Below are 57,671 nucleotides of genomic sequence, written 5' to 3' on the forward strand. Positions count from 1 at the left end.
AGCAGTCCAATAAGGTTAGGAATAGCCATCAGCCCATTGAGGGTATCAGAGATATTCCAGACTAAGCTCAGTTTGGCGACTGCACCAAGTCCTACAAAACAGATAAAAACAATGCGGTATGGCAGCACCGCTTTGACTCCAAAAAGATATTCTATCGATTTTTCGCCATAATAGCACCAGCCGAGAATGGTCGAGTAGGCAAAAAGAATAATACCAATAGTTACAACATGGTCTCCGCCCGGCATACCGGCGGCAAAAGCCATAGTGGTCAATTCCGCTCCCGTCTTACCGTTTGACCAGAGGCCGCTTATTATAAGCACCAGCCCGGTCATGGTACAGACGATGATAGTATCGATAAAGGTCTGGGTCATGGATACCAGTGCCTGGGTTATCGGGCTCTTGGTCTGGGCAGCTGCCGCTGCAATAGGGGCACTGCCAAGACCGGACTCGTTTGAAAACACCCCGCGGGCAACACCCATCCTGATGGCCAGCATAATGCTCGCCCCGGCAAACCCGCCAACGGCTGCGGTGGGATTGAACGCCTGTTTGACGATGAAAATTAAAGCCGCAGGAACTTCGCTTATGTTGGTAAGAATGATATATCCCGCGCCAGCCATATAAAAAACAATCATGACCGGAACTAGGACACCGGTGACCCGGCCGATACTTTTGATACCGCCAAGAATGACGGCTGCGGTGCAGATCATCAGAAATATGCCGCTGTACATATGCGGAATACTGTAGGTTGCTTCCACTGCATCGGCCACAGAATTTGACTGGACCATATTGCCAATGCCAAAAGCGGCGAAAGAGGCAAATACGGCAAAAACAGTACCGAGCCAGGGCATTTTTAACCCTTGTGAAATATAATACATCGGGCCACCGCACATCTCCCCCTTCTCATCAACAACCCTGTACTTGACCGCAAGAACAGCCTCAGCATATTTGGTAGCCATACCAACAAGACCAGTAATCCACATCCAGAACAAGGCGCCTGGGCCGCCCACCGCAATCGCCGTTGCAACACCGGCAATATTACCGGTACCGACAGTTGCCGAGAGTGCGGTCATCAAAGCCTGAAAATGGGAAATGTCTCCCGGTTCATCGGTTTCTTCCTTGCGTTTAACTAAGGCCAGATAGAGTGCGTAGCCAAGTTTTCTAAACTGAAGACCGCGCAAGGCAAAAGTCAGCCAGAAACCTGTACCAACCAAAAGGATCAACATTGGTGGTCCCCAGGCAAAAGCCCCGATTTTTCCAACTATTGTGTCCAGTGTACTTAAAAAATCCATCGGTTTTCTCCTCTATATTAATGATCAAAATAGAGATAGATCCTCGTCAAAAGAGCACCATCCCTCTTACGCGCGACCTCCTTATAACTCGCTTCAAGCTGTTTTTTCTGCAAATTCCCAATTGCTTCATTGCCATTTAAGAGTAAAATGGACCCGCCTACTTTACCCGATGAAAAGAGAGATACAAGTGCCGGCATCAGACTTTTTTCAGAAAACAGCTCTAAAAAAGCTGTGATACGTAGAATCTGGTCTTCTTATAAATAAATGGAACATGACCCGAGATAATAATTACCTGTACCATCACTCCGGACCCCAGAATACGTTATGCACACATGGAGAACATATGATTTCCGCCTTCAGCCTTAACACTCCTCCCCACATCATTTTTGGCCCGGGGAAACTGACGGAACTTGAGCACATCATCGGACGATTTGGCTCCCATCCCCTGCTGGTGCTCGGCAGTCACTCTTTTCTGCAAACCGAGCATTACCAATTAGTGCAGCGTATATTTAGCAAGCTCGGCTGCAAAAACGAAACTGTGCACATCGGCTCAGAACCTTCCCCGGCTATGATCGATGCGATAGTTGCCAAATTAACCGGGAGAGGGATTGATCTGGTTATCGCCATTGGTGGCGGTTCCACCCTCGACAGCGGCAAGGCGATTTCGGCCATGCTGGTGGAGAAAAAAGAGGTTGTCCGGTTTCTGGAAGGGGTGGGAGACAGAACCCCCAGCGGCAGAAAAATCCCTTTCATCGCCATTCCAACGACCTCAGGCACCGGCAGCGAGGCAACCAGTAATGCAGTGCTCAGTTCTGTTGGCCGAGAGGGTTTTAAGTGTTCGCTCCGCCATGACAATTATATTCCCAATCTTGCTCTGGTTGATCCACGCTTAACCCTGTCCTGCCCACCAAAGCTGACGGTGGCCTGTTCCATGGACTGTTTCACCCAGTTGGTTGAAGGATACCTTTCCACCAACAGTTCCTCTCTCTCCGAGGCCTTGGCCCTGGAAGGAATCAGGGCCGTCCGCAGGTCATTGCGTGTTGTCTGCAGCGACGGCACTGATCTTCCGGCCAGGACGGATCTCTCTTATGGTGCACTGCTCTCGGGGATTGTCCTCAGTAATAGCGGACTCGGCACGGTACACGGCTTTGCTTCGGTGATCGGCGGTTTTTTTGCCATCCCCCATGGGATAATCTGCGGGACGCTCATGGCACCAGCCAATGCGCTCACCTTAAAGAACTTGCAAATGAAGAGTGCTGATCATCCGGCCCTTGCCAAGTATGCTAACCTTGGCCGGATATTCAGTGATCAACCGCGCAAAACGGATGCCTGGTATCAAGATCACTTCATTTACGAGCTACAGAGTCTTGCCATCGAACTGAACATGCCGAACCTGAGTGAATTCGGGGTGACAACCGGCGATATTGAAAAAATTGTCGCTAAAACTGGCAATAAATACAATCCCGCCCAGCTGTCAAAAGTGGAATTAACCGACATTCTCCTGAGCAGAATCAGTACCCATTGCCCGGACAATAAATAATCTTATTAGCCGTCAAGCTCAGCCTGTCGAAATTAAAGCCTGGATAATCTCAGAACCGTAAACGATTACCTGAATCAATAGCCCAACAAGGGCAAAATCCAGTTAGAGGCGGCCTTCGACAATGTCCCGGCCAAACTGTTCTGCCCGTGCCATTTCGTCAGGGGCTTCCAGAACCGCTTTGCGCTTATCGACCCCTTTCACCAAGAGCTCCCCGGCATATTCGACATCCATGGCATCATAAATATACCTGGCGGTCAATATGCTGCAGTCGAAGATCTTTGGACCCACGGTAGCGGCAGTGGATATGAGATACCCTTTTCGCCCCTTCCCTTCACCAAATCTTTCTTTAAGGAGATATCTTCTGGCCCAGCGCGACTGAAACCTATCACCAAAGATTTTACATTGGGCAGAAAGGCCATAAAAATACACCGGACTGACCAGCACCAGGCGATCGGCATCATCTACTTGCTGAAAAATTGGCGTCAAATCGTCGTTCAGGACACAGTTACCGGATTTCTCGCAGCCCCCACACCCCTGACATGGCCGCATATTCAGGTCGTTAAGCCGGATATATTCAACCGCGCCGCCGCTCTTTTCCACCGCTTCAGCAACTTTACGGGCCAATGTTTCACTATTGCCATTTTTCCTGGGACTTCCCAACACAACCAGCATTTTCATAGTCTGCTCTCCCCCTTTTCGCATGCACCATGCACTAGGCATTCCGTTGTCTTTCATGGACATATATCAGCTCTTCACGCCGGGATCGGACCACTGCTCCAATCTTTTTCCCATTACCCTCATCTTTCGTATAATCTTTTTTTGGTATTTAGACAATCTCTTGAAATAGTACACAACAATAGTATACAATACTCACTCCTCTGTATCATCTTTACAGACAGGTGATTCTTTGGCAGGATTTCCAAAACATACCGGAATTTTCCATTGCATGAGAATGAGATTTATTGTTAATAAAGTGTATGGATGAAATAAAATCAACAATTTTTGCTATCAAACGGTATGCACTCCATGATGGCCCGAATATCAGGACAACCATTTTTTTTAAAGGATGCCCCCTGAGCTGCAACTGGTGTCACAATCCGGAAGGTATTGATTTTAACATCAGTATAATTACCCTCAACGACAGATGTGTTGGGTGTGCAGAGTGTATTGCCACCTGTGCACATAAGGCTCTACAACGCTCCAATACGGGTATCAGCCGTGATGACCGATTGTGCACCCTCTGTCAAAGCTGCGTCGAGACCTGCCCGGCTCTGGCCCATGAGCCCACCGGCTGGCAGATGACAACGCAGCAGCTGTTGCACGAAATACAAAAAGATGTACCCTTTTATGATCAATCCGGTGGTGGTGTCACCATCTCCGGCGGCGAACCCCTCAGTCAGCCGGAAGGGTTGCTCGCGCTGCTGCAGGGCTGCGCTGCCCTGGGGATTCATCGAACCGTTGACAGCAGTGCCTTTGCGCCCACCGCAACTCTTCTGCGCATCGCCCGGTATACTGATTTATTTCTAATTGATTTAAAACACATGAATACCAGGCTTCATCGGCAATATACCGGTGTGGCCAACGACTTGATATTACATAATCTGCAGAAGCTGGCAGAAATCGGGCGACCGGCCAGGGTGCGCATTCCCCTTATCCCCGGCGTCAATGATGACGAAATCAATATCAGGGAGACTGGGGCTTTTGTCGCCAGATGCAAAAACGTTCAGGGCATCGACGTTCTCCCGTACCACCCTTCGGCTACCGCCAAATATAAAAAACTGGGCCTGAAGTACAAGGGAATGCAGTTTACCGCGCCCACCCAGGATACGTTGAGCACTACCGTTGATCTACTGAAAAATTACCTGTCAGATGTCCGCATCGGAGGATAATATGAACACCAGGATAACAGCACTGCGCGAAGAGAGCTTTGCCACCCAACCATCCATCTCTATAGAACGGGCGGTACTGGAAACCGAGTTCTATAAAGAAAACAGCGGTAAATACTCACTTCCCGTTTTACGTGCTCTCTGCTTTAAGCATCTCTGTCTAAAAAAGAGCCTGCATATCGGTGATGGGGAACTGATCGTCGGCGAGCGGGGCCCGGCACCAAAGGTGGTGCCGACCTTTCCTGAGCTGACCTGCCACAGTGCTGAAGATCTGCATATTTTAAACACCAGGGCCATGACCAGCTACCGGGTGGCGGAGGAAGATATCCAGCGTTACCAGGAAGAGGTTATCCCCTACTGGCAGGGACGATCAATGCGCGACCGAATTTTCAGTGAGATCCCCGACGACTGGCGTATTGCCTACGAAGCCGGGTTGTTCACGGAATTTATGGAACAGCGGGCACCGGGTCATACCGCCCTGGACGGAACCATCTACACCATGGGCATGGTCGACTTTAAGAAACGGATCGCAGACAGGCTCGCCCGCCTCGATTACCAAAACGACCCGGAGGCCTCGGACAAGGCCGAACAGCTCCAGGCGATGGATATTTCCTGTGATGCGGCGATCATATTTGCCGAGCGCCATGCAGAACTTGCCCAGACGATGGCGGCAACAGAAGAAAATCCCGCCCGTCGCGCAGAACTGCGCCATATAGCAGAAATCTGTCGACAGGTTCCGGCGCATACCCCAAGGACTTTTCATGAAGCCCTGCAGATGTACTGGTTTGTCCATCTCGGCATAATAACCGAGCTGAACGGCTGGGATGCCATGACTCCCGGCCATCTGGATCAGCACCTCCGGCCTTTCTATGAAAAGGACCTTGCCGCCGGCCGGCTTGACCGGGAAAAAGCCAAAGAACTGCTCAGCTGCCTGTGGATCAAAGTCAACAACCACACTGCACCGCCGAAGGTAGGCGTCACCGCTAAAGAAAGCGGAACGTATAACGATTTTACCCAGATTAATCTCGGCGGCTTGAATGGTGCGGGCGGCGATGCGAGCAACGAAGTATCCTTTCTCTGCCTGGAAGTTTCCGACGAACTGCATCTGCTCCAGCCCCAGCCCAGTGTCCATATCAGCAATAAAACACCAGAGAGGTTCTTGAAAGCAGCAACCAGAGTCATCCGTAAAGGCTATGGCTACCCTTCGGTATTCAATACCGATGCGGTGATCATGGAGCAGGTGCGGGTCGGCAAAACTGTCGAAGATGCAAGGGAAGGCGGGACCAGCGGCTGTATTGAGACCGGAGCTTTCGGCAAAGAAGCCTACATCCTCACCGGCTATCTCAACGTTCCTAAAATACTAGAAATAACGCTCAACAACGGCCACGATCAACTCACTGGCAAAAGAGTGTCAATTGAAACCGGCGACCCCACAACCTTCACCAGTTTCGATGAACTCTATGCGGCCTTCACCAGACAGCTTGAGTATGTGGTAAACCTCAAGATACGGGTCAACAACTACATTGAACGGATGTATGCCAAATATTCTCCGGCGCCTTTCTTATCGGTGGTCATCCATGACTGCATCGAAAAAGGCAAAGACTACTATGACGGCGGACCGCGTTATAACACCAACTATATCCAGTGTTGCGGCATCGGTACGGTGACCGACAGCCTGTCGGCCATCAAGACCCATGTCTACGACACTGGCTCGATATCGATGGAGAGACTGCTTGCCGGCCTGAAAAATAATTTTGCCGACGAAGAACCATTACGCCTGAAACTCTGGAATAAAACTCCTTTTTACGGCAATGACGATGACCGGGCCGACGATATCATGAAAAGTGTGTACAGCTCGCTTTATGACGCCATCGACGGTAAACCCAATACCAAAGGAACGGTCTATCATCTGAATATGCTTTCCACCACCTGCCATGTCTATTTCGGAAAAATGCTCGGTGCATCCGCCAACGGCCGATTCGCCCATCTGCCCGAATCCGACGGCACTTCGCCATCCCATGGTGCCGACCGCAACGGTCCAACCGCGGTGATCAAATCCCTCAGCAAGATGGACCAGCTGAAATCGGGTGGCACCCTGCTCAATCAACGTTTTCTGCCAAGCGTTCTGGCAACCGAGCAGGACCTCGATAAACTTGGCGGCCTGATCCGCACCTACTTTACTCTGGGAGGCCACCATATCCAGTTTAACGTGATTGATACCAAAACCCTGCGTTCAGCCCAGCAGCACCCCGATGAATACCGCAACCTGCTGGTCCGGGTTGCCGGCTATAGCGATTACTTTGTCGATCTCGACAAGGAACATCAGGAAGAGATTATCAGCCGAACGGAACAGGAGTTGACATAATAAACGTTCATTAGCACCCCATATGCACACGATCAGACTGATGGGCATAGGACAGAGCTATAGCCCATCAGCCTGCTTGTACGCCTCTGGAATACTACTAAACGTTTAAAGAGATCAGGTGTATGCACCAAAAGCTCGAAAAAGAAACGGCCATCAGCGATAGAATCACTGATGGCCGTTTCTTTTTTAAGGAATTGTTGCAGAACTTATTTATCGAGTGCCTCGGCGATAGCGTCGCAGACATAATCGATATTTGCTTTGGTCAGTCCGGCAAGATTGATCCGGCCGCCACCCACCACATAAATTGCCTTGTTGGTCCGCAACCAGGCGACAATTTCATCGGACAGACCGCTGAAAGAAAACATGCCGCGTTGTCTGGTGATGGAGGAAAAGTCGCCTTTCACCCCCCTTGCAGCAAGTCCCTCAACCAATGCGACGCGCATTGCCTTGATCCGATCGCGCATCCCGGCAAGCTCACCCAGCCACTGCTTATGCAGCTCGGGATCGCTGAGGATTGTTGCCACGACAAGACCACCGTGAGCCGGCGGGTTGGAATAGATGACCCGGATGGTGGTTTTCAGATGACTCATGGCCACCGCCGCCTCTTCTGCGGTCGGGCAGACGACAGTCAAAGCACCGGTCCGCTCATTGTACAGACCGAAGTTTTTCGAAAACGAACTGGCGATGAAAAAATCGACGCCGGTTGCCGCGAACTCTTCAATCCCGCACCGGTCTGCTTCGACACTTTCCCCAAAACCCTGATAGGCAAAATCAAGAAAGGGAATCCAGCCTTTTTCTTTGCCGATAGCCGCTACCTGACGCCACTGGTCACTATTGAGATCAACCCCGCTCGGGTTATGACAGCAGGCGTGCAGCAGAACGATGTCACCGGCCGGCACCTTTTCGAGGCAGGCCGTCATAGCACCAAAATCGACGGCTCTGGTTGCCGGGTTGTAATAAGCATATTCCGCCAGCTCAAACCCGGCGGTTTGAAAGACACCCTTATGATTGGCCCAGGTCGGTTTGCTGATCCACACCTTGGCCGCAGGATAAAATTTCTTCAGCAGATCACCACCGACCCGCAGTGCACCCGTCCCGCCAGGCGCATGAGCGGTCACGGCACGACCGCTGGTTATAACTTCGGATGCTTCACCAAAGAGGAGATTTTGTACTTCTTTGGCGTAGGTCGGATCACCGGAAATGGGCAGGTAACTTTTCGTACCTTCCTTTTCCAACAGAATTTTTTCGGCAGCTTTCACACAAGCCAGAATGGGAGTCCTTCCTTCTTCATCTTTGTACACCCCTACGCCGAGATTGACCTTTTTTACATTGGGGTCATTACGAAACGCCTCGGTCAGTCCCAGAATTGAGTCTGCCGGAGCTGCTTTAACATTTTTCCACATCTATCTGCCTCCAAAAAGGATCATTAATTTTCAAAAACCCAGTTTGTGTAAATACAAACATTTGGTGAATTGTGTCAACAGGAATGACAAACACGCGCCGAACTGTTTCCCACCCCCGCGACTTTATACAATCGGCTGCTTGATCTTCCAGTCAACAAATGGTAAAAAATTCTCTTGTACCATACCGATTAATTCCTTGTTTTTTACAAAAAAACAAGCTGTCTTAAGGTACTTATCCCGGTTTTTTCTCCCGTGCACCGGGGTTAGATTCTCGCATTGTAACTCAATCCCGACGAACGGGACCTTTTGGCCTGAAATCCGATGAAAAAATTTATTGCCACTTTTTGCCTTCTGATCTGCGCTGTTGTCGTACTGCTCGCCTCCATCGATCTTGGGCCATACCTTGCTCCGGATAAAGCTGCGACAAAGGTAACAGAAAGCACAACCGGACAAGAGCCAGCTGTGGCAACCAAAGACATCAAGAACCCTGAACAAGCACCGCAGCTGCAGCAGATACAACCGGAAGAATCAATGCAGACGCTTCCCCCCGCACCGCCTGTTGACGAAATATTCCCAGAACAGGAACGAGTCGTTATGGCTCCCCCGAAAAAAACCGCTGCGGTTGCAGAAGAAAAAATTCCCGAGATCCCCCCGTCTCCCATCGAACTTGAGGTGACTGTCTTACCGGTCGGCGATTATCCGTTCTCAATTCTACTTGCGACTTTTCAGGAAAAGGACGCTGCCGAACGGGGGCTCTCATTATACCGGAAACAGGGTATTTCCGCATACTGGGTGAAGGTGCATCTCGGGGAAATGGGTATACGATATCGGTTATTCACCGGAACTTTTTCAACCATGCCTGAAGCTCAGCAATATCTGAAGCAAAGCGCACTGGTCGATAAGTTGATAAAACCAACCTATTATGCAGCCCGTGTGGGGGTGTTTACGGATAAAACCGAGCTGGCCGGGGCCTATCGTAAAACCAGGCAGGCGGATGTCATTCCTTACATTCTCGGCACAACAAAGGGTGATTATTATCTGTATGTCGGTGCGTTTTATACCTACGTCGGCGCCATCGATCAATGCCGCGAACTTGCGGCGGCAGGATTAACCTGCGAACCGGTCAAGCGTTCCACTGTCCCGCCGTATTAAACGGCACGAATGGGGTCAGACCCCATTCGCCATCATCCTGTGCAGCAGATAGCTTCGTTCATCCGCCGCATCTCAGATTTCTTGCCGATGACCACAATGACATCGCCGGCGGTAAAAATCTCCCCCGGCCCGGGATTAAATATCATTTCTCCCGATTTTCTCTTAATGGCAACAATAATTACGCCAAAATCCAGGCGAAGATTACTGCCGACAACAGTCCGGCCGGTGATGGGTGAATCCTCAGGAATTATTGCCTCCTCCATCTGCAGACCGAGTTCCGTGTGCATCATGGCCTGGTCAAGCCAATCGACAACTGTTGGCTTGTGCAGGATCTCTGCCATTCTCCTGCCCCCCATCTGATACGGACAGACGACTCTGGACGCGCCGGCACGTAGCAGTTTGCTTTCGTTTTTCACATCAGACGCCCTGGCCAGGATAAAAATATCCGGTCGAAGACCTTTGGCGGAAAGAGCGATAAAAACGTTGTCGGCATCCGAACTGACCGCGGTCACAAGTCCCTGGGCTCGATCGAGTCCGGCAGCAATCAAGGCTTCATCGGAGGTGGCATCCATATTCAGATACAGCGTATGATTGGCTTCAAGCTCGGCAATCGACTCCGGATCCTGATCAATGACCACCAGAGGAATGTTTGCTGCGTCCAGCTCCCGCACAATTATAGAGCCTATCCTGCCGTAGCCACAAATAATGTAGTGTTTATCCAGTTCGGCAATCTGCTTTTCCAATTTTCTTCTCCCCAGAACTTTTCTCAGTTCACCTTCAACAAAAATGCGCGCAACCTGCCCAAGGGTATACGTCAAGAGGCTGATGCCCAGAATAATAATAATAATGGTGATAATTCTACCGATATGCGACAGGGGCTTAATTTCAGAAAAACCAACGGTACTGATGGTGATCAGTGTCATATAGAAGGCCTCAAAAGGCGGCATATCTTCAAAAATGACGTAGCCGAAAGTACCAAACGTGATGGTTGCGATCAGGAGCAGGAGAGAGAGTTTCAGTTTTGAGAATTCCATGGGGCAACCGTCCGCAATAGCAGGTCTTTCCTTGATTTCAGTACAGCATAGATAGATTCCAGACCGATATCTACCATGAAAAGTGTCGTGCTGCCATGGCTTTGTATGAGTCTTTGCCAGGAGAATGATCGCGCTTGTCGCTGAAAGATGCCTGCAATGACCACCGATAATGTGAACCACCGATACTGGAAAAAAGTTGCAGCGGGAAAACCTTTGCGATAGGATGCGGTCGCGGTAAAAGTTTGCGATACAGGGCGTAGTAGAAACTCAGACTTTTTGCGATGCCATCAATATTAGTTTTTCTGGTGAAACGTAATGCTCAATAGAAGACTTCGTGTAGAAAAAATCGGCGGGACCGCAATGTCCCGCTTCGGGGAAATTCTCGAAAATGTGATTCTTCGAGACAAAAATGATATTTTTAACCGGATATTTGTCGTCTCGGCATATTCAGGCATCACCAACGAACTGCTCGAACATAAGAAGACCTCGCAGTCCGGCATATACCAGGCTTTTGCCGAGAGCAACGATTACGAACCCGCCATGCTCAATCTCCAGGAAGAGCTCTGTAAACTCAATCGCAGCTTTGAAGGCATAGGGCTGCAGGTGGATGTTGCGGACCGATTTATCTGCGAACGTATCGCCTTTGCCGTTAACATCCTTAAAAGTATGGATAATGTGCTTTCGTCAGGTTATGTCAACCGCACTGAAGTCCTGCTCGCTGCACGAGAACTCCTCTCCTCAATAGGCGAGATGCACAGTGCCTTTAATAGCGCAAATATCCTGCAAAACCTTGGCTACGACGCCACCTTTGTCGACTTGAGCGGCTGGCAGGACAAACGTGAAAGAACTATCGACCAGCGCATTCAACACAACTTTAAAGACCTCGACCCATCCAAAACTATCTGCGTCGCCACCGGTTACACCAAAGGCACGGAGGGAATCATGCGCGAGTTTGACCGGGGGTATTCCGAGGTAACTTTTTCTAAAATAGCCGTTCTGCTGCATGCAGATGAGGCGGTCATCCATAAAGAATACCATCTGTGCTCGGGAGACCCAATGATCATTGGCGAGAACAAAGTTCACCCGATCTGCAATACTAATTTCGATGTGGCCGATCAACTGGCCGATGTCGGCATGGAGGCCATTCATCCTAAGGCCTCGAAACCGCTGGAGACGGCCGGCATCTCTATTCGCATCATGAACGCTTTTGACCCCAGCCACAGCGGAACCCTCATTACCAAGGATTATATTTGTCCTCTCTCTAAAACCGAGGTGATCACCGGCTCAAATGCCGTCACCTGTCTCGAGATACACGATACCCGCATGGTCGGCGAAGTCGGCTTCGATATGCAGATCATGAAAGTTCTGCAGAAGCATCATATCAGCTACATCAACAAAGCCACCAATGCCAATACCATTGATGTGATTGTCTACGAAAAAGACTGTACTGACGCCCTCATCAAAGACATGAGTGAGCGTTTTGAAAGTGTCGCCACCTATAATGTCGCCATAGTCTGTGCCATCGGCTCCAATATCGCCAAACCCGGAATTCTCGCCAAAGCAACCAAGGCACTGGCCAACGCAGGCATCAATATTTTAACTGTAGCCCAGACATCACGGCAGACCAACATGCAGTTCACCATGCACCGCGACCATTTTGTCCAGGCACAGCGAGCCCTCCATCAGGCGCTCTGCGAGGAAGAGAGTGAATAAAACACCTCACTCTCTTCGGTAAACGGGAAGCAAGAGGATTACAGGACGTTCACCCGGACATCTTCGGACAGAGCTTCTATTTCCCCGGCGATGGTCTCGCTTTCGGCCTCTTGGGGAACTGCCAGCGTTAATTGGGCGGAAAAAACGGGGTCGTGAATTCCGTCCATGGCAAAACGTTTACACTCCATGTTTTCCACCCCGATATCAAGATTGGCCAGGATATTACTCAAATCTGCAGTCAGGCCGGGTCGGTCTATGCAGTCAACAACCAGGTTTATAATTTTAGTCATCTCCTTATTGGTTGTCTTTGCTGCCGTATAGACGAAACAGAGATTGGGATATTTCTGCTCCAGAGTCGATTTCAGGTTTTTCTCCCGCTCTTTATCGACAAGCACGCTCATTATGGCCGCAAACCGACCGTCGAGCTTAATAACCTTACTGGTCAGCCACTCTCCCCCCTTACTGCGGGTGGTCTGGGCCAGTGCTTTGATGATCCCGGGGATGTCCGGGCCGTATACCGTGGTTATAAAATTTGTCCTCATCCCTCTTTTTCCTCTAGAGCAAATATGATGACCTCGTAAAACGAAGTCCGCACCCATCTCGTTTGACATTGCCGGTAGCCGGTTTCTGTGAAAACCGCAAACCTAAAAGAACTGTCAGGCCTCGCTTCTGTCTCAGAACATCATAGTGTAACACATTTTTCCAGCCAACTCTAGGGCCGCTTTTTCTGACAGTGCAATGAGTGGTACTAAAAATACCGCTGCAGACGTAGTGTCTGCAGCGGTATTTTTTAATGACGGGGAAATAATATTCTTGTGTTTTGTACAAGAAAATTATTTCGTGTTGGAACTCATCCCCGCACAGCACGGGGATTGAAAAGAATTCCGCAAAGCTGTCGGGCGGATTGGTATGGAATGAAACCGGAACCGTCCGATCGCAGTTTCAACCCGACTGCTCAAACGGCAGGGGCTTCATTGGTCAGCGCTTCAGGCCAACGCCGTGCAGTCATCTCGTCGGTTGAGTAGTCAGGCAGAAGAATCGGCGCAACACCCGGGCTGGTAATTCCTGCCTGCTCAAGCTCTTTCTCAAATTTTACCACATGATCAAGAGTCAATCCTTTTATCTCGACTCCGGCCTGCACATATGCCGCCGCATTTTTGCCGGCACGGCGACCAAAGGTGATGATATCCTGCAGACTGTTGCCCATCAGCCGGTTTTCCCCATGTACCCCGCCGATGGCCTCGCCTGCGGCATACAGCCCCGGAACACAGGTCTCGGTGTCGCCGTTCACATTGACGCCGCCGTTCTGGTAGTGCAGGGTCGGATACACCAGCATCGGCTCTTTACTGATATCGATACCGTGACGCTCAAACTGAATAAACTTGGCCGGCAGCTCTTTTTTGACACTACCCGGACCATGCAGTTCCTCGATCATTGGCGAATCGAGCCACAGGCCCACCCGGCCGGTAGGGGTGATAATGCCTTTACCTTTTTCCATTGCTTCGCAGATAAGCTCGGCCGACTCAACGTCGCGCGGTTCAAGAGGAAAGCAGAACTGTTCGCCGTCGATATTGAGGACGTGGGCGCCGAGGCCGCGGACTTTTTCGGTGATCAGCAAACCGACATTCTGTTCCGGATAGGCGACTCCGGTGGGATGATACTGGGTGGAGTGCAGAGATTTGTTGCCGACTCCTGCCCGATACGCCATAACCACGCCGTCCATGGTGGCCCCATAGTGGTTGGTCGTGGCAAATCCTTTGATGTGCAGGCGGCCGAAACCGCCGGTACCAATGATGACCGCCTTGGCTTTAACAACGTAAAACTCCTTGGTTTCCATATTATGCAGGATAGCTCCGGCACATTTACCTTCAGTGTCAAGCAGCAGTTCCACCGCCGGACTAAACTCGAGAACAGTAATCTGATCCGGCCTGTTCCGCACCTCATCGCGCACCACACGCATAATCTCCGCGCCGGTCATATCGCCGGAAGACTGCAATCTCTTGCGGGAGGAACCACCGCAGTGACGCACAACCGTGCGGCCATCCTCGTATTTGTTGAACAGCATGCCCAGACTCTCCAGCCAGGCGATGGACAGCGGTGCATCTTTCGCCAGGGCCGCCACGAGATCGCGTTGATTAGAGAAATGGCCGCCGCCAATGGTATCCATGAAGTGATAGTAGGGGGAATCGCACTCATGGGTCGCCGCCTGGATCCCGCCTTCGGCCATGATGGTGTTGGAATCACCATGGCGGAGTTTGGTGGCGATAATGACTTTACAGCCGCCGTTTGCCGCCATGATCGCAGCAGAGGTGCCGGCACCGCCACCGCCGAGAACCAGGACATCGGTCTCATGATCGACTTTACTCAAATCGACCTTATCCGGTCGAACCATTGATTTCGATTCGAGCAGTCGGGCAACGCCTTCCTGAAAGATGTCGCCTTTATTCGGACCGACTGCGACAACCCGTTTGCCACTCTTTTGATAATCCGGGTGAAATTTTTCCAATACATCGGCCCGCTCAGCCATGGAGAGGGCCGGGTAATTCTCATTGCGACGAGCCATAGCCACCCGTGCCGGACGGGTCGCTTCAACTCTTTTTATCAGTTCCTTCATCTCGGGTGTATACGCCATTGTCTTCTCCTTAATCCTCATCCCTGGTCGCAGAGCTGTTTCCTGTGCCTCAGCAGATTTTCCTTCTATAAAAAGCGAACATCTCCTCTGGCACAAAAAGTGGATTCATCAATTATAATTTTGTCGTAAAAAGTCCAGTCTCAAAAGGCCAGGCCATGCATTACAGGTATCGTGTCTCTTTAGGCTGCCATGATCCTATCTCGGCAAAATCGGGCTCACGTTCCCGCTCGACATATTTTTTCTCGAGATCTTCTTTGCTCATCGCCGCCAGTTCATCGAGCATTGCATCATATTTGCCGCTTTCAATCGCCGCGACTCGTGCTTTCAGATGTTCCGCCTGCGGTACGATATAACGGCCATACACCCGACGTGCCAGCTGCGCTGCATGGTACTGGGGAATCTCACCCATGCAGCGGCTGGCACAAAGACCGCATTGAATGCAGTCAAAAGACAGTTTTGCCGCTTTTTCAATATTGCCCTGCTTGAGTGCCGAAATATAGCCAAGAACATCAACATCCATCGGACAGGCCTTGGTACATTGATTACAGGCTACACAACGGAAAATCTCGGGATACAGGGCGTGAATGGCCTCCGGCAGGCCGCCGATCTCGTCAATGTTGAAAATGGCCCGGTTTGCAGGAAAGAAAGGGATCTGAGCCAGATACATATTCGCTTCGACCACTGTCTGGCAGGCAAGCCCAAAGTGCAGTTTATAATCTCCTGCCATTCGGTAAACGGTGGGACAGGCACCACAGATACCGCCACGGCACCCGGCACCGCGCAGGAATTTAAACCCGGCAAACTCCATGGCCTTCATGATGGTCAGGGTTTCCGGGACCTCATACATTTTCCCCATGATATAAACCGGAATAGTTTTAGCTCCCTCCGGCAAGATGGCCCGATCCCCAGTTGCGACTCGAGGCATTTTTTTCACTGTTTTCTGGTCTGTTTCACACATGGTTCATGTCTCCAATAATGCGATAATTTTCGCTATCTATTCTCAATCCGGGCCATTACTCTTACGCTGCGGCCAGACATTTTTTGCTTTGCAACAACTCGGCACTGGTCGGGTCATTCAACTCAAAATGACAGTTTTCTGTGTCAAGCCCCAGAGCCACAGCCAGAAGTTGAGTGAAATAGTACGTTGGCACATGTGCTGTGATATTCCCTTTGGCAATCATCTGCCCCTGCTGCTTGCCCAGGTTGTATTCACAGAGCGGGCAACTGGTCGCTAAAGCTTCGATTCCGGCATCAGCTGCCAGATTGACAATGGCTGCTGCAGCTTTATTTTCTCCCGCGGGGACGCCTAAAACCTGATACGAACCACAGCATTTATCGGCGGCCGTAAAGTTCATCACTGTCGCCCCGAGTGCATCCAGCAATCCGGTCATAAGGGCATAGCTGCCAAAGGGCTCTATACCGACCTCGGCCGGACGCTGCAGAGTGCAGCCGTAATAGGGAGCCACCTTTAAATCAGTCAGGGGAATCTTGACCTGATCTTTGATTTTCTGCCAGCCGATCACCTCCTGCAGATAGGTCAGATAGTGGACCACTTCCACTTCTCCGGCGTAGTCAATCTCCTCATCCATAAAACGATTGATGGTATCTCTTTTCACCGTATCGTTTTTCATTATCTGATTGGCCCGGGCCAGGGTGTTGTAGCACATCGAGCAGAGGGTAACCAGTTTGTCCGCGCCCTGCTCTTTCGCCCGGATGAGATTGCGCACCGGCCCCACCTGATGAATCAAATCATCGGCGGTCAGCGAATGTACCGCGCCACAACAATTCCACCTCTCGATCTCCTGCACCTCGACGCCCAAAGTCTCCAGGGAAGCCACAGCAGCCCTGTCCAAATTCCTGGCTTTGGTCTTCAAGGTACAACCTGGATAGTAACTGATCTTCATCGCTCTCCTTAACTCGTGAATTTTCTAAATCCGGCAACCAAGGCAATCTGCGGCATCTCTGCAATAGTTTCCGCAGAAATCTCAGAAGGCTCTATATAGTTGTGACTTTTACGAAGAACCTGCTGCCTGAGGGCCTCCATCACTTTGGCAATATCGATGCCTCTCGGACATTTAACAGAACAGGCATGGCATGAGGCACATTTCCAGTAGGTGTTGATGCCTGCGAGTTTTTCCATGAGGCCGAATTGAGCCATATGCATAACCTTGCGGGGGCTGAAATCCATCTCCAGCGCCATCGGACACATCCCGGTACAAGTGGCGCACTGCATACAGAGTTTGACGCTTTCGCCACTGAGTTCATTGAGTTTCTCAATCGCCTGAATCGATTGAGTCTGGCCAGTAATCGTTAATGTCATGTCTATTCTCTTTTTAAATACAATAAGTTATCCCCGACCTTCACCTTTTTTGACAGAAAAATTCAACCCAACCGCCGGTCTGCTGAAAAACCAGACAAGGAACGCCGTAAAATTTCATGACGACCCCAGAAGAGGACTTTGAAGAATTTCGTTGCCGGAACATCTCTATAACAGGGAAAGCGAATCATTTTCAGATCCTGTCCAGTAAAGCCGAGATTGACCTATGATCCAAAGTAAAACATGATCGCCACTTCTCCGCCTTGTATATGTACCAGATTGAAATATTTTTTCAACATAGATTATATCTCCTAATATCATACACTTGAATTGTTTCAAGTGAATGACGGCTCATTTTTTAACTGGCCCAGAGCAATCTACAACAAACAGTTGATGCTTTTTTAGCAGGATCGAATAGATTATCCGACCATGGAGCCCAGTAAAATGAAGAATCGGTGCAGCGAAACTTGCATCAATTTCATTAAAGTATATACTTAAATCAATGATAGGCGGGCGGATACCCTGACAGGAAAAAAATTCACCAGGACGGAATACTATGAACCCTCCCGTATATAAAAATTGGGATGGGATTGAACGTCGACAACCAAACGGCGAGCGAAGAAGTGCTGATCGCCGTGCAGTTCGTGAACGGCGATCCGATAGACGAGACAGCACCCAGAAAAAGAACATCAGCTTTTACGGGTGGTTACGCTCAATAATGAAGCGAAGATTAGGGGTTGACCGAAGAAAATACATCGATCAACGAACCATTCCCGACCGACGCAACCCAGCTCCACGATCAATGCTTACTCAAGAAGAACTGGCGGATCTGCTGAAATAAATCATGGACGCCAGTTCATATTCCCGACAGATACGGCTACTGCTTCGTCTCCGTGGACGCAGCCGGTGCGGGAGTATCACATTCGGCTCCCACCTTGCAGGCATCATCAGCCCCGGGTTGCCCTTGAGGAACAATCGTATATCCTGATGACTCCACACTGCTGGTCCCGGTATAATCGGTTGTTTCTTTCGTCCGGCAGTTTTCCCTCAGATATTGACCAATCTGCTGTTCTCCTTTCAGGACAAGAGTTTTTTGATCTTTTGTCGCAACAAGGACCGGAATCTCGGTCAGCGCCAGACTTTTCATAAAATTGACATTTATTTCAGGATGATAGTCTGCTTTAAGCGTAACACCGGGAAAAGAAAATACATTAATTCGCTCAATCGGATTAAACCCCACGGCGCAACTGTTTCCTTCTTTCAGTGTATCAATTACTTTTTCACAATGCGCACATGTCGAAGAGAAAAAGAGATAGAGTTTCGTATCTTGCCGTTCTCCCGGTAATGTCGCCATGCTCCCCGCTTCAAGGGATGCCCCGGGGCCTGTTTCCTGCCGAAACTGAAGGCTGAAACAGGCAACTGTCACCGCAGAAAAAAGCACAATCCCCCGAAAAACCTGACGCGCTCCGCTCAGTATATTTAATACGACAATGAAGCCCAGGATAACCATGCAGTACGAGCAGAAAACCGTGGCAATTTTATATTGAAAAAATACCAGCACGGCCTCGGCACAAAGACCTGCCAGAAGCAACAGCCTGGCCAGTTTATGCCAGTGCTCGGACCCGTCCCGCCCCCACAACAGGCACCAGAAAAGGATTTGGAAAAACAAAAACCCGGCAAGGTTGAAGTACAGAGGGGAAACGGTTGTCAGACTGTCGACAACCGCACAACCGTTGTTAAAACAAAGAGTCTGCCCCTGGAGGTAGATGGCAAACGCCTGCACTGCAGTTAGAATGCTGGCCAGTAAAGCTAACGTCACGCGTATCATGGGATCTTTTTGTATGTAGAATAGTTTATTATTATTGTCGGGTGATACTCTACCATCTGGGTATACATCCCCGTTCCTCTCGTTATAACCGCAGCCAGCGTCCGCTTCAGAGCCTCACAGAGTTTTTGCCCCGGGAGGATGCGGCCACGGCCTGACAAACGGTGCTCTTCATGGAGTCACCATTTTTCACCCTGCATTGATACCTTGCCCGATCAGCACGATAAAACATTGTGGCAAAATCGTCACCCCCGATATAACACGCTGACATCAACACTCTTCACTTCCAGATCTTTCGGACCATCCGGCGAAATGGATTTGTGCATGCCGGAAAACCCATAACATCTCGTGATTGTCCCTCATGTTCCGCTGCTGAATCAGGGGAGTGAGTTGTTCGTCTCCTTTCATGCCAAATAACTGAGTTGACAAAAAATGGCAAGAATACCCTCTTTTTCTTTCCAACGAACAAGGTAACGGATTATCTTAGCCGGATCAACGAGCTTAGCATTTTTTTCGCAGAGTTGGTAAGCAATATTTAATACAGCAAGCGACCGTTTCAGGCGGCAGTCGTTTACCAATAGGATTTACCCCACAGGAACAACATGGCAACGACATGGCAATTATTCACCTTTGCGGAGCTCACAACGGCTCAGCTTTACGCAATTCTCAAATTACGGCAAGAGGTCTTCGTCGTGGAGCAGCAATGTGTCTATCAGGATTGCGATGGCCAGGACCAAAACGCCCTCCATCTGCTGGGCTGGGATGACAGCGATACACAATCGGAACCAGTTGCCTATCTTCGGATACTGCCTCCTCAGACACGTGATGGCTTACCAGCTATCGGTAGAATCGTCACCCGTCGCGATATGAGAGGAAAGGGTCATGGTAAAGAAATGATGACCAGGTGCCTGCACTGGATTGACGGATTGTACCCGAAGTCAGCTGTTGCAATTTCCGCACAGCAATATCTTGTTAAATTTTATAAAAATTTCGGCTTTGATATTGCTTCGGAAGGGTACGAGGAAGATGGTATTCCTCATATTCAGATGATCCGCAATCCATTGGCATAATCGACAGAAGAGAACAGACTGTGTAACCGGAGCATCGGGGATGCCCCGGTTACGCTACGCAATGCCTGTCAGCCAAGTTTGTCCATGACCATCGCCCTGAATTTTTGTGCCTGCGCAGGAGATGGTATTTCGGCCGCCAGCGCATCGATGGCCGCCTGAAGGTCAGTGGCCTCACCGAGATGATCCTCGCAGATCAAACCCGCCATAGGACCTATATATCCGGCCAGACAGGCCTCCAGAGTGTTTTTTTGTTCTTGACTGAGGCCAGGGGCAGTCGAGCTAGAAGCACTGACGTCTGTCGCACCAAGCTTCTGCCCGCCGCTGAGGGATTTGAGAATTGCCTCGGTAGCAGGCAGCGGCATACGGCGGGAAACATTCCCTTCCTGGAATCGATAGCGACCGGCACGAATCGTCGACATAAGCTCCAGCGCCTCCTCCCCCCGCTTGTTAAAGAAATAGACAAAGACGATCTTCCCTTTATCGAGTATCAGCTGAGCGCTGCGATTTGCCTTTGTGGCGACAAACAGGTTTCCGGTAACTCTTTTTTCACATAATTTCGTTAAAGCAGATACAATTTGCGGGAACGGAATATATTCTTGAGTCATGATAGTCTACCTTTTGCGTAATCTGTCGAAAGCCATCTGCAGGCTGACACCCATCCTCTCAATTGCCCGTGCCAGGGCACCGATTTCGTCACTGCGTTCCGTTTCTTTTATCTTCGCACCTAGATTTCCCCGACTTATTTCATCGGCGATAGCAGTCAGATTGCGAATCGGTGTGCTGAGACGCAAAGCAAGGAGATAGGCGATAATCAGGACAGAAAAAAGGGTCGTTAACAGCAGGATGATCGCATTTCGCTCAGTTTCATTGGCAGCAGCGTAGGCCTCCTGATAGTCCTGCTGGACAATGAGGGTCCAACCTTGTTGAGTCTTCTTGGTATAAGCAACAATTTTTTTGCCGTCTTCTTCAAAAACAAACGAGTTGCGATCAAATATATTGCGCTGGTGAAGAGCCGGATGCGCACTCAGATCCTGCAGCTCTGATGAGACGTCACCATTGCCATGGGCGATCAGGCGATTGTTTTCGTCGAGCAGCACGGCAAACCCCGTTTTGCCAATCCTGGTCTTGGTGATAGTTTTCGAGAGATCTTCAAGTGACATAGCGATGGCAATAACCCCGAGGATTCTGGTTCCTTCGCCCTGAATAGGCTTGGCCAGGATAAAAGCGGGTTTTCCCGAAGTCTTACCGAGAAGCACCTGCTGACCAAGCGATTTGCCGGCGAGCACCTGCTTGAAGTAGTCCCGGTCACCATAAAATGTCTGAGGTTTTCCATCGCTTCGGCCCATATTCTCACCATTGGGCAGTACGGTGAAGGCCAGATAGACCCAATCATAGGTGTCAGCCATTGTTTTCAAGACCGGATTCTGCCTATCACTTTGCATACTCTGGATCGCTGGCGTGTCGGCGTTCTGTTGCAAAACCCGCAGATTCATAGTGGTCCAGTCATCAACACTTCGGGTAAGACTCTCGGTGCTATTCATCAGATTCTCGAGAATATTGGCGGTCCAGTCGTGTTTTGATTTGTAAATACTGATATACCAGAGACCACCGATGGGAATAAGGGCAATAATGCACATGGTTGTAAGTATCTGATATAAGATTTTAAAGCCTGCGCCCTCCTTTTCTGATGTTGCACCTTGGGCCATTTCATTCCTCCTTTTTGCAAAGTTTTAGTATACTTCAGCAACAAGAATCAGGCAGGAGACGTCTCAAACCTACCCAGGATAGGCTGAACCTGCCGGGTGATGTCTCTAGCAAAAAAACACCTCAAACGTATTCTCGCAAAAAACAGTCGCCTTAATCAAGAGAATTTGTCAAAAAGTCGAAAATGAGCTAGGAAGAGTACCTATGAAGACAAACAAGCACATTGCCACAGCACACCCGATGAAAAAATCTTTACGATTATGACAAGCTTCGCCCAGCTGCCTGAAACGATTGCCGACATCCTGCGCACAGCGATTGCGAAGTAAAACTTATCCTTTAAAAGGAGTACGACTATGATCACCTATCTCTACTGGACTGCAGTAATCCTTGTTGCTGCCGCACTGTTCGCCATCTGTGCAAAAAACGACAAGTGGAAAATAGGCACAATCCTCGCTCTGGTTGTGCTTCTTATAGGCTGGGGGGCATATTATTTCCGGTTACAACAGATTTTTGTCAAGCGCTACGGCGGGGTCATGACGATTACAGTTCCAGCAGGCCAATACCATATTGGAGCCACCTGGAAAGATGACAACCTGTGGATAGAGAATTATGATCCAGATGCAAACTCCTGTATTTTCACAGAATACTCGAAAGGAAACCTACTGCAGGGAAAAGTTACCATAAAAAATTGCAAGCCGATCCCCAAGATATAACAGAGAATTTCCTTGAGCTGCCAACGAGCAGGGCGGATTTCTATTGACAATAACAATCATTCCTATTAAGGATATACTTACGAGATCAATCTGCCCTCTGCACAAAATTATTTTTATGTGTTTGACGGGTACATAATCTTTCAGCCACTCAAAAAGGAGAAAACAATGCAAAAATGGGAATGTCCTTGTGGATACATCTACGATCCGGCCGAAGGTGACTACGAAAATGGCGTTGAGCCTGGCACTGCCTGGGAGAACGTCCCCGCAGACTGGGTCTGCCCTAAATGCGGTGCAGCGAAAGAGGATTTCTGGAAAGCTGATTAGTGAATGAGAAATAATTTTCTTGTGTTTCTTACAAGAAAATTATTTCGTGAATGAACTTATCCCGCAAATCTTTTAGGCGGGATTAGTGGCCAATCAACAAACCTCCCGTGTTTTTAAAGAAATATATTTCGTGAATGAACTTATCCCCGCACAGCACGGGGACTGAACTGAGTACCCGTCAAGCGAGTACTAGAAAGAGTCCCGCAAATCTTTTAGGCGGGATTAGTGGTCAGTCATCAAACCTCTTGTGTTTTTTGCAAGAAATCTAGTAAGAACAATTTTTCTGCCCGCTCGGGCAGTAACCCTGATCTGGCTTAACCGTTTTCGATCTTTTCTACTCAATAACCACCTCTGCTACTTCTTCCATCTCCCCACCCTGCATCTTTTGCCGTGCGCAAAACTTGCACTTTTAAGCTATTTGAGAGAAAATTTTGACCTGCATCGTTGCTTTTACCTGCCGTTTCTAAAACTAACCTACCTGAATTGTTTGACATCTTATTTCGGCACATTATTTGCTGGATATTTTCCACAGAAAAGTGCCTTGCGCTTCAAGAAGGTTTTTTCCGGCAGTTAACAACAACCTGCTCTTAGTTACTGGGACCGACATCTTTACGGAGGACAGTATGAATCAACTCAACATCGATCACAACCCAGACGCACTCTATCTTTCGGAGCAAAGAACAATTGATCGCCAGGAAGCAATTCATCTTCTGGCCATCACGGAGCGGGGAACCGGACAAATACTCGATATCAGCGGTGAGGGGTTTTCTTTCGGTTGTCTCTATCCACACACTTTTCCCCGTGAATTCAATGTCGATATCCTTGATGCCAAAGGTTCGCATATCAAAAAAATCAGGGTAAGGAAAATGTGGGAGACGGACAGCGACGAGCTGGGCTCGACCGCGGATTTTGAATTGGTCGTTGGGGTCAAATTTTCTGCATGCACTTGTGCACAGACGGATGAGATAACCCACCTGCTCGACAACATGGAAGAGGTTAATTACGCCTATCCGCAAATGTTTTAGCACATTACAGATGACTTTCGTTTACCGGGGAGAGCACTGCAGTCCATAGTCCTCGCTGAAATCGGTCTGCAGGTCGATCTCCGGTGCATCGCCCGTCCCAAACATACTATTTACCAGGCCGGGTGATCCGCAGCCATATACCCAAACATTCTCCCACCTGGCAGCCATTCTTTGCCCGCAACGCACAGCCACAGGTCTACAACTTGCCATCATTTTCTTCTGACTTACTGTATCACTTTTACTGATTCTATTTCGGGCTAGTAACTTTGAAATAATGCTCTTGTTTTTTACAGGAGAAGAATCTGTAAAGGCACCCATACTCACCAGGAGAAATCTTATGAAAAGGATATTTTCATTTCTTGCTGTTCTATTTTTTTTAGCGGCAACACCGCTCTTTGCCGATTCGGTACCGAAAATGGAAAAAGAAGCTTTAAAATCTCTATTGGGCTCCAATAAACTGGTTATCCTGGATGTTCGCCAGGACAGGGATTGGAATGCCAGTCAACAGAAGATTAAAGATGCAATGCGGGTTGATAACGGGGATCTCTCTTTTGCCATGAAATTACCGAAAGATACTACTATTGTTCTCTATTGTGCCTGACCGAACGAATACACCAGTGCCAGGCTGGCACAAAAACTCATTGCCGTTGGATACCAGAACGTTTATGCCTTGAAGGGCGGATGGAATGAATGGGACAGCAGTAATTTTCCCAGGGAAGATAAATAAGTTGGCCAACAGCTTCCTTGCAAACATTGTCTTGCAGGGAAGCTGTCGGGTTTTCTTTTTCCGGTGTTAAATTTTAACCAGGTACGGCTTCAGTTTAGCCAGTGTCTTGTTGCCGATCCCCTTTATTTTGGTCAGTTCATCAATACTTTTAAACTCCCCGTTGGTGTCGCGATACTTGAGAATCGCGTCGGCTGTCACCGGGCCGATGCCCGGCAGCTGGGTCAGCAACTTCTTGTCAGCGGTATTTATATTCACATCGTGGGCGATTTGCTGCTTCGCGCCTGTTGCTGTTTTAGACTTGGCAGTGTTGCTCACCGGAGCTGCTGCCTCGTTGGCTGCTGATACTGCATAGGTGTTTCCTGACAGGAAAGCCAGGGCGAAGGTGCAGGTAATAATGGCGACAAATAGCAGATGAATACGTTTCATGTGATCTCCTTTTGAATAGTCTTAATTGATATTGCCGGCGTCTCAGCCGTTTGCGTTTTCTGTTAACTACCCACCTTGAAAACATTTTGCCTATCAATTTGCTGCGCAACAAAAGATGTCGTTTTCATTTCCTTAAAGACTATCCGCCTGGCCTCACATTTATCCCACAATGTTTATGGATCATAAGTTATCTGCATGAAACCGGTGCGCACAAAAAAACCCAGGCCCCTGAAATATGGTTATGATTTCAAGGACCTGGGGTTTTTCTATTAACAGAATAAAATAATTAAAAAGATTACATGATCGGCTTCATCGCACTCATATGCGAACGCAGCTCTTCCCCCACTGCTTCGATGGACGTATAGCGGATAGCTTCATTGATCTGGATAAGATCAAGGTTATCAACCCCGTTGTCTTTGAGGTCAAGCCCCTTGCCAATCGCATCGGTACCGATGGTCTTCATGAAATCCTGCAGCAGAGGTACGGCGGCGTGGGCAAAAAGATAGTTGCCGTATTCAGCGGTATCGGAAATGACCACGTTCATCTCATACAGTTTCTTTCTCGCAACAGTATTGGCGATAAGGGGTGTTTCGTGCAGAGACTCGTAGTAAGCGGACTCTTCTCTGATGCCGCAGTCGACCATAGTGTCAAAGGCCAGTTCCACGCCGGCTTTGATCATCGCCACCATCAGGATGCCCTTATCGTAGTATTCCTGCTCACTGATCTCCACATCGGCGGAGACGGTCCGCTCAAATGCGGTTTCCCCGGTTTCCTTGCGCCATTTAAGGAGATTGGCATCATCATTGGCCCAGTCTTCCATCATGGTCTTGGAAAAATGGCCTGAGGCGATATCATCCATATGCTTTTCAAAAAGGGGCTGCAGAATGGTCCGCAGCTCTTCGGCAAGAAGATATGCTTTAATCTTGGCCGGGTTGGACAGCCGGTCCATCATGGCGGTGATGCCGCCCAGCTTGAGAGATTCGGTGATGACTTCCCAGCCGTACTGGACCAGCTTGGAGGCATATCCCGGATCGATGCCTTCTTCGACCATCTTGTCAAAACAGAGCAGGGACCCGGTCTGCAGCATGCCGCAAAGGATGGTCTGCTCGCCCATGAGATCCGACTTGACCTCAGCGACAAACGAGGACTCCAGAACCCCGGCCTTGTCGCCGCCGGTACCGCAGCAGTACGCCTTGGCAATGTCCCAGCCTTCGCCGTTCGGATCATTTTCACCATGTACGGCGATAAGCGTCGGTACGCCAAAGCCCCGCTTGTATTCCTGGCGGACTTCCGTTCCCGGTGCCTTTGGCGCGACCATGATGACGGTCAGATCCTTGCGAACCTGCATCCCCTCTTCGACAATATTAAAGCCGTGGGAGTAGGAAAGGCAGGCGCCTTTTTTCATCAGCGGCATAACCGTCGAGACCACATTGGTATGCTGCTTGTCGGGGGTCAGATTGATGACCAGATCGGCGAGCGGGATCAGTTCCTCATAGGTGCCGACGGTGAAATCATTCTCCGTGGCATTTTTCCAGGATTGACGCTTTTCTGTAATTGCCACCGGCCGCAGGGCATAGGACACATCCAGGCCGCTGTCGCGAAGATTGAGTCCCTGGTTCAACCCCTGCGCACCGCAACCGACGATGACGAGCTTTTTTCCCTTGAGGTAGTCAACACCGCTGAATTCGGCAGCATCCATGAAGCGGCACTTGGACAGTTCTTCAATCTGCCGACGCAAAGGCAGGGTGTTAAAATAGTTCGAAGCCATTTTTATCTCCTTGTATCTGTATTGTTTTTTATCGTCGCCACAAGGCAATCGTTTCCCACCTGATATATTGATAATCTTTTATTGCGTCAAGTGATTTATTCGTGATACTGTATTGCTCAATATGCAACATTCACCAGGAACTTCACCAGAGGGTCTCTACCTTGAACATCCGCGAATTAGAGCTGTTCCGCCATCTGGCCTCAAGCCTCCATTTCGGCCGCACCAGCCTGGAGTGCAACATCACCCCCTCGGGATTGACCCGGACTATCCAGCGGCTGGAAAACGATCTGGGGGAACCGCTCTTTTTTCGCAACAACCGATCGGTTCACCTCACTCCTGCCGGAATATTGTTTAAGGAATATTGTGAAGAGGCTATCAGCAACTACCATCTCCTGCGAAGTCATTTACACAGCGATACCGTGCTCCGCGGCGAACTGTCTCTTTACTGCTCTGTTACGGCGAGTTTTTCAATCCTGCCGCACATTTTCAGAAAATTCAGAAAAGCCCACCCGGAAGTCATGATCCATGTTCAGACCGGCGATGCGGCAAAAGCTCTCAACAAACTACAATCCCGCGAAGTGGATATCTCCATTGCCGCCCTCCCCGACAATCTTCCGGAAGACCTTGAATTCATAGAACTCCTCGAGACCCCGCTGCTCTTTGTTTTCGGCAGGCTCTTTCCGGAAACTATCATTTATTGCCAGGGTTCGATAAACTGGGCAAAGACCCCGGTCATTCTGCCCGCCGATGGTCTCAGCAGAACCAGAGCGGAGAAATGGTTTGCAGACAAGGGAATTCGCCCCTATATATATTCGCAGGTTTCCGGCAATGAGGCAATTATCGCCATGGTCAGCATGGGTTGCGGGGTCGGTATCGTTCCCCGTCTGGTTCTGGATCAGAGCAGCCTGGCCAGCGAAGTGGAGATCCTGGAGACAGCACCGCAGCTCGAACCGTTCACTGTCGCTGCCTGCACCTTTGCCAAAAATAAACGGAATCCCTTGGTACAGTCTTTCTGGGACATTGTCGCACGGGAAACAACCGCAAATAATACACCGCAATGAAAACAATACTGATAACCAACGATGACGGCGTTCACAGTCCGGGCATTGCCGCGCTGCAGCAGGCGATGGAGGGACTGGGCCAGACGATCGTCATTGCCCCGGACCGCGATAATTCAGCCGTCTCCCACTCTCTCACCATGAATCGTCCTCTCAAGATACAGAAGCTGGCCGATAATTTCTACACGGTGAATGGAACGCCCACCGACTGCGTCGCTCTCGGGCTGAAAAAGATCCTCCGGCAGCCGCCCGATCTGCTCGTTTCCGGAATTAACGCCGGCACCAATCTCGGCGATGATATTTCCTACTCCGGTACCGTTTCCGCCGCCATTGAGGGGACCATGTACGGCGTCCCGTCCATGGCACTTTCCGTCGGCGGCAAACCGCCGTATGACTATCGGGCGGCCATGCAGATTGCTGTCTGCATGGCCGAAAAAATTCTCCGAAATTCCCTGCCCGAAAACACGCTGCTCAATATTAATATTCCGAGCGGCGAGGTCTACCGGAAAATCAGAGTTACCCGCCAGGGAAGACGGCTCTGGGAAAATTCCATCCACGAGACCCTCGATCCACGTGGGAGCAAGTACTACTGGATAGGGGGAGGCACCGCGCTCGCCGACCCGGGTGAGGACACCGACGTTTACACGTTTGCCGCCGGTAATGTCTCAATTACGCCCATACAACTCGACCTGACCAACCACACCGGCATTACCTACCTGAAAGAACATTGGCTTCTGGAAAGCGGCTCGGATGACCACGATGACTAGTGAAGAGAATATGATGCCGGATCAGCGCCAGCAAAAAAGTATCCTGGCAATAAACGTCGGCCTGGCGGCCAACACCCTGCTCGCCCTGTTGAAGACCAGTATTGGCATTATCGGTCACAGCCCTGCACTTCTCGCCGATGGCATTAACTCGACTTCGGATGTGGCATATGGCATAGTCGTCAATATTTTCATGCGACTTTCCGGCAAACCCGCGGACGATGAACATCCCTACGGCCACGACCGGCTGGAATCGATCGCCGCAGTTGTTGTCGGGGCCTTTGTTATTACCACGGCCATTTCCATTTTCTGGGCATCCATCAACAACGTATACGAACTGTTAAACGGGGCGAGCGGGTTTACCGAAGCATCGGAACTGGCGCTATGGATCGCTCTTTTTACCGTGTTGCTCAAGATCTGGCTGTCACTGTGGACGCTTCGGGTTGGTAAAAATACGAACAATAACGTATTAATGGCCCTTGCTGCCGACCACCGCAACGATATTTTTTCAGCTCTGGCGGCGACCATCGGGATCATCTTCAGCCGTTTGGGATTTCTCTGGGTCGATCCTCTGGCCGGCGGAATTGTCTCTATCATCATCTGCATCACCGGGATCGATATTATCCGCGAATCAGCCGCTGATCTGATGAATACCCTGCCGGGGAAAAAGCTCACGGAAGAAATTCGCAAGCAGCTTGCGAGAATAGAGGAAGTTCTCGATATCGAGGAAATTCAAGGCCATAGATTCGGGCTCTATATGGTCGTGAACATCACCATCGGCATTTCCCCGGACCTCTCAGTGGCCGAAGGTGACCGGATTGCCACCCGGGTTGAACAACTGCTGATAAATGAGATTGATTCAATGCGACGGGTTTTTGTCCATTACCACCCGGTAAAATCGGAAAAAATAAAAAAAGCGATCAGGTCATAAGCAAGAAACACCCCAAGGAAGTGCTGCCTTGGGGTACCACAAAGGATATTGGCCTTTGTATAACGCCATCAACGGTTACCGCGAGGACGCGATAATATCCTGCTGCATCTGCTCGATAACCTGCATCGGATCGACCGCCCTGGTAATCGGCCGGCCGACGACCACATGGCTGGCGCCACTTTTAATAGCCATACCGGCGGTCACTATCCGCTTCTGATCATCGCGGTCATCCTGCACGTTGGCGCCCGGACGAATACCCGGGGTAACGATGAGCAGTTTTTCGCCGAGTTCACGCCGCAGTTTCCCGGCTTCAAGTCCGGAAGAAACAACCCCGTCACAGCCAAGCTCCAAGGCTCTTTTCGCGCGGAAATAGACAAGATCGGCCACAGATTGGGTCATGCCCATCGCCCGCATATCCTCTTCGCCAAAACTGGTGAGAACCGTCACCGCCAGGAGTTGCATATCACCTCTGGCAGCAACTGCCGCCCGGATAATCGGATCGTTGCCATGAATGGTGGCAAAGCTTACACCGCGGCTGTTGACCTGTTCCACCGCCAGTTTGACGGTCTCAGGGATATCAAAAAATTTCAGGTCCAGCATCACCTTATGGCCTCGATCAACAAGCCAGTCGACGGTTTCAAACCAGCTGCCCATAAAGAGCTGGAGCCCTACTTTAAAAAACGAGATACGGGATTCACATTTCTTGACTATCTCTTTGGCCTGTTCCGGAGTCTCAACGTCCAATGCGACGATGATCCGCTCTTTGAGTGGTATTGCTGTATTGTTCATAAATCTCCCTGTAAAGTCATTCTGGTCCAACTGCAAGAGTGTTAGCGATAATTTCTTTTACCTGCTCTTTTTTTGTTCTGCAAGCAGAGCGAGGAGCTGGCGGCATTGCTCGGTTACCGTTTTGGTCCCCATTTCATCGAGCAGCACGAGCACAGCCGATACTTGTTGGGCTGTATCGTGCGGTAAGGAGCCAGCCTGATGTTCCAGGATCCTATGCCCCTGGCGGGACATGCCTGCCCAGAAATGGGCATCCTGACTGCCGGAAAGACAGTTTTTCTGTAGTTCTTCGAACCAGACGTCAACATCTCCGGGTGCCATGCCTGCATCGGAAAGACGTGCCTGCCCCATTTTTTGTGGCGTCAGGGCGGCTGATTGCGGTACCGGTGCAGACATTTTCTTACTTTTTTGCGGGGCTTCTTTCTCGACAGGCGCCATGGACTTCGGCTTGGCGGTCTTGCTCATCTCCTCCTGCCGGTTCAATTGCCCGACGACCACGCTATCCTGCGATTCCATCGGTACAACTTCCGGTGAAATTGTGTCTTTACCCACCGGCGGCAGATGGCTGAGATGTACAAAAATCGCCACACTGGCAGCGACAGCAAGGGCCGAACCGATAAAGCTGTATTTTTTTATGCGGCTCATCGACTGGCTGCGGTCCCTGGCCAAACTGGCAAAAGCCGCTTTATCCATGGTCTTTAACGCAAGCCATTCTCCATAACATTTCTCACAACCACTCAAATGCTGCATGTATCCTGCCAGCTGCTCTCTGGTACATTTACCGTCAACCAGGGCAGCCATCTCCCCGGAGTTGAGACAGTGGCCGTGCTGCTCCGCTTTAGCTGCACCCAACGCTAACAGAGCGGCCGCTTTTTCAGCCTTTCTGTCGTTTTTAAAGTTTGGCTTGATAATCATGTCCTGAGTATTGTGCCAGTGGTTCCGGTTTCACTTTTATATACCTATTCACTTTGACGGACTTCCACCAGGATTTTGTCATATATTCTCTGACAGCTGTCAGCCGATCAGCAAACGAAGCTCATCAGCCAGCCCGGTTCTTTCGAACTCCACTTTGAGCCGCGCCATAAGACGGCGCTTTTTTCCATGGGCCTGAAATCGTGTCAGTCCAAGCAACTCACCCGCCTGCGCCACCCCAAGTCCATCCTGGTAGCAGAGTTTTAACAGTAATTTTTCTTCCGGGGAAAGACGGATCTCCACCTGGTTGATTTTTTTTACCAGAGCGTCGGAAACCACACCGTCCTCAGCGCCAAGGACAAGCTCAAAAATGGCTTCAATCAACTCTTTTTTCTGCCGTTCTTCAGTTTTGCAATCCGTACCCGGGTTTTCGTAAAGCATATCGGAACCGTTTTCTTCTTCATAGGCAACCTCCAGCCCCCGGTGAATACCGCAATCGGGAATTCTTGCCAGCAACTGATATGCCGCACTCTCTATTTCGTTTTTCCCGGCACTTGCCTGACGCTGCAGGACAACTTCCACAGCTTCGGCCACAGACAGACGTTCGAGGCAAAGCGCGGTAAAGAGTTTTTCCCAAATCCCCCCGAAAGTTTTCACCCAGAGCGGCGGCCGCACCCGGCCAAACCGTTTCCTGGCAAAATCCTCCAGTAATCGTGCCGTGAGACTCCTGACAAATGTGGCAAACGCGGCTTTTCCATCATACCGCCGCAGTCTTTGCCAGTCATCGGCTCGCAAACCGTCAATTACGGCAAGAGCGGCCTCTTCGGCGAGGCTCCCCTCGCCAAACCGCCGCATGGCCATACGGTTGATTGTCTGCCAGGAGGCAAGGGCTTTTTTTTTCCAGTCGGTCAAGAATGATCTCGTAATTAGTCAAATTTAAGGAGAGCTGCATACTGCCTGCAACTTAGGATTATTTTTTCTCTTTCTCCATAAAAATTTCGATTATTACAGGGAAAGCCGACACATTTCTTTATCGTGTCCGTCATATCTCCTGCAGACGTACCTTGCCCCATCAAACAAAAAAGCAAACAGGAGAAATCATGAACATTGCAACCAGACGACACTACCCGGCGCTTTTCCTCAGTTCCCTCATCCTGCTGCATGGCTGTACCGGTTCACCGATAACCGATACCAAAGAGCACAACCAGGCTGCAGCCTCAAAAGTAATAGCCGAAGAAAGAACGCATCCTGAAGAAAGGGTGTTCTTACCGGCACCACTGACAGTATCTCAAGACGCAATTTTTTCCAGACAGGCCCAAGAAAGCGCTTTGGCCCCACAAAAGGCCAAAGCGTTACCGGGAACGCGTCCGACGGCAATGCCCGTCTATGGCAACACGATTGTTGCCGAATCGATAGCCCCGCACGCCTTGCAATTCCAGCGGGAATCGTACAATGCCGTCACCGAAAACTCGTTTATCGCCACCGCAAATGACCCGTTGTCCACATTTTCCATCGATGTGGATACGGCATCCTACGCCAATATCCGCCGGTGGCTGACCGGCGGTGCTCTTCCCCCGGTCGGGGCCGTGCGCATTGAAGAGATGATTAATTATTTTTCTTATGCGTACCCGCAACCGGAAACAGGTCCCATCGGCATTACCACAGAGCTTGGCCCCTGTCCATGGCAGCCGGCAAATAAGCTGGTCCGCATCGGCATCAAAGCCAAAGATCTTGATCCGGGCAATATCCCTGCTTCCAACCTGGTTTTTCTGATCGATGTGTCAGGGTCGATGAACCAGGCCAATAAATTACCGCTCCTGCAACAATCGATGCTGCTGCTGACGGGAGAACTCACCGGCCAGGACAGAGTCTCAATCGTCGTCTATGCAGGAACTGACCGGGTCATCCTGCCACCAACCGCAGGTGATCAGAAAGAAACGATCCGCAAGGCCATCACCTCGCTTTCCTCCGGAGGATCAACGCATGCCTCGAGCGGTATCCAGACCGCATACCGCCTCGCCCGGCAGTGCTTTATCAAAAATGGCAATAACCGGATAATTCTTGCCTCAGACGGCGATTTCAATGTTGGCGTAACCAGTCGCGACGAACTGGAACGTATCGTGAGCAAAGAACGGCAAGCAGGCGTTTTTCTGACCGTACTCGGCTTTGGCATGGGCAATTACCACGATGACACCATGGAAATCCTCGCCGACAGGGGCAACGGCAATTACAGCTATATCGACTCCCTGCTCGAGGCCAAAAAAGTACTCATCAAAGAGAGAACCGGCACTTTATTTACCCTTGCCCGTGACGTCAAACTGCAGATTGAGTTCAATCCGGCACGAGTCGCCGGCTATCGATTGATCGGCTACGAAAACAGGGCACTGGCCGACGAGGATTTTAATAATGATAACAAAGATGCCGGTGAAATCGGCGCAGGGCATACGGTGACCGCCCTCTACGAACTGCTGCCCATCGGATCACCCGGAGTCCCAGACGTTGATCCTCTGAAATACCAGCAGCTGTCACGGCCGGTCGATAATTCCAACGAAATACTCACCGTCAAAGTACGCTACAAGCCTGCACATTCCGACAAATCTCTCCTGCTTGCCACAGCTGTCAGCGACAACGACACCGCCTTTGGAGCGACAAGTGCTGATTTTCGCTTTGCAGCGACTGTCGCGGGTTTTGGCATGCTCCTGCGTCATTCCGACCAGATAAGCGGGCTGAACTACCCAAAATTACTGACAATGGCCCAAAACAGCCGGGGGACTGACGAACAGGGATATCGGGCCGAATTTATCCACCTTCTTGAGATGAGTGAACTTCTCCAGGATAAATAACGGAGCTCCTTTACAATTTTATTTATGCACATTATAATTATTATATGCATAACACAAAGAAGATGTATTTTCTTTGTGTTATGTTTCATGGCTGATGCTCCGGAGCAAATTGAACGAAAAGGAGATGCGTATGACAGTTAAAATTTTCATCAGACGAAAAGTTTCACCGGAAAATGTCCTTGCACTCACAGTTTTGCTGAAAAAGCTGCGCAGCTTAACCTTAAACCAGTCCGGATATATCTATGGAGAAACCTTAAAGCGGGTCGACAGCAAAGATGAATGTATGGTCATAAGCACGTGGAGATCGCTGGATGACTGGAATGCCTGGCTGAACAATGCGGAACGCAAGGCTATCCAGAGTGAGATTGATGTACTGCTTGGACAACAAACTGAGTATGCCGTTTACGAAGTATGATCCCTGCCTGAAATAATTGTACCGCACACGTTCTGTGTGGTACAATGTCGTATTATTCTCTCACTGTTCATATGCTTGTTTATTCTCCCGTATGCTCACCCGACTATAGACAATCACAAGCAAATAACGACGTTTAATCAGAAACATTTGCTTTTTCTATTTACGTTAGTGTTTTGATTCGATCCCTCTCATAGTGTAGTTTGGGATCCTTTATTTTTATGCTGCATAACTTAATCATTCCACAATACAGAGGCACGAACGCAATGTTATTTGAAGGTGTTAAGCTTATGGTCGTTGGCATGACCACCGTCATGCTCTTTCTCTGCCTGATGATTCTCTTCATCACCCTCGTATCCTATTTGACCAGAGGTTCTGCGGCACGCGAAGTTGAAGCAATTGCGGCGGAGAGAGCCCTGCAGCTTCTCAAGAGAAAGAAAACAAAAGAAGACAGCTCCCAGAGTGCTGACGAAGATATAGCGGTTATTACCGCCGCGGTTGCCGCATACGAGAGTGAACGGTTCGCCAAGGCATAGCGGGTTGAGCCTGCAGGGCTTATTTTGCGGTTCCAGGGCATATTCAGCAATCCAACGTATTCGTATTCACACTTAAAAATCCTAAGCGAGGAGAAGAACGGTGAGTAAAAAGGTTATTCAATTCATGGACACGTCTTTTAGAGACGGTTTCCAGTCTGTCTTTGGTGCGAGGGTATTTACTGATGATTTTATGCCCGCGGTCAAGGCTTCGGTCGATGCGGGTATCACTAATATAGAAGCTGGCGGTGGCGCCCGTTTTCAGAGCCTGTTCTTCTACTGCGGCGAATCTGCCTTCGACATGATGGACCGCTTCAGAACGGAAGTTGGCCCAAATGTGGCTTTGCAGACCCTGGCACGTGGTATCAATGTAGTGGCGCTAAGTCAATGTCCGCGTGATATCATTGACCTGCATGCCAAAATGTTCAAAAAACACGGCATGACTACTATTCGAAACTTCGACGCGCTCAACGATGTCCGCAACCTCGAATATTCCGGGGAGCGTATCGCCCACCATGGCCTGAATCACCAGATCGTGGTCTCCATGATGGAGCTGCCCCCCGGCTGTACCGGTGCACACACCCCCGAGTTCTACATGGACCGGCTCAAGCAGATCCTCGATGCGAACATTCCTTTCCATTCCATCTGTTTCAAAGATGCCTCGGGAACGTCCAATCCCAGAAAGGTTTATGAAACCCTGAAAGCAGCGCGTAAAATTGTCTCCGAAGACACCATTCTCTGGTTCCATACCCACGATACCGCGGGCCTTGGCATCTCCCAGAACATGGCGGCCGTCGAAGGCGGCGCCACCGGCATCGACCTGGCAAAATCTCCGGTCAGCGGCGGTACCTGCCAGCCGGATATTCTGTCCATGATGCATGCGATGAAGGGAACGGATTATACCCTTGATCTCGATTACGAAAAAATTATCACCGCCTCCGATGCCTTTGAAGAAGCCATGAAAGACTACTTCTTCCCGCCGGAAGCTAAAATGGTTTCACCCAAAGTGACCCTGTCGCCAATGCCGGGAGGAGCGCTCACCGCCAACACTATGATGATGCGCGATACCGGCACTCTGCATCTCTATCCCGCCGTTATCAAAGAGATGTCTGAGGTGGTTGCCCGCGGTGGTTTCGGTACCTCCGTTACCCCCGTCTCCCAGTTCTATTTCCAGCAGGCCTATCTCAACGTGACCCAGGGGAAATGGAAAAAGATCAACCCAAGCTACGGCAATATGGTCCTTGGGTATTTCGGTCGTACGCCGGTGCCGGCCGATCCGGAAATTATCAAGATCGCCTCCGAGCAACTGGGCAAACCGGTCTTCACCGCCGACCCTCTCGACATTCTTGAGCCGGGTATTCCCAAGGCCACAAAAATACTCGAAGAAAACAACCTGCCGGTAAACGATGAAAACATCTTCATCATCGCCAGCTGTGAACAGAAAGGGCTTGATTTCCTTCTCGGCAAGGCAGTCACCAATGTACGAAAAATCACCGATGCGCCGCCGGTCGATAAAAAAGCTGCCGCCAAGAAAGCTGCTGTTCCAGCTGCTGCCGCCTCGATCGGACCACGCAACTATACCATCACCGTCAATAACCGCCCCTACGAGGTAACCGTTTCCGATGCGGGCGGCATTAAAGCTGCACCTGCTGCTCCGGCCAACGCCCCGGCAGCTCCCGTCGTTGAAGGGACGGAAGTGGACGCCCCGACCCCAGGAAATATCGTCAAGATCCTGGTTGATGTCGGCAGCGTCGTCACCGTGGATCAGCCTCTTGTCGTCATGGAAGCGATGAAAATGGAATCCGAGGTGAAATCTCCGTGCGCCGGCAAGATCCTGGCTATTCATATCTCAGCCGGCGATACTGTTCAGGCCTCTGATCAGCTCTTCACCATTGGCTGACAGCGTGTAGGTTTTCCGGTTCCCGGTTTGTGCAGATCGGGAACCTCATCTTCTTTGCTCTTACCGGGTAAGTATTTATGAAAATCAGAATTTTCATGCTTCTTTTATCGGCATGGCTATGCACCTGGGCCTTCTCAGCACGCGCTGCAGACGGTACGGTCGACATAGTCTCGCCCACAGATGCAAAAATCGTACGGGTTCTCGCGCAGCAGGACGGTTTTGTCTATAGCGGCGATGAGATAGCCACCCTGAAAAAGGAGGACGGTACGATAATAGTCCTCAAGGCGGGTGCAGCCGGAAAAATCACCAGTATGAAAGCCGTAGCCTATCAAAAAGTCCACAAGGACGACCTGCTCGGGACGATAGCCGTCACACAGGTGGTTGCCGACCAGCCAACGGTCGTTTCCGGCAAGAAACTGCCGCCCATCTCCGAGCTACTTGTCGATCTTGCCAAAACCACGGGTGCGTACGGCATATATGAAGGCCAGACGACCCAGGATTGGACGGTGGGTATAGGCCGACTGCTGATGATCTCAGTCGGGTTAATTCTCCTTTATCTTGGCATCTTTAAGGGGTTCGAGCCGCTTCTTCTGGTTCCTATCGGGTTTGGTGCGATTCTCTCCAACATCCCGCTGGCTGGCATTGCCGAACCGGGGGGAATATTGTATTACATTTATGAGGTAGGCATCCAGACCGGGGTCTTCCCGCTGCTTATCTTCATGGGCGTTGGGGCCTTGACCGACTTCGGTCCGATGCTTGCCAATCCGATTACCATTCTGCTTGGCGGTGCCGCTCAGCTGGGAATTTTTGCCACTCTGCTCGGCGCCCTGTGGCTGTCCGACCTCGTTCCCGGCATCAATTTTTCGTTGCGCGATGCCGCATCAATCGGGATTATCGGCGGAGCCGACGGTCCGACGGCGATCTTTCTCGCCAGCAAACTCTCGCCCAGGCTGCTTGGTTCCATTGCCATCGCTGCATATTCGTATATGGCTTTGGTCCCGCTGATCCAGCCACCGATTATGAAATGGCTGACAACTGAAGAAGAAAGAAAGATCAGGATGGTGCAGCTGCGGCACGTCTCCAAACTGGAGAAAATCATTCTTCCCCTGCTCGTCCTCGGCATCTGTGCGACATTGCTGCCGTCGGCCGCACCGCTGATCGGGATGTTCATGCTCGGCAATCTGGCCAAGGAATGTGGCGTGGTCGACAGACTCTCCGATACCATTAAGAATTCTTTGATGTACACGGTCATTATCTTTCTTGGCCTTGCCGTCGGCAGCAAGTTGTCCGCCGATAAGTTCCTCAATCTCGAAACCCTGGGTATCCTCGGTCTCGGCATGATTGCCTTCAGTATCGGTACCGCCGGAGGGGTCTTGATGGCCAAACTGATGAACAGACTGACGAAAACCCCGATCAATCCACTGATCGGAGCAGCTGGGGTTTCGGCTGTTCCAATGGCCGCCAGGGTGGTCAACAAGGTTGGCCTCGAAGCCAATCCGCAAAACCACCTGATCATGCATGCCATGGGGCCAAACGTTGCCGGAGTCATCGGCTCTGCCGTCGCAGCGGGTGTCCTTCTGGCGCTGCTTTAACCGGCACCAGAACTTTTCATCCGAGAGGGGATGAGGCGGGAATTTTCTTCCCGCCTCATCCTTTTTTTTGGCATAGAGCATCAACAAAGCGCGGCCAAAATTTGATCTGCCACCAAGGCAGTTCCGTTGGACCTCACCGAGAAACTTCGGAATGATTTTTTATTTTTCCATCTCAGCCGGAGGCGCCCCGGTCGCCTGAACATCCCGCCGCCTGGTCGAGAAACCACCACAGCGTCCCGTCCGTTGGCCTCACCAGCTCAGCCGGCAGTTTCTGTCTCTGATTGTGCGGGGTAAGCACTTTCGCCACGATATCCGCCTTACCTGCTCCGGCTGCCACGAAGACGACATTGCGACCATTGTTGATCAAAGGCAAGGTCATTGTTATACGAATCGCCGGTGGCTTGGGGGCGTTCAAGACGGGCGCGACCCAGGCCCTGGTCTCAGCCAACAGCGGGTGGCCCGGAAACAGGGAAGCGGTGTGGCCATCTTCCCCGATCCCGAGCAGGATCAGGTCAAAACGCGGCATCTGGTTCTCCCGGGGCTGAAAGAGTGTTTGCATGACGGACTCATAGTTTCGCGCTGTTGCCGATGGATTGATCGAATTGTCTATGGCGTGTATCTGTTCGCGGGGGATGCTGACGCGGCTGAACCAAAGATCTTCGGCAAGCCCGTAATTGGACGCAGGACTGCTCCGCGGTACCCATCGCTCATCTACCCAGAAAACATGCCAGCATGACCAGTTGATGTTGTCATGCAATTGCTCTGAACAGAGAGCCGGAGCGAGTATCTCCAAGAGCGATCCACCCGAAAGAGCGATACTGAATCGTCCCTGTTTCGCACCGGCCAGCGCCGCCAGATTGGCCACATGAGCCGCAAGAGCGACGGACAATTCATCGCGGCTGGGGTAAATATTTACATTCGCTCGCATAGCCGTTTTCTTACCATGGTGATCTCTTTAGCTTTTCTGGAGGATTTGCCGGCCATAAAAAGCGGCACCCCAAAGGCCGCTGTCCTGATTATCAATTAAAAAGACCGGTATTTCCGCCAAGAGATGCCCCATGGTCGGGGAATCGAGAAATTCGTCACGGAAATTTGCATGGGTGAGGATATCCGGGTTTCTGGCGGCGACTCCGCCGGCAATGTACAGCCCGCCAAGAGCCAGGGCCTCAAGGGCAAAATCCCGGCATACCCGGCCATAGAATTTTGCGGCCCATGCCAGGGTCTCTGATTCCGGGGTGAAGCGGGCGGCAACCTGCTGCGGCTCGAGCTCCTCGCCGGTGAGAAACCAGTGAATATACTTCAGGCCGCGACCGGAGACCACCAGATTGCCGGTGATGTGCTTCTGGCCGCTCTTTTCCTGATAAAACTCCTGAAAAGCTATTTCCCGTTGAGAAATAAAAGGGAAATAGGTATGTCCTCCCTCAGAGGGCAGGGCCAGAAACCCATACCCGGGAATCGATACAAGGACCGACATGCCAAGCGCGGTTCCGGCACCGATCACGCCGATCGTCCCGTCTGCCACTTTTTTCCCAGCAAGGATCACACGGGCTGACTTGCCAACATCAGATGCGCTGGCATAGGCCTGGGCAACAAAATCATTGACCAGATACGCCTGCCGAAAGACTTTTTTGCTTTCCGCGCGGGTGAGGTCAATATCCCAGGAGATATAAGGCGGGGCCGAGTATGCTCCGTGTTCCACCGGTCCGGCCACTGCGATGACCGCAATGTCAGCCTCTTCAACGAGAAAGGGGGCATCACTGAGCCGCAATTGTTCAAGAAGCTGGCCAAAAGAGTCCGCCTTGTTGGTTGCCAGCCATTTCACGTCCATCAATTCCAGCGAACCGTTTTGATCAATTTGAAAATGGGCAAAACGACTATTGGTGCCACCAATGTCTGCGGCGAGGATATTTTGTTTGATAATTGCATCGTTCATGGCGGGGTCCCTATTCGTACTGTCGTCTCGTGGAGCTCATTCCAGGTTGCCGAGTTTAATCGCATGGCAAGCCGCAGCAGCCAATTCGCCACGCATGGCCATTTCTGGCAAGCAATTTATCCGCGGCAGCCGGTCCCCAGCTGTTTCTTGGATAAGCATGCAGGGGGGGCGCCTGTGGCGAGGATTCCCAGCCGGAAAGAATGGGATCAATCAATCGCCAGGCAGCCTCGATACCGTCATTTCGGGTGAAAAGAGAAGCATCGCCTTTCAGCGCGTCCAGCAGGAGCCGCTCATAGGCATCCGGCAAAACGATGTCGGGAAAGGCTTCCAGATACGAGTAACTCATGTTGACCGAACGGGAATCAGCTACCGTATCCGGCACCTTTGTCTCGAACCGCAGGTGGATGCCTTCATCAGGCTGAATGCAGATAGACAGAAAATTCGGCGTAAATTTCTGACTGCCCCCGAGGTTGAATATAACATCCGGCGGCGGCTGAAATTCAACGATGATGGCACTGCTTTTCGCCGGCATCGCCTTGCCGGATCGCAGATAGAACGGAACCCCTTTCCAGCGCCAGTTGTCGATAAAGAGCTTTATGGCGGCAAAAGTCGGCGTTTTTGAGTTCGGGACAACGCCTTCGCTTGCCCGATATCCCTGGTACTGGCCGCGCACGGTATCATCCAGGGCAATGGGGCGGATCGTAGCAAGAACTTTCGCTTTTTCGTTGCGGATCGCATCGGCATCAAGAGACGCCGGAGGCTCCATCGCCACCAGCGCCAGCAATTGCATCAGGTGGTTCTGAAACATATCCCGCAGAACCCCCGCTTTGTCATAATACCCGCCCCGCTTTTCCACATCGACGCTTTCCGCCACCGTGATCTGGACGTTGGCCACATAACGACGATTCCAGACCGGTTCAAAAAAAGTGTTGGCAAAACGAAGAAACAGGATGTTTTGCGCGGTTTCCTTGCCCAGATAATGATCGATGCGATACACCTGATGCTCGGCAAAGACGGCATGAACCTGGCGATTTAACTCTCTTGCCGAGTCAAGATCCCGGCCAAAAGGCTTTTCAATGATGATGCGTCGCCTCGCCCTGGTTTCAGCGGTCATGCCGGCTGCAGACAGATGTTCGCAGGCCGGACCGTAAAACTCAGGAGCCGTGGCCAGATAATACAGTCGATCAGTCGGTTCCTGCTCCATATCGGCCAGGGCTGCATCAAGTTTCCGGTAATCTCCCGGATTCGTCATGTCACCTTGAACATATCGAATATTCTGGATAAAATCGTTCCAGACGGGTACTTCAAAAGCGGGATCAGCGTCTTTTACGCCGCTGCGCAATTGCTCTCTGAATTGGTCGTCGCTCCAGTCGCGGCGGGCGAACCCCACGATCCGGAGTCCGATCGGAAGACGTTTTTTCTTGAAGTTGTTGTAAAGGGCAGGAATCAGCTTGCGCCGTGTCAAATCTCCCGAGGCGCCGAAGATAACTACGGTCATGACACAGGCGTCGCAATTAATCGCCTTCATTAGAGGGCTCCTTTTTGAGATTGGTTTCCTGAGCGATGGTTTCTCCGCCTGGCAAAAGATGGGTGAAAACCGACCAAACCGGCAATCCGGCAGGTTTCCCAGGCGCGCTGCAAGGGACTGCTCAACACCAGGTCAAATTCAATATCCAGAAACACCGGCCGCAATACCATCGCCTCCGCTCTTCCAGCTTCGGTGAGCGGTATATCCGTTTGGCCGGTGTGCCGCATTTGCACTGCCCATGCGGTCTGTCCGTGTCGCACGAGGTATACGAGCTGTCTTTCCTCCATCTTGTTCATTCCTGGTATAATATTCATCTATAGCTCTCTCTACCACTGTCAAAAAGAAATGATTTCTCCTCCGGACCGGAACACCCTGTTTGACACTAGAGAATATGAGCTATTGTGTTTAAATTTCCCCTATTGCAGGTCCGGTGCTACATTTTCCCCGCGCACAAACTGATTGATGATTAGTTTTGTATCTGTTTCTTTTCGAGTATCACCGCAGACAGTCTTTGAAGCACAGGAAAAATATAAAATTCTATTCAGTTAAGGAAGATTATGAGCACTCGCGGCAAAACCAAGTTTCAGATCAATCTTCGCAGACATCTACGGGAGCGGGGTGTCAAAGATGATCTGGTGCATCTTATTTGTGAGATAGCCGAAGCATCCAATTATATTATCAATTCCATTCGAACGGGTGATCTGGGAGTTGCCGGGACATCCAATCTGTATGGGGAAGAACAGCTGGCGCTGGACGTCCTTGCCGATCGAATCATGACCAAGCGTCTGCTGCATTCCGGGGTGGTGGGCAACGTTTTATCCGAGGAGGCCGACGATATCATCTGTCTGTCGACGGAATGCGGCGGCCGATATTCCGTCGCCTTTGATCCGCTGGACGGGTCTTCACTCGTGGACGTAAACCTGGCGGTCGGCACCATCATTTCCATCTTTGAGGGCTGTAATATTCTGCTGCCGGGACGGCAACAGGTGGCCGCCATGTATATCCTTTACGGCCCACGTACTACCCTGGTGTACAGTACCGGGGATGGGGTGCATGAGTTCGGTATGAACCAGTTGATGGAATACACCCTTATCAAGGAAAATCTGCAGATCAAGCCCCAGGCAAATATTTACTCCCCCGGTGGATTACGCAATCTCTTTACGACCGAGATTGAAAGGTATGTCCGGGACCTGGAAAAACGTGGCTGCAAGCTTCGCTACAGCGGAGGATTTGTTCCCGACATTAACCAGGTGATCGTCAAGGGTTCCGGGGTGTTTATGTACCCGCACCTGCAAGGGCACCCCAACGGCAAACTTCGCCTCTCTTTTGAATTAAATCCGATGGCCTTCCTGGTCGAACAGGCAGGTGGCGCCGCCTCCGACGGGCATGGCCCGATTCTCGACCGGATACCGCAGGGCAAAGATGACCGGTCACCCATTTTTATTGGCAGCAAAGAAGAGGTCGCACTTGCAGAAGCATATATCGCCGGCCTGGACCAATAACAAAAAATTGTATCTTCTAGGAGCGCTCCATCTCCTCTGAATAGGTGCCAGAACGGGCTGCTCCATTGCATTTGGCTCTATGCAGCAGCGTTTTCTGGGCAAGCTCCCGATTTGCATCTTTGCCCTGCCAGGTCACGAGTGTTTTTTCCTGGAGTGCCCTGCCATAAGAAAAACTCAGTTCCCAGGGCACGCCGCCAAGACGATTCATGGCGTTCAGGTGGGCAGTGGCCAATTCTGAACTCTGCCCACCGGAAAGAAACGCAATCCCTGGCACCGCGGCTGGAACAGTGCGCTTAAAGCAGCGGATTGTTACCCTGGCGACGGTGTCGATATCCGCCTGATCCGGACTGTCAATTCCTGAGGTAACCATGCTCGGTTTCAAAATCATCCCTTCAAGCAACACCCCGTGACGCACCAGCTCGGCAAACACCGCATGCAGCGTCTTCTCCATCGCTCTTTCACAGCGGCCAATGTCATGACCACCGTTTATCAATACTTCCGGCTCAACAATAGGGACCAGGTCGTGGTCCTGACAGATGGCCGCATACCGTGCGAGAGCATGGGCGTTGATTCTCAAACAGAGTGGAGTCGGCTTATGGCTTGCGATGCTGATGACCGCACGCCACTTCGCAAAGCGAGCGCCCAGCCGTCGATAATCCTCAAGCCGTGTTTCAAGTCCGTCCAGTCCTCTGGTAACTTTTTCGTCCTGTGTCCCCGGAATAGTTGTCAGTCCCAGATCAACTTTGATTCCCGGGAGAATACCTCGATCGGCCAGAAGCGCGGGGAAGGACTTTCCCGTAAGGCTCTGCTGGCGCATGGTTTCATCAAAGAGAATAACCCCGCTGATATGCTCCTCAATCCCGGGGGCGGTAAAAAGAAGGTCACGATAACTCCTTCGCATCTCTTCCGTTGACTCGACATTAATGGAACTCAATCGTTTCGCAATGGTTGGCAAGCTTTCATCTGCTGCTAAAATCCCCTTGCCCTCAGCTACCATCGCTCGTGCTGTTGATTCAAGTGTTTGCATATTCATATCTGTCAAAGCTCCTGTTTGATTGGAGTATAGTGCATCGGGAGGCTGCGGCAGGAATCCCGTTACTCCCATGTAGATTAAGCATAGGATTTTGGTGAGGCAAGGCAGATCGACACATTCCCCATATCAGGAATATATTTCAGCTTTTCCCCCTGGCCCTATCTGCAGACGGAATATAAACGGAGAAAACCGAACAACGGCAGTTCTGAACCACCGAATTGGCGAGAGAGCCGGCAAAAAAGCGCCGGATACCGACCTTCCTCGCCGCCTTGATTATGATCAGGTCAAAATTGCCGGACTCCCGCAGGATCTGCTCCAACCGTGACTCGCTGGCAACCACCATCTGCGCCGTATCAAGATCGGGCAGGTTGCTCTGCCGCCACTGCTGCAACAGCCCGTCGGCTTCCGACAATTCCTGGCGGCTATTCTCCATGTCCATCAGATACATAAAAGTCAAGCGCGGCTTGCCGGTCGTTGCCATGGCCTGCAGTACCGGCAGCATCTCATCCAGATCTTGCAGATAAAGAAAAGGTACCAGGATACGATCGAAAGAAAATGTGCCGGCGAAGCGAATCGCCACCACCGGGCAGGACACGCTATCGGTAAGCGTTGTGAAAATCTTCTTCATGGCCAGCGGCTTGGGGCCAACCGGGTAACCGAGCACCAGAAGCTCGGGTCGATTCGTCTGCACCGCTTCAAGAAGGCCCTGTTCCGGGCGTCCGTATCTGAGCTCCTGCTGCAAGGGGTATCCCAGACTTTCAGCCTCATTTTTCTCGGCATGGAACAGCTCTTCAATTTCCCGCTCACCGAGGCTATCCTGCTGCTCCGGCGCCAGGACCCGAACGGATTTGGGCTGGGCGTGGAAATGGTGAGCAAACATGGTCGATATCCGGGCCAGACCTCGTACGTTGGCAAAATTCGCTGCACCAAAAAGTACCACCCCGCGATAATTTTCCGCCGGTTGCAAAGGCATACCCCTCCAAGGCGCAAGGACAAAACCTCTTTGCGAACGTACCAGGAAATTTCTTAACAACGATTGTCCGGATAACCGTGATTTTTTTTGGGCAAGTTTGATTTCCCCTGCCTGCTGGAGAGAGAAGCGCACCAGGGACGGCCCGAGAAGCTCGGAAACCATCACCCCGGCAAACACCACCGGGGTAACGATCCCGGTCCAGCCACTGAGCTGGGGATCTGCGGCAATGATGAATACCAGGCCGATGGCAACCCCGGCCTGGGGAAGAAGGGCAAGTCCCATATAGTTTCGCACCGCGGCCGTTGATCCGGACAACGCCCCACCCAGCAGGGAGCCAGAATATTTTCCAGCACAACGGGCAACAAAATAGGCGACGCCAACCCATTCGGCCAGCCAGAGGGCCCCGAGGTCAAGATGGACACCGGCCAGGGTAAAGAACAGAACATAGATAGGCGGTTCAAAGTTATTCAGGGCCCGGAACAGGCGGACATCCCTTTTCGCCCGATTGATAATGACAAAACCGGCCATCATCCCGGCAAGAAGCGGTGAAAGATGCAGTTCTCTGGTTATTTCCCCGCAGAGCAGCAGCAGGGCAAGGCCGGCGGTCAACATTTCTGCCCGCCGCTGGAGCTTATCCAGCACCAGATCGAGCAGAAAGCCGGTAGCCACACCGATTACAACCGAAAAAAAGATCTCCGAAACTGCTCCCAGAATTCCCATCAGAGGGGTCGTAGCACTGTTGCCGAGCAGTTGATGACCAATGGAAACGGTAATGCCGAAAACCATGATACAGATACCGTCATCAATGGCGATTACTGCCATCAACGTCGAGGTAAACGGTCCCCTGGCCTTCAATTCACGGACCACAAGCAGCAGGGCAGCCGGCGCAGTTGCCACAGCTATCGCACCGAGCAGCATTGCCAGGATCAGATTCTCACGCGGACTGGACATTGAAGCTACCAGTTCGGCAACAACATAGGTTGCAACCAGGACGAAAACATAGGTGACAATTGCCTGGAAAAAACTTATGTACGTGACATCTTTGGCGATAGTCTGCAGTCGCCGTAATTCTATGTGCTCCCCGATGCCGAATGCAAGCATCATAAGGGCAATCTGGGTGAAATGATCCAGCTGGTGCCCCACACTTTCAGTAGTGAGGAGCCCCAGGCCGGAGGGCCCGAGCACGAGACCGGCGAGAATATACCCGGTCACGGAAGGAAGGTGAAAGAGCTGCACGGTCTTCGCGAAAAGCAGCCCGGTGGCAAGCAGGATAGCTATGCCAAAGGTTATATTAAGCATTGGTCATCTTGTATAAAGGTACAAAATCCGCCGTAGGATTCGAAATATTGTTTGCGCTGCTCTAAGCGACATATCGGTGACAAGAGTACATTGCATATCTTACATGGCGAGACGATTTCATCAACACCTTCCATCAAACAACGAAGGTCTCAGGGCTGCCGACCTGCCAATACAGCCTGTCCCTTACCAGGCAACAGCAGGCTGAGCACCACGGCGATTCCTGCCAAAACCGCCGCGAGCAAAAAGCTGAGAGCAAACGTGCCGCTCTGTTCGGCCAGGAATCCGGCGCAGGCTGGACCAATGATCTGACCGGTGCCAAAGAGAAAGGTGACGAAACCAAAAAGCGCCGCTGTTTTTTCGGGACCGGCATGGTCTCCCACCAGTGCCGCCATAATAGGCGGTATGCTCCAGACAACGAGACCAAAACAGGCTAAAGAGATATAGACCGAGAACATCGGCAACCGCGCCGCAGCAAGCAGGTAGGCGGTTGTCTGGAGGGAAAAGACAGCCGCCAGGGTCGCCTTACGTCCGTAAAGATCCGACAGGTGACCAAAAAGTGGTCCTGAAGCAAGACTGAGGACGCCGACCCAGGACCAGAGATTACCGGCAACCTGTTCACTGAGCCCACGTTCCTGCACCAGGGCAGTTACAAAAAACGTCACATAAATAACATAGGTACAGCCAAAGAGAAAATATATGGCTCCGCAGTGGTAAAAGATGTTTTTCCCGGCAAGCGGCTGCCCCGGGGTATTTTTCTTACCCGGCACGACCATCTTCGCTGCAATCCCGGATGCAGTGTTTGTTGCACTTCCCGATTTCTCGACTTCGGTTGGGTCGGGCCGATTGCGAATAATACCATAACACAGGATCGCGATACATCCGGCAAGACAACCAAGAACAATCCAGCTCACCCGCCAGCCATCCGCCATCTTGTTCAGCACCGGAACCCCAGTTCCGGTGACCAATATGCCCAAGCCGTTGCCCATAACACATAAACCTGCGGCCCTGCCCCGGCTCCGGCCATCGAACCACGCAGCAATAAGCGCCATAATCGGCACATTGGAAAGAGCGCTGCCGATTCCTGTTAAAAAATAGAGCAGAAGGATCAACCAGTAGCTGCTGGAAAATCCAACGAGAACCATGGAGAGAGCAACCAGAGCCAAAGCAACGGAAATGATGTTCCGTGCACCAAAGCGTGTCGTCAAGAGGCCACAGAACAGAACCGCCAGCAGATAACCACAAAAATTCACCGTACCGATCAATCCCATCTGGCTGTAGGAAAGGTTCAGTGCCTCGCCCATTGACGGCAGCATCATGCCGAGGGAAAAACGCCCGAGACCAAGGCTGGCAAACAGACCGGCAATGCCCGCCAGAACAATAACCCAACGATAGGATGATGTCTGTTGCCGTATCACTGCTCGTTCCCCACCAATTAAGGCCAGCCTTGTTTCACAACCTGTTCTGAAGAAAGTGTTCTGGGCCGGCGGATCATTTGCCGACAATCATCCGCATCAAGGTCCGGTCCCGGTCGAGATAATGATGCTTCAGGGCCGCAGCCGCGTGAATAACGATACTTATGGCCAGCACCGTTGCAACAACACTGTGCGTCTCGCTAAAAACCTTGCTTAACTGAGGATTGGGGCCGAAAAAAGCCGGCACTGTGAACATACCGTAAACTTTTACCGGATACCCTGCAAGCTGGGACATGATGATCCCGGTAATCGGCTGCACTATCAGTAAGAGGTAAAGAAAGATGTGCATAAGGTGGCCCAGTTTATTTTCAAATGGACTGGCTCCGAGATCACGCGGTTTCGGATTGATGAGCCGCCAGCAGAGGCGCAGCAACACCAGCAGGAGCAGCACCACCCCGGTCGATTTGTGCAGTCCAATAAACAGCGACTTAACCGCTCCGTCGGGCAGGCTGTCCAGAAGAGATCCGACAATAAGCATGCCGACAACCATCAGGAAGACGAGCCAATGGAACAGCCGTGCAATTATGCCAAAACTCTCCTCCGTATTTGTAAACATATTCTTCTCCTTCAACGTTGTGAGAAATGAGCTGGCCGGTGTCCCCGGTCAGGAAAACGGTACTCTGCCTGTTGAGGCTACGCGTGTATGTGCGTCGTTATAATTTTTCATGACAGAGGCTGCCTGAAGGCGATCTGCCACTTCTTTGCAAGCCCTCCTTGCCTGGAAGGCATTGCTTATGGGCGAGTTGCATAGTATGCCTTCACGCGTGGATCAGCATTGATGCGTTCCTTGTGTTCGAAAAGGCCAGGAGCCAATCGCTGAACTATATCTGTTGGCACATAATCAAGGATACCAGAACACAGCGAGCGCGTTTGGACAAAAGCCCTGAGATCCGCGACCGTCAACCTATTGTCGGCGAAATACTCTCCGCCGCCGCGGATCAGGAGCTGGTCAAGACCACGCAGAAAGACAGACAACCAACCGTCGACCAGCTTTTCACGCGCCAGCCGAAGTTCCTCTCCCTCCAGCCCAAACGTTCGAACGATGTAATGGGTGAGATCCTCGAGGGCACCCATTACTTCATCACAGTAAAGGGCCTGCAGATCGTCGGCTGGATACAGACCCGCCATCTTTCCTATATAGCGGCTGAGGGCGTTGGATTGCGTTATCTGAGCACCATCGATTTCAAGCACAGGTACAGAGTTGAAGCGCAAACCCGACCGCATCTCGCTAAATTCGGCAAAAGATATCCGGTTATCCTCAAAATCGATTCCTGCAGCGTGAAAAACAATGCGGATCGGCTCAGCTCGCCCGCCGTCAATATCGAAATAACTAAGTTTGTACCTAGGCATGGGGTAATCTCCCTATATTCCCGAGATTGGTTACTATGGACAGGTAACGAGCATCCGTTACCTGTCCTGCACTTGCCTCACAAAATCCACACTGGGCAAAGACAATAAAGTGAGCTTTAATAACAGGAAACCCGATATCGTCTTCGTCAAGTCTTTTAAAGGCTACTGGCTATGGTAAGCATTTTCTCAGGTGTGAACCATAAGGTTCTTTTTGACTTCTTCGTTCTGCGGCAATTCCTCTCGCGCCCCGTAAAAACGAATCAATCCGTTGTCGATGACATGGCCGTGATCGGCAATTTCCAGGGGCGAAATGGACATTTTGCTCAACCAGCGTGATTTGATTCGTTCGGATACTATGCTGGTAATATATTTCTTTCACAATATCCATTCCATTCATCTTGATTATCTGGTCTCAACATCACCCCATCGGCATGATTTCCAGGCTCCACGTATTCAGCGTTCCTGTGTCTGCCCGCGCAACATCAGTAACGCGCAGGGTCCAGGTTCCCTGAATGGGCTGGCCGGCCAGCCCAGAGAGCGGCGAGAGCGGCGCCATAGAGTCATAGGTAACGACAAGATTGTCCTGGCTGCCACCCAGTTGGCTGTGGAGAATGATGCGACGGCCGACAGGTGAAACAAACTCGATACGCAGGTCGCCAATATAGGTGTGGGTAATATCGATGCTCACCTTCATTTGACTGACACTGCCTGGCTGGTTCAGCGTGATACTGCTGCTCACACCAGCGGAGGTGTTGTCCGGGATGAAGAGCTTTGGCGCTGCTTCGCCCCGCACGATTTGGGCGCCGCCTTCGACGACGACGTCGAGCATCCAACGGTTGAGTTTGCCCACATCCTGTCCTGCAACATCCTGCACTTTGAGTACCCAGTCACCCTGCACACTCAGTCCGACGAAGGTCGCTAGCGCGGCAAGCAACATCGAATCGTAACTCGTCACAAGATTGTCAGTTCCTGCACCGGTTCGATTGTGCAGGATTGCTTTTTGCCCTCCCGGGCCGGTGAGCTCCACGATCAAGTCACCTATATAGGTGTGCGTGATGTCGAGGCTCAGTGTAAATTGTTTTACCATCCCGGACTCGCCAATGCTGATTGTGCTGCTGACTCCGGCTGGATTGTTGTCCGGGATCATAACCGTCGTTGTGTTCTCTGCACGAATGGACGGCTCCGGCGCCACTTCTCCGACGCGAAATTTAAGTCTGGCGCCGGGCATGGCAACGCTTGACAGGACCAATCCGGAATCGGAGCCGTTCCACAGACGTGAAGACGGTGTGGTAGCATGGGACACGGCAACCCCATTCACGCCGGCGAAAAGATCATCGCCGTCACCCTGATTGACATTATGTTCGAGATCAGTGTGTCCATCCGCCTGGAGAAGCGCACACTGGTAATGACGTTGACCGGTGCCTTGCTGGAACTCATTTGAGCCCATAATATCACAGTGATAAAGAGCCAGCCCGCTGGAGGACAGATACTGGTCAAGGCCCAGTTTTGAGCGATTTTCGGCGATGAAGTATTCGTTTGGTACCGCGGTCTTGAACTTCAACACGCTCCTGTAATCGCCATGCACTGCTTCCACTTCTGTTGCCGAATTGAGTGAAATTTCGTTATCACACCAGCCGACAAGGTCACGCAGATACGCACATACCGGCGAAGGGGTGCGGCCGAAATTAAGGTGGTTCCCCGAGCCCATGAGACAGTAGCTGCCTATACCGGCGCTCTTCACACCATCGCCTTCTCGATTCACGGCCCCGTAATCGTACATGTCCGGGAATCGGCAAAGCAGATGGCCGTTCTCATGGCAGAAAGTACCGATGCTCAGATCTGAGACACTGCGGCCTGCGCTGGTGAGCAGATAGAGGTTCGTGGAAATGTTCCCATAGCGCAGATCTATATTGAAATTGTGCGGCCACAGCTCACCATCGTATTGGGTTTGCCCGGCGTAAAGAATATTCAGTGCATCAAGGACGCCTTCGCCACGTGAATCATAACGGTTGAGGTCCGTGCCGGCGGCAACTGCGAGATCGAGAGCTTCCTTTACCAGGAGATGGGTGAGGTAAGAGTTGCGGTTCTGGCTCAACCGGAAGGGGCCGACGACATCGTTGGTGTAGTCGAGTTTGCCGGACGAAACGATGCGGAAGTATTCGCGCGCCGAGCAGAAGTTGCCGTTCCTCGCATAATTTTCGCCATTGAGCAGATCATGTAAGTCCGCCTGGGTAACGGTCGTCTGCACGTCCTGGAATTCAACCAGGATCGTCAAGCCACGCACCGCGCCACTGCTCAGCCGCCGTCCTTCGAGCAAGCCCTGATTGGGCCCAAACGTGCGTGCCGCTTCATTTGCCACGCGCGACATCGGCCGGCCACGCTGCCACCTTTTCTCAAATCGGCGGTTCCGCACCGAAAGTGACTCCCGTAAGTGTCGAAGGGTGCCGGGAGGGGGCGGTCCACTGGCAGGTTCGCCGGTGGAAACCAGGGCTCCGTTGACGAGAGCCGCATAGCAGAAGTAGCCGCGATCGCTGTCACTGACTGCCGTGTAGCCATCAATCGTCTCATAGGTGGCATAGAATTCATCGCCGGTGACGCGTAATTGTATTTCCCGGTCATTTGCCTGGCCGAAGTTCAGTATTTCACCAAAGATAGCACTCATTGCAAAACCTCCTTTTCGACTTGCCGGATAGCTTGCAGCCTGGTCTTTCCGGGTTAGAAAGCATTTTTCAGAACTTTATCGTCCATCCCTGTCGACGTGTCTGTGCCTTGGTATAGGATACCCCGTCGACTTTCAAGCCACTGGCATCAAGCAGAGAGATGATTCCCCCTTTATTGGAAAGCTGCGCCCCCTTGCCGGAAAGCATGATTGCTGCGGTTGCGCCGGGAGCGAGCAGCAGGTTGACGATGGGTTCTCTTTTTTTGAATTTATCGACCAGAGCCCAACCAGTCAAATCCACCAGATCGGGAGAAATATTGAGTAAGGTGACAACTTCTTTGCCAACATCGTCTCCCGACGGATTAGCCAGCGCTGCAACAATTCTGACAGATCCTTCGGATGCGGGGGCCGGTTCGTCGATATCGGGGATTTCTATAGTATGCCCTGTTGTATCGTCGGTATGCCAGCTCTGTGACTGAAAAGCCAAAAATACGCCCACCCACTGATTTTGATCCGGGAAGTGCAGTAACAGGCCGCCATCCTGCCATACGCCGTCATCACTTGTAAACGTGCCCACGTTTCCCTGATTCATATGAATATCATGGATACCATTGCCGGGCAGGAAGCCAAAGTATGTATCGCTCGTATTATTTTCCGGCCCCCAACGTTCGCCAAATGCGTAAACCAGTGCAGTGTCGCTGGCTGCAGCCCGTTTCACGTAATGTTCAATTTTTTCATTCAGGTCGTTATCCGGCCCCGGTATATCGTAGACAAGGGGCACCATCCTGCTGCGATCAAAGAGGTTGGCCCGGATATAATCCAGGGCGAGGCCACCCGGTTTGGAGAGAAGCGTGGTGAAGCCTTCATTCAGCTCAGGTAACGCATCAAGGATTGGATGCTGAAATTGGTCGTCGACCAGAAATAACAGCTCGGAAGGACTCAGTTTAGATTGCACGTTGATAGCGATCCGGAAGTGAACACTGTTGGCAAGCAGTTGCACCTCATAGTGAGGACTGCTGCCGTGCCCGGCCATGTGGTCTATTGCCTTGCCTTTGAGGATGCCGTAATTGTTCAGTGCCATAATTACCCTCCTTTTCCTGTATGGAATAATTTGGAAGTTATGAAACAGACAAACGGTATTATTTTTCCTGAACCCTTGAACTCTTTGTGGAATCTTTAAAGAGTGCGGAAATATGGAGCCCTGCGCCGGCAAGAGGAACGCATGTTCGATGAAAAGAAATCGTTGGAAGGCAACTTTTGCCAACGCCCTTTGATAGAATAACAACACTATAATAACGCGGATTGCGCCAAGCAAGTCACAGACCCTGTCGGCTGCCGAACAACCGCACCAGCGTATCGTTTGGCAACCAGGGTAATACGGACTCGCCTTCTCCGCATGCGGCGCCGGCAAAAGAAGATGTCGCAACTCTTCGCAAACATGGTATACGTTAAAAAAAGATGTCGATTTCGGCGTCTTGCACATCCTCTCATGATTGCACTTTTCAAAGTGACACACCGTGGTCGGAACATTGCATTTTTAGCAGTTCGGTCGCTGCCGGGTTCTTGCCCATAAAAGAAGAAGAAACCATGTCTGACTTGAAAAAATTAGAGGAGATCATCGAAGAAATCAAACGGCTGGAAAAAGAACTGCTGACTGAAATCCAGAGAAAGGAAGAACAGTTTCTCTATAAAATCAAAGGGAAACGCGTATATTTCGAAGAAGAAACAAAAAAAATCCACCGAACAATCGCAACCAGAATTTCCACCTACCTTGGCAGTACATCTTTCTTTGTTATTCTCACCGTACCGGTTATCTGGTCTTGTATCGTCCCGGCACTGATTTTGGATGCGGCGGTTTCCATCTATCAATTCCTATGTTTTCCGGTGTATCGCATACCTAAAGTGAAAAGGAACGACTATATAGTTATCGACAGGCACAGCCTCGATTACCTGAATCCAATTGAAAAGTTGAATTGTTCCTACTGCGAATATTTTAACGGCCTGCTTGCCTATCTCCAGGAGATTGCTGCCAGAACGGAACAGTACTGGTGTCCTATCAAACATGCCAGAAAGCTGCGCACCTTTCACAATCGCTACTATAAATTCCTGGAGTATGGCGACTACAACGCGTACCGCGAAAGACTGGAAACATTACGTAGAGATTTCAGCGACTTGACCGACAAAAACGAGGATTCCCGGTAGTACTGCGCACCATGCAGGTTGCGGGTATTGGTGAGATCTCTTTCAAGCGGGCAGAAATACAGTCAAGGATTTACCGAGATCGGTAAGTCCCTTTTCCGGGTCGATATCCTTCGATGCGCTGCGGCCATGTTGAACAAGAAATAATGCCATATCACTGCCTCCTATACCTTATTGCTGGCCATATGTACCCTTGAAATCGGTCCTGCCTTTTACCATGGTGATGTCAGGAGTATTTCCTGTTTCGTCACCGGATGATTGGCAATTGCAAGCTCAATTTTTTGCAGAAACAGTTCCTGGGATTCAGGCAGACTGCCCTTTAAAGATACAATATTATTGCCGTGATCTCCCCAGTAAATGGTCTTGAAAGTCATATTTTTCAGAAGGTACCTTTCCTCCTCAAGGATCTGCAGCGGGGTTGCCTGGATGAATGCACCCGTCTCAATCTGGTTCGCAAGTTGCGTGCCCGGTTGTATTGTCAGTGCCATAGGGGCTAATTGTTCGGGCTGCATGATGTTGAGCAGCCTCGTGGTTGCAACGATATGTTTCTGGGAACGTTCTTTACCACCTATTCCAAAGATAATAGAAGCAAGTACTGCAATACCGGCCGCCTTGGCCTTTGCCATTCCCTCCTCGGCCTGTTCCGGCGTCAGCCCTTTTTGGATCCGCTCCAGGGTGACGCGGTCACCGGACTCCAGACCGACATACGCCAGAGTTAACCCTGCTTTTTTCAGTTCCGTGAGTTCTTCTACGGATTTACGCCGGAGATCATTCAACCCGGCATAGAGGGAAATCTTTGAACACTCCGGAATGGTTGTGGTGATTTTTTCAAGAATATCCAGAAGAAACTCGGTCTTCAGGGCCAGTACGTTCCCGTCGATGAGAAAGATAGATCTGATATGCCGATACGCATTGCTCGCTTCGTCTATATCGGCAAAGATATCCTCGATTTTCCTGATGCGAAATCGCTTATCCCTGAACATGTCGCAAAAGGTGCATTTATTATGGGTACAGCCCAGGGTTGTCTGTATCAGTAAACTATCGGCCTCCATCCAGGGCCGGTACACTTTTCCTTCGTAATACATTGCTCTCTCCTCGTCCGGATAAACCGGCAGCCTCCTACTTTTTTTTTTGTGATTACCACTAAACCTCAGCTATATGGGGATATGAGGTGCCCTTTTCACGGGACGCCATAAACCCATCCCTGGGGGCTTGACCGCAGCCATCCAGGCTGCGGAACACCCGTGCAAAGGGCATCTCATATCCCTCTGGATCTTTTAAGCTGAACTTTAGTGGTAATCACATTTTTTTTGTGCTATTTCAGCCAGAATTGCCTCGATTACGCGTTCAATCTCTGCACATTTCTGTGGATTTAGTGCATCGGGATGGGGCGAAGAAAAATGACCGATATCATTGTCAAAATACCGGCCGGAGGCAGCAGAGAATTCTTCCGACAGAGCCGCGCGGCAGAGAATTTCCGCGCCGATACGGAGATCGCCACCAGCCACGCCATAGGCTTGTTTCACCATCTTGCTGCCGAGCATCGACCCGGGATTAACCGCAATAATCGCCGGGCCGTCTTCTCGAAGCGCAAGGGCCATCCTGCGGGACCACATGGTCAGCGCCAGTTTACTTTGCGCATACGCCGCCCCGTCAGACAATTCGCCCCGCCCCGCCAGCGCTTCCGGATGAACCGGAAACTGGGCAGCGGAGGACAGATTGATTACTCGTCCTGACACGCCAAGCAGCGGCACAAGCCGCCTGGTCAGCAGATAGGGGGCAATCGTATTGACGGCAAACCGGACATCAAGCCCGTCCAGCGTAATACGATCCGGTGCACGGTAGACGCCTGCATTATTGATGAGGACATCGAGTTTGTCGTGCTTCTCACTCACCGCCTTGGCCAGTCTCTCAACATTGGCCATGTGCGATACATCAGACACGTAACTTTCAACATGCCCAGCGTCTGACAACGCGGACAGTGTTCTCTCCAGCTGGTCAAGTTTTGCCTGGTTTCGCCCGTGCAACAAAACGTGGTGGCCCAATGATACCAGCATCCTGGCTGTTTCTAAGCCGATGCCGTCAGTGGCCCCTGTAATGAGAATTGTTTTTTGCATAATTTTGTTTCCTTAATTCAATGCAGGCCGACTCGATTCAACGGTTCTTCCCATTGTTTGAACCCATAGGCCGGATCGTTCACTTCTCTTTATGCATCAAAGCCGTCAAGCACGTTCTTACCAATAACACGGCCGCTTTCCTGCTGCACGTGAGCCTGCTTAAGCATTGCAGCACTGACTTTGCCGAGATTTTTTGTCACAGTGGAAATCAACGTACCCCCGTCAATGAGCTCCGCTACCCGATTCAGCAATTCATGCTGTTTTTCCATGTCCTCCGTTTGAAACATCGAACGGGCAAACATAAATTCCCAACTAAAGCTGAGCGCCTTGGGTTTGATGGAATTGATGGCAAGAGACTGGGGGTCATCGATCAGCGCGATATGCCCCCGAGGCTTGATAAGCTCGACGATCGCCGGAAAATGTCCTTCTGTTCCATTAAGGCTTGCAACATAGCGCGGCTGAATCCCCAGGGCCTTGACCTGCTCTACCAGTGACTCCCGGTGATTGATTACCTGGTCGGCGCCCATTTTTTTGACCCACTCGATGGTGTCTGGGCGGGAGGCGGTGGCGATCACCGTCAGCCCCGTGAGCTTCTTGGCGAGTTGAATGAGAATGGAACCGACACCTCCTGCAGCGCCGACGATCAGCAGGCTCTCACCCTTCCCATCTCCTTCCTTGAGACCGAAGGAGTCAAACAAGATCTCCCAGGCGGTTATAGAGGTCAGGGGAAATCCGGCTGCCTCAGCGAACCCGAGGGATTTCGGTTTTTTCCCGACGATTCGCTCATCAACGGCATGATATGCGGAGTTGGTACCCGGCCGGGTGATTTCACCGGCGTAATAGACTGCATCGCCAACCTTGAATGTGCGGACATCGCTGCCGATTTCACGAACAATGCCCGCAGCATCATAGCCAATGATCTTGGTCTGACCTTTTTCCGGTCCTAATTCAGGCATGGCGCG

Annotated in this window: 53 protein-coding genes (2 of these 53 cut by a window edge); 21 read left to right on the forward strand and 32 right to left on the reverse strand. The window is 51.1% G+C overall.

Features of this window, described 5'->3' with window-relative positions:
* Window positions 1-1,289, reverse strand: the 5' portion of a protein-coding gene (locus FCL47_RS10485; RefSeq protein ID WP_136813453.1) for a sodium:alanine symporter family protein. 52 nt of this gene lie to the left of the window's left edge; only the first 1,289 of its 1,341 coding nucleotides appear in the window; the start codon lies at window positions 1,287-1,289; its stop codon lies off the left edge, out of view.
* Window positions 1,290-1,632: 343 nt separating this feature from the next.
* On the opposite strand from FCL47_RS10485, the gene FCL47_RS10490 reads away from it, so the two are divergent.
* Entirely contained in the window at window positions 1,633-2,829 is a 1,197-nt protein-coding gene (locus FCL47_RS10490) for an iron-containing alcohol dehydrogenase (protein WP_167496456.1), read from the forward strand.
* Window positions 2,830-2,931: 102 nt separating this feature from the next.
* Here the strand turns inward: FCL47_RS10490 and FCL47_RS10495 are convergent, their stop codons facing one another.
* On the reverse strand, window positions 2,932-3,507 hold the full coding sequence (locus FCL47_RS10495) for a flavodoxin family protein (RefSeq protein WP_167496457.1): 576 nt from the start codon (window positions 3,505-3,507) through the stop codon (window positions 2,932-2,934).
* A 299-nt stretch (window positions 3,508-3,806) separates the two neighbouring features.
* Here FCL47_RS10495 and FCL47_RS10500 point away from each other — a divergent pair, with 299 nt between their 5' ends.
* Together FCL47_RS10500 and hypD are read left to right on the forward strand one after the other, a co-directional pair.
* Window positions 3,807-4,718 (forward strand): glycyl-radical enzyme activating protein, encoded by a 912-nt coding sequence (locus FCL47_RS10500; RefSeq protein ID WP_136813456.1) that lies wholly within the window; start codon window positions 3,807-3,809, stop codon window positions 4,716-4,718.
* 1 nt (window position 4,719) lies between these two features.
* On the forward strand, window positions 4,720-7,080 hold the full coding sequence (hypD, locus tag FCL47_RS10505; protein WP_136813457.1) for a trans-4-hydroxy-L-proline dehydratase: 2,361 nt from the start codon (window positions 4,720-4,722) through the stop codon (window positions 7,078-7,080).
* A gap of 206 nt (window positions 7,081-7,286) precedes the next feature.
* Here hypD and FCL47_RS10510 read toward each other — a convergent pair whose 3' ends face one another.
* Window positions 7,287-8,483 carry an amino acid aminotransferase gene (locus FCL47_RS10510; protein ID WP_136813458.1) on the reverse strand — a complete coding sequence of 399 codons (1,197 nt, stop codon included), beginning with the start codon at window positions 8,481-8,483 and terminating at the stop codon, window positions 7,287-7,289.
* A gap of 321 nt (window positions 8,484-8,804) precedes the next feature.
* Between FCL47_RS10510 and FCL47_RS10515 the strand changes: the two genes are divergently transcribed.
* Window positions 8,805-9,635: an SPOR domain-containing protein gene (locus FCL47_RS10515; RefSeq protein ID WP_136813459.1), complete on the forward strand. Its 831-nt coding sequence runs from the start codon at window positions 8,805-8,807 to the stop codon at window positions 9,633-9,635.
* 32 nt (window positions 9,636-9,667) lie between these two features.
* On the opposite strand, the gene FCL47_RS10520 is transcribed toward FCL47_RS10515, so the two are convergent.
* Window positions 9,668-10,669, reverse strand: coding sequence for a TrkA family potassium uptake protein (locus tag FCL47_RS10520; RefSeq protein ID WP_136813460.1), 1,002 nt, complete (start codon window positions 10,667-10,669; stop codon window positions 9,668-9,670).
* Between the two features lie 315 nt (window positions 10,670-10,984).
* Here FCL47_RS10520 and FCL47_RS10525 point away from each other — a divergent pair, with 315 nt between their 5' ends.
* Window positions 10,985-12,382 carry an aspartate kinase gene (locus FCL47_RS10525; RefSeq protein WP_136813461.1) on the forward strand — a complete coding sequence of 466 codons (1,398 nt, stop codon included), beginning with the start codon at window positions 10,985-10,987 and terminating at the stop codon, window positions 12,380-12,382.
* Between the two features lie 38 nt (window positions 12,383-12,420).
* Here the strand turns inward: FCL47_RS10525 and FCL47_RS10530 are convergent, their stop codons facing one another.
* From FCL47_RS10530 to FCL47_RS10550, 5 genes are all read right to left on the reverse strand, one after another.
* Window positions 12,421-12,924 (reverse strand): glycine cleavage system protein R, encoded by a 504-nt coding sequence (locus tag FCL47_RS10530; RefSeq protein ID WP_167496458.1) that lies wholly within the window; start codon window positions 12,922-12,924, stop codon window positions 12,421-12,423.
* A 413-nt stretch (window positions 12,925-13,337) separates the two neighbouring features.
* Window positions 13,338-15,014 carry an FAD-binding protein gene (locus tag FCL47_RS10535; protein ID WP_136813463.1) on the reverse strand — a complete coding sequence of 559 codons (1,677 nt, stop codon included), beginning with the start codon at window positions 15,012-15,014 and terminating at the stop codon, window positions 13,338-13,340.
* 160 nt (window positions 15,015-15,174) lie between these two features.
* On the reverse strand, window positions 15,175-15,972 hold the full coding sequence (locus tag FCL47_RS10540) for a 4Fe-4S dicluster domain-containing protein (RefSeq protein ID WP_205747277.1): 798 nt from the start codon (window positions 15,970-15,972) through the stop codon (window positions 15,175-15,177).
* Between the two features lie 61 nt (window positions 15,973-16,033).
* On the reverse strand, window positions 16,034-16,918 hold the full coding sequence (locus tag FCL47_RS10545) for a CoB--CoM heterodisulfide reductase iron-sulfur subunit B family protein (protein WP_136813464.1): 885 nt from the start codon (window positions 16,916-16,918) through the stop codon (window positions 16,034-16,036).
* A gap of 8 nt (window positions 16,919-16,926) precedes the next feature.
* Window positions 16,927-17,334, reverse strand: coding sequence for a 4Fe-4S dicluster domain-containing protein (locus FCL47_RS10550; protein ID WP_136813465.1), 408 nt, complete (start codon window positions 17,332-17,334; stop codon window positions 16,927-16,929).
* Window positions 17,335-17,887: 553 nt separating this feature from the next.
* Here FCL47_RS10550 and FCL47_RS10555 point away from each other — a divergent pair.
* Window positions 17,888-18,172, forward strand: a complete 285-nt coding sequence (locus FCL47_RS10555) for a hypothetical protein (RefSeq protein WP_136813466.1) — start codon at window positions 17,888-17,890, stop codon at window positions 18,170-18,172.
* A 36-nt stretch (window positions 18,173-18,208) separates the two neighbouring features.
* Here the strand turns inward: FCL47_RS10555 and FCL47_RS10560 are convergent, their stop codons facing one another.
* Window positions 18,209-19,159, reverse strand: a complete 951-nt coding sequence (locus tag FCL47_RS10560) for a hypothetical protein (RefSeq protein ID WP_136813467.1) — start codon at window positions 19,157-19,159, stop codon at window positions 18,209-18,211.
* 599 nt (window positions 19,160-19,758) lie between these two features.
* Here FCL47_RS10560 and FCL47_RS10565 point away from each other — a divergent pair.
* Entirely contained in the window at window positions 19,759-20,226 is a 468-nt protein-coding gene (locus tag FCL47_RS10565; protein ID WP_136813468.1) for a GNAT family N-acetyltransferase, read from the forward strand.
* 68 nt (window positions 20,227-20,294) lie between these two features.
* Here the strand turns inward: FCL47_RS10565 and FCL47_RS10570 are convergent, their stop codons facing one another.
* Entirely contained in the window at window positions 20,295-20,831 is a 537-nt protein-coding gene (locus FCL47_RS10570) for a DUF4388 domain-containing protein (RefSeq protein ID WP_136813469.1), read from the reverse strand.
* A gap of 6 nt (window positions 20,832-20,837) precedes the next feature.
* Window positions 20,838-21,932 (reverse strand): cache and HAMP domain-containing protein, encoded by a 1,095-nt coding sequence (locus FCL47_RS10575; protein WP_136813470.1) that lies wholly within the window; start codon window positions 21,930-21,932, stop codon window positions 20,838-20,840.
* Between the two features lie 351 nt (window positions 21,933-22,283).
* On the opposite strand from FCL47_RS10575, the gene FCL47_RS10580 reads away from it, so the two are divergent.
* The 4 genes from FCL47_RS10580 to FCL47_RS24765 all read left to right on the forward strand — a co-directional run bounded on the left by FCL47_RS10580 (window position 22,284) and on the right by FCL47_RS24765 (window position 24,719).
* The gene (locus tag FCL47_RS10580) at window positions 22,284-22,643 is read left to right on the forward strand and encodes a hypothetical protein (protein ID WP_136813471.1); all 360 of its coding nucleotides are present in this window, start codon (window positions 22,284-22,286) and stop codon (window positions 22,641-22,643) included.
* Window positions 22,644-22,808: 165 nt separating this feature from the next.
* Window positions 22,809-22,967, forward strand: coding sequence for a rubredoxin (locus tag FCL47_RS10585; RefSeq protein WP_136813472.1), 159 nt, complete (start codon window positions 22,809-22,811; stop codon window positions 22,965-22,967).
* A 623-nt stretch (window positions 22,968-23,590) separates the two neighbouring features.
* On the forward strand, window positions 23,591-23,992 hold the full coding sequence (locus tag FCL47_RS10590) for a hypothetical protein (RefSeq protein WP_136813473.1): 402 nt from the start codon (window positions 23,591-23,593) through the stop codon (window positions 23,990-23,992).
* A gap of 337 nt (window positions 23,993-24,329) precedes the next feature.
* The gene (locus FCL47_RS24765) at window positions 24,330-24,719 is read left to right on the forward strand and encodes a rhodanese-related (seleno)protein (RefSeq protein ID WP_263577230.1); all 390 of its coding nucleotides are present in this window, start codon (window positions 24,330-24,332) and stop codon (window positions 24,717-24,719) included.
* A 66-nt stretch (window positions 24,720-24,785) separates the two neighbouring features.
* Here FCL47_RS24765 and FCL47_RS10600 read toward each other — a convergent pair whose 3' ends face one another.
* Together FCL47_RS10600 and ilvC are read right to left on the reverse strand one after the other, a co-directional pair.
* Complete coding sequence (locus FCL47_RS10600; RefSeq protein ID WP_136813475.1) at window positions 24,786-25,145, reverse strand: helix-hairpin-helix domain-containing protein; 360 nt, start codon at window positions 25,143-25,145, stop codon at window positions 24,786-24,788.
* A gap of 295 nt (window positions 25,146-25,440) precedes the next feature.
* Window positions 25,441-26,913, reverse strand: a complete 1,473-nt coding sequence (gene ilvC, locus FCL47_RS10605; RefSeq protein ID WP_136813476.1) for a ketol-acid reductoisomerase — start codon at window positions 26,911-26,913, stop codon at window positions 25,441-25,443.
* Window positions 26,914-27,074: 161 nt separating this feature from the next.
* On the opposite strand from ilvC, the gene ilvY reads away from it, so the two are divergent.
* Genes ilvY through FCL47_RS10620 form a run of 3 tightly spaced genes read left to right on the forward strand, consistent with a single transcriptional unit; the run spans window position 27,075 to window position 29,666 of the window.
* A complete protein-coding gene (gene ilvY, locus FCL47_RS10610; protein ID WP_136813477.1) occupies window positions 27,075-27,974 on the forward strand; it encodes an HTH-type transcriptional activator IlvY in 900 nt (299 codons plus the stop codon).
* Complete coding sequence (surE, locus tag FCL47_RS10615) at window positions 27,971-28,738, forward strand: 5'/3'-nucleotidase SurE (RefSeq protein WP_136813478.1); 768 nt, start codon at window positions 27,971-27,973, stop codon at window positions 28,736-28,738. Before ilvY ends, surE begins: the two co-directional genes overlap by 4 nt.
* On the forward strand, window positions 28,731-29,666 hold the full coding sequence (locus FCL47_RS10620; protein WP_167496459.1) for a cation diffusion facilitator family transporter: 936 nt from the start codon (window positions 28,731-28,733) through the stop codon (window positions 29,664-29,666). Before surE ends, FCL47_RS10620 begins: the two co-directional genes overlap by 8 nt.
* Window positions 29,667-29,741: 75 nt before the next feature.
* On the opposite strand, the gene pyrF is transcribed toward FCL47_RS10620, so the two are convergent.
* The 3 genes from pyrF to FCL47_RS10635 all read right to left on the reverse strand — a co-directional run bounded on the left by pyrF (window position 29,742) and on the right by FCL47_RS10635 (window position 32,276).
* Window positions 29,742-30,455 carry an orotidine-5'-phosphate decarboxylase gene (pyrF, locus tag FCL47_RS10625; RefSeq protein ID WP_136813480.1) on the reverse strand — a complete coding sequence of 238 codons (714 nt, stop codon included), beginning with the start codon at window positions 30,453-30,455 and terminating at the stop codon, window positions 29,742-29,744.
* 57 nt (window positions 30,456-30,512) lie between these two features.
* Window positions 30,513-31,367: a hypothetical protein gene (locus tag FCL47_RS10630; RefSeq protein ID WP_136813481.1), complete on the reverse strand. Its 855-nt coding sequence runs from the start codon at window positions 31,365-31,367 to the stop codon at window positions 30,513-30,515.
* A gap of 99 nt (window positions 31,368-31,466) precedes the next feature.
* Window positions 31,467-32,276 carry a sigma-70 family RNA polymerase sigma factor gene (locus tag FCL47_RS10635; protein ID WP_136813482.1) on the reverse strand — a complete coding sequence of 270 codons (810 nt, stop codon included), beginning with the start codon at window positions 32,274-32,276 and terminating at the stop codon, window positions 31,467-31,469.
* Window positions 32,277-32,464: 188 nt separating this feature from the next.
* Between FCL47_RS10635 and FCL47_RS10640 the strand changes: the two genes are divergently transcribed.
* The 5 genes from FCL47_RS10640 (at window position 32,465) to FCL47_RS10660 (ending at window position 38,644) form a co-directional block, all read left to right on the forward strand.
* Entirely contained in the window at window positions 32,465-34,207 is a 1,743-nt protein-coding gene (locus FCL47_RS10640) for a VWA domain-containing protein (RefSeq protein WP_240744206.1), read from the forward strand.
* 130 nt (window positions 34,208-34,337) lie between these two features.
* Window positions 34,338-34,622, forward strand: coding sequence for an antibiotic biosynthesis monooxygenase (locus FCL47_RS10645; protein ID WP_136813483.1), 285 nt, complete (start codon window positions 34,338-34,340; stop codon window positions 34,620-34,622).
* Between the two features lie 263 nt (window positions 34,623-34,885).
* A complete protein-coding gene (locus FCL47_RS10650) occupies window positions 34,886-35,155 on the forward strand; it encodes an OadG family protein (RefSeq protein WP_167496460.1) in 270 nt (89 codons plus the stop codon).
* Between the two features lie 124 nt (window positions 35,156-35,279).
* Window positions 35,280-37,052, forward strand: a complete 1,773-nt coding sequence (locus tag FCL47_RS10655; protein ID WP_136813648.1) for a biotin/lipoyl-containing protein — start codon at window positions 35,280-35,282, stop codon at window positions 37,050-37,052.
* A gap of 527 nt (window positions 37,053-37,579) precedes the next feature.
* Window positions 37,580-38,644 carry a sodium ion-translocating decarboxylase subunit beta gene (locus FCL47_RS10660; RefSeq protein WP_370459548.1) on the forward strand — a complete coding sequence of 355 codons (1,065 nt, stop codon included), beginning with the start codon at window positions 37,580-37,582 and terminating at the stop codon, window positions 38,642-38,644.
* 172 nt (window positions 38,645-38,816) lie between these two features.
* Here FCL47_RS10660 and pgl read toward each other — a convergent pair whose 3' ends face one another.
* The 4 genes from pgl to FCL47_RS10680 are packed head-to-tail and all read right to left on the reverse strand — an operon-like array spanning window position 38,817 to window position 42,419.
* Window positions 38,817-39,572, reverse strand: coding sequence for a 6-phosphogluconolactonase (gene pgl, locus FCL47_RS10665; RefSeq protein WP_136813486.1), 756 nt, complete (start codon window positions 39,570-39,572; stop codon window positions 38,817-38,819).
* A 27-nt stretch (window positions 39,573-39,599) separates the two neighbouring features.
* Complete coding sequence (locus tag FCL47_RS10670; protein WP_136813487.1) at window positions 39,600-40,577, reverse strand: glucokinase; 978 nt, start codon at window positions 40,575-40,577, stop codon at window positions 39,600-39,602.
* A 55-nt stretch (window positions 40,578-40,632) separates the two neighbouring features.
* Complete coding sequence (zwf, locus tag FCL47_RS10675) at window positions 40,633-42,105, reverse strand: glucose-6-phosphate dehydrogenase (RefSeq protein WP_205747280.1); 1,473 nt, start codon at window positions 42,103-42,105, stop codon at window positions 40,633-40,635.
* Complete coding sequence (locus FCL47_RS10680) at window positions 42,105-42,419, reverse strand: histidine phosphatase family protein (protein WP_205747281.1); 315 nt, start codon at window positions 42,417-42,419, stop codon at window positions 42,105-42,107. Before FCL47_RS10680 ends, zwf begins: the two co-directional genes overlap by 1 nt.
* 243 nt (window positions 42,420-42,662) lie before the next feature.
* Here FCL47_RS10680 and FCL47_RS10685 point away from each other — a divergent pair, with 243 nt between their 5' ends.
* Entirely contained in the window at window positions 42,663-43,607 is a 945-nt protein-coding gene (locus FCL47_RS10685; protein ID WP_136813488.1) for a class 1 fructose-bisphosphatase, read from the forward strand.
* Between the two features lie 16 nt (window positions 43,608-43,623).
* Here the strand turns inward: FCL47_RS10685 and FCL47_RS10690 are convergent, their stop codons facing one another.
* From FCL47_RS10690 to FCL47_RS10720, 8 genes are all read right to left on the reverse strand, one after another.
* Window positions 43,624-44,640: a class I fructose-bisphosphate aldolase gene (locus FCL47_RS10690; protein ID WP_136813489.1), complete on the reverse strand. Its 1,017-nt coding sequence runs from the start codon at window positions 44,638-44,640 to the stop codon at window positions 43,624-43,626.
* 139 nt (window positions 44,641-44,779) lie between these two features.
* Window positions 44,780-46,912, reverse strand: a complete 2,133-nt coding sequence (locus FCL47_RS10695) for a cation:proton antiporter (protein ID WP_136813490.1) — start codon at window positions 46,910-46,912, stop codon at window positions 44,780-44,782.
* 149 nt (window positions 46,913-47,061) lie between these two features.
* Window positions 47,062-48,327 (reverse strand): MFS transporter, encoded by a 1,266-nt coding sequence (locus tag FCL47_RS10700; protein ID WP_240744207.1) that lies wholly within the window; start codon window positions 48,325-48,327, stop codon window positions 47,062-47,064.
* Window positions 48,328-48,400: 73 nt separating this feature from the next.
* The gene (locus tag FCL47_RS10705; RefSeq protein ID WP_136813491.1) at window positions 48,401-48,940 is read right to left on the reverse strand and encodes a cytochrome b; all 540 of its coding nucleotides are present in this window, start codon (window positions 48,938-48,940) and stop codon (window positions 48,401-48,403) included.
* Between the two features lie 176 nt (window positions 48,941-49,116).
* Window positions 49,117-49,734, reverse strand: a complete 618-nt coding sequence (locus tag FCL47_RS10710) for a glutathione S-transferase (protein ID WP_136813492.1) — start codon at window positions 49,732-49,734, stop codon at window positions 49,117-49,119.
* Window positions 49,735-49,920: 186 nt separating this feature from the next.
* On the reverse strand, window positions 49,921-50,052 hold the full coding sequence (locus FCL47_RS25315; RefSeq protein WP_255580667.1) for a hypothetical protein: 132 nt from the start codon (window positions 50,050-50,052) through the stop codon (window positions 49,921-49,923).
* 100 nt (window positions 50,053-50,152) lie between these two features.
* A complete protein-coding gene (locus tag FCL47_RS10715) occupies window positions 50,153-52,018 on the reverse strand; it encodes a M6 family metalloprotease domain-containing protein (protein ID WP_205747282.1) in 1,866 nt (621 codons plus the stop codon).
* A 445-nt stretch (window positions 52,019-52,463) separates the two neighbouring features.
* The gene (locus FCL47_RS10720; RefSeq protein ID WP_136813494.1) at window positions 52,464-53,474 is read right to left on the reverse strand and encodes a DUF2278 family protein; all 1,011 of its coding nucleotides are present in this window, start codon (window positions 53,472-53,474) and stop codon (window positions 52,464-52,466) included.
* 506 nt (window positions 53,475-53,980) lie between these two features.
* Here FCL47_RS10720 and FCL47_RS10725 point away from each other — a divergent pair.
* A complete protein-coding gene (locus tag FCL47_RS10725; protein ID WP_136813495.1) occupies window positions 53,981-54,595 on the forward strand; it encodes a hypothetical protein in 615 nt (204 codons plus the stop codon).
* Window positions 54,596-54,804: 209 nt separating this feature from the next.
* On the opposite strand, the gene FCL47_RS10730 is transcribed toward FCL47_RS10725, so the two are convergent.
* From FCL47_RS10730 to FCL47_RS10740, 3 genes are all read right to left on the reverse strand, one after another.
* Window positions 54,805-55,677 carry a radical SAM protein gene (locus FCL47_RS10730; protein WP_136813496.1) on the reverse strand — a complete coding sequence of 291 codons (873 nt, stop codon included), beginning with the start codon at window positions 55,675-55,677 and terminating at the stop codon, window positions 54,805-54,807.
* Window positions 55,678-55,881: 204 nt separating this feature from the next.
* Window positions 55,882-56,709 (reverse strand): SDR family NAD(P)-dependent oxidoreductase, encoded by an 828-nt coding sequence (locus tag FCL47_RS10735; protein WP_136813497.1) that lies wholly within the window; start codon window positions 56,707-56,709, stop codon window positions 55,882-55,884.
* 89 nt (window positions 56,710-56,798) lie between these two features.
* Window positions 56,799-57,671, reverse strand: partial view of a zinc-binding alcohol dehydrogenase family protein gene (locus FCL47_RS10740; RefSeq protein ID WP_136813498.1) — the 3' portion only. 147 nt of this gene lie beyond the right edge of the window; 873 of the gene's 1,020 nt are visible here — the last part of the coding sequence; its start codon lies beyond the right edge, outside the window; the stop codon is at window positions 56,799-56,801.

It is taken from the genome of Desulfopila sp. IMCC35006 (genome assembly GCF_005116645.1).
Lineage (GTDB): Bacteria > Desulfobacterota > Desulfobulbia > Desulfobulbales > Desulfocapsaceae > Desulforhopalus_A.

Excerpts from the sequence above, each read along its gene's own strand:
- FCL47_RS10490 (WP_167496456.1), top strand. The coding sequence starts at position 1,633 with ATGATTTCCGCCTTCAGCCTTAACACTCCTCCCCACATCATTTTTGGC.
- FCL47_RS10495 (WP_167496457.1), bottom strand. The coding sequence starts at position 3,507 with ATGAAAATGCTGGTTGTGTTGGGAAGTCCCAGGAAAAATGGCAATAGT.
- FCL47_RS10500 (WP_136813456.1), top strand. The coding sequence starts at position 3,807 with ATGGATGAAATAAAATCAACAATTTTTGCTATCAAACGGTATGCACTC.
- hypD (WP_136813457.1), top strand. The coding sequence starts at position 4,720 with ATGAACACCAGGATAACAGCACTGCGCGAAGAGAGCTTTGCCACCCAA.
- FCL47_RS10510 (WP_136813458.1), bottom strand. The coding sequence starts at position 8,483 with ATGTGGAAAAATGTTAAAGCAGCTCCGGCAGACTCAATTCTGGGACTG.
- FCL47_RS10515 (WP_136813459.1), top strand. The coding sequence starts at position 8,805 with ATGAAAAAATTTATTGCCACTTTTTGCCTTCTGATCTGCGCTGTTGTC.
- FCL47_RS10520 (WP_136813460.1), bottom strand. The coding sequence starts at position 10,669 with ATGGAATTCTCAAAACTGAAACTCTCTCTCCTGCTCCTGATCGCAACC.
- FCL47_RS10525 (WP_136813461.1), top strand. The coding sequence starts at position 10,985 with ATGCTCAATAGAAGACTTCGTGTAGAAAAAATCGGCGGGACCGCAATG.
- FCL47_RS10530 (WP_167496458.1), bottom strand. The coding sequence starts at position 12,924 with ATGAGGACAAATTTTATAACCACGGTATACGGCCCGGACATCCCCGGG.
- FCL47_RS10535 (WP_136813463.1), bottom strand. The coding sequence starts at position 15,014 with ATGGCGTATACACCCGAGATGAAGGAACTGATAAAAAGAGTTGAAGCG.
- FCL47_RS10540 (WP_205747277.1), bottom strand. The coding sequence starts at position 15,972 with ATGTGTGAAACAGACCAGAAAACAGTGAAAAAAATGCCTCGAGTCGCA.
- FCL47_RS10545 (WP_136813464.1), bottom strand. The coding sequence starts at position 16,918 with ATGAAGATCAGTTACTATCCAGGTTGTACCTTGAAGACCAAAGCCAGG.
- FCL47_RS10550 (WP_136813465.1), bottom strand. The coding sequence starts at position 17,334 with ATGACATTAACGATTACTGGCCAGACTCAATCGATTCAGGCGATTGAG.
- FCL47_RS10555 (WP_136813466.1), top strand. The coding sequence starts at position 17,888 with ATGAACCCTCCCGTATATAAAAATTGGGATGGGATTGAACGTCGACAA.
- FCL47_RS10560 (WP_136813467.1), bottom strand. The coding sequence starts at position 19,159 with ATGATACGCGTGACGTTAGCTTTACTGGCCAGCATTCTAACTGCAGTG.
- FCL47_RS10565 (WP_136813468.1), top strand. The coding sequence starts at position 19,759 with ATGGCAACGACATGGCAATTATTCACCTTTGCGGAGCTCACAACGGCT.
- FCL47_RS10570 (WP_136813469.1), bottom strand. The coding sequence starts at position 20,831 with ATGACTCAAGAATATATTCCGTTCCCGCAAATTGTATCTGCTTTAACG.
- FCL47_RS10575 (WP_136813470.1), bottom strand. The coding sequence starts at position 21,932 with ATGGCCCAAGGTGCAACATCAGAAAAGGAGGGCGCAGGCTTTAAAATC.
- FCL47_RS10580 (WP_136813471.1), top strand. The coding sequence starts at position 22,284 with ATGATCACCTATCTCTACTGGACTGCAGTAATCCTTGTTGCTGCCGCA.
- FCL47_RS10585 (WP_136813472.1), top strand. The coding sequence starts at position 22,809 with ATGCAAAAATGGGAATGTCCTTGTGGATACATCTACGATCCGGCCGAA.
- FCL47_RS10590 (WP_136813473.1), top strand. The coding sequence starts at position 23,591 with ATGAATCAACTCAACATCGATCACAACCCAGACGCACTCTATCTTTCG.
- FCL47_RS10600 (WP_136813475.1), bottom strand. The coding sequence starts at position 25,145 with ATGAAACGTATTCATCTGCTATTTGTCGCCATTATTACCTGCACCTTC.
- ilvC (WP_136813476.1), bottom strand. The coding sequence starts at position 26,913 with ATGGCTTCGAACTATTTTAACACCCTGCCTTTGCGTCGGCAGATTGAA.
- surE (WP_136813478.1), top strand. The coding sequence starts at position 27,971 with ATGAAAACAATACTGATAACCAACGATGACGGCGTTCACAGTCCGGGC.
- FCL47_RS10620 (WP_167496459.1), top strand. The coding sequence starts at position 28,731 with ATGACTAGTGAAGAGAATATGATGCCGGATCAGCGCCAGCAAAAAAGT.
- pyrF (WP_136813480.1), bottom strand. The coding sequence starts at position 30,455 with ATGAACAATACAGCAATACCACTCAAAGAGCGGATCATCGTCGCATTG.
- FCL47_RS10630 (WP_136813481.1), bottom strand. The coding sequence starts at position 31,367 with ATGATTATCAAGCCAAACTTTAAAAACGACAGAAAGGCTGAAAAAGCG.
- FCL47_RS10640 (WP_240744206.1), top strand. The coding sequence starts at position 32,465 with ATGAACATTGCAACCAGACGACACTACCCGGCGCTTTTCCTCAGTTCC.
- FCL47_RS10645 (WP_136813483.1), top strand. The coding sequence starts at position 34,338 with ATGACAGTTAAAATTTTCATCAGACGAAAAGTTTCACCGGAAAATGTC.
- FCL47_RS10650 (WP_167496460.1), top strand. The coding sequence starts at position 34,886 with ATGTTATTTGAAGGTGTTAAGCTTATGGTCGTTGGCATGACCACCGTC.
- FCL47_RS10655 (WP_136813648.1), top strand. The coding sequence starts at position 35,280 with ATGGACACGTCTTTTAGAGACGGTTTCCAGTCTGTCTTTGGTGCGAGG.
- FCL47_RS10660 (WP_370459548.1), top strand. The coding sequence starts at position 37,580 with ATGATCTCAGTCGGGTTAATTCTCCTTTATCTTGGCATCTTTAAGGGG.
- pgl (WP_136813486.1), bottom strand. The coding sequence starts at position 39,572 with ATGCGAGCGAATGTAAATATTTACCCCAGCCGCGATGAATTGTCCGTC.
- FCL47_RS10670 (WP_136813487.1), bottom strand. The coding sequence starts at position 40,577 with ATGAACGATGCAATTATCAAACAAAATATCCTCGCCGCAGACATTGGT.
- zwf (WP_205747280.1), bottom strand. The coding sequence starts at position 42,105 with ATGAAGGCGATTAATTGCGACGCCTGTGTCATGACCGTAGTTATCTTC.
- FCL47_RS10680 (WP_205747281.1), bottom strand. The coding sequence starts at position 42,419 with ATGAATATTATACCAGGAATGAACAAGATGGAGGAAAGACAGCTCGTA.
- FCL47_RS10685 (WP_136813488.1), top strand. The coding sequence starts at position 42,663 with ATGAGCACTCGCGGCAAAACCAAGTTTCAGATCAATCTTCGCAGACAT.
- FCL47_RS10690 (WP_136813489.1), bottom strand. The coding sequence starts at position 44,640 with ATGAATATGCAAACACTTGAATCAACAGCACGAGCGATGGTAGCTGAG.
- FCL47_RS10695 (WP_136813490.1), bottom strand. The coding sequence starts at position 46,912 with ATGCTTAATATAACCTTTGGCATAGCTATCCTGCTTGCCACCGGGCTG.
- FCL47_RS10705 (WP_136813491.1), bottom strand. The coding sequence starts at position 48,940 with ATGTTTACAAATACGGAGGAGAGTTTTGGCATAATTGCACGGCTGTTC.
- FCL47_RS10710 (WP_136813492.1), bottom strand. The coding sequence starts at position 49,734 with ATGCCTAGGTACAAACTTAGTTATTTCGATATTGACGGCGGGCGAGCT.
- FCL47_RS25315 (WP_255580667.1), bottom strand. The coding sequence starts at position 50,052 with ATGTCCATTTCGCCCCTGGAAATTGCCGATCACGGCCATGTCATCGAC.
- FCL47_RS10720 (WP_136813494.1), bottom strand. The coding sequence starts at position 53,474 with ATGGCACTGAACAATTACGGCATCCTCAAAGGCAAGGCAATAGACCAC.
- FCL47_RS10725 (WP_136813495.1), top strand. The coding sequence starts at position 53,981 with ATGTCTGACTTGAAAAAATTAGAGGAGATCATCGAAGAAATCAAACGG.
- FCL47_RS10730 (WP_136813496.1), bottom strand. The coding sequence starts at position 55,677 with ATGTATTACGAAGGAAAAGTGTACCGGCCCTGGATGGAGGCCGATAGT.
- FCL47_RS10735 (WP_136813497.1), bottom strand. The coding sequence starts at position 56,709 with ATGCAAAAAACAATTCTCATTACAGGGGCCACTGACGGCATCGGCTTA.